Below are 55074 nucleotides of genomic sequence, written 5' to 3'. Positions count from 1 at the left end.
TCGTGGGAATCTTCCTGATCGTCAACACCTTCTCGATGCTGGTCACCCAGCGCACCCGCGAGATCGGCCTGATGCGCGCCATCGGGTCGAGCCGCCGGCAGATCAACCGGTCCGTGCTCATCGAGGCGCTGCTGCTCGGCGTCGTCGGTTCGGTGCTCGGCATCTTCGGCGGCATCGGCCTCGCCGTCGGACTGATGAAGTTCATGGGCAACGCCGGGCTGAACCTGAGCACCGATCAGCTGACGGTGAAGACCACCACGCCCGTCATCGGACTCACCATCGGCGTCGTCGTCACCGTCATCGCCGCCTACCTCCCCGCCCGCCGGGCCGGGAAGATCTCCCCGATGGCGGCCCTGCGCGACGCGGGCACCCCGGCGGACGTCAAGGCCGGCCGGATCCGGGCCGCGATCGGTCTGCTGCTCACCGCGGGCGGCGCGGCGGCGCTGGTCGCGGCGGGGAGCGCCGACAAGGCGGTCGACGGCTCGCTGTTCCTCGGCCTCGGCGTGGTGCTGAGCCTCATCGGTTTCATCGTGATCGGCCCGCTGCTGGCCGGTCTGGTGGTCCGGGCGCTCGCCACCGTCGTGCTGCGGATGTTCGGCCCGGTCGGCAGGCTGGCCGAGCGCAACGCGCTGCGCAATCCGCGCCGCACCGGTGCCACGGGCGCGGCCCTGATGATCGGCCTCGCGCTGGTCGCCTGTCTGTCGGTGGTCGGCTCCTCGATGGTCGCCTCGGCCAGCGACGAGCTCGACAAGTCGGTCGGCGCGGACTTCATCATCCTGCCGAACGGCCCCGGCAAGTCGTTCACCCCGAAGATCGAGAAGGCGGTGCAGGCGGGCAAGGGCCTCAAGCACGTCAGCGATGTGAAGAACATCGACGGCGCCAAGCTCACCCTGCCGGACGGGGAGACGGTCACCAAGAGCCTGAACGCCGCCGACCCGACCTACGCGGAGGACCTGCGCACCCCGGTCGTCGAGGGCAACCTGTCCGATGCCTACGGCAAGGACGCCATGTCCGTCCCCGAGGGCTTCGCCAAGGACCACAAGGTCAACAAGGGCGACACCCTGACCGTCGCCTTCGCGCACGGCAAGACGGCCAAGCTGACCGTCGCCGCGATCACCTCGGACGACACCTCGCTCGACAAGGGCGCGCTGTACCTCGACATCGCCACTGTCGAGCGCTATGTCCCGGCCGACCGGGTCCCGGCGGACGTGATGATGCTGGCGCAGGCCAAGGAGGGCCAGGAGGACGCGGCGTACACGTCCCTCAAGTCCCAGCTCGACAACTACCCGTACATCAAGGTCCGCGACCAGACCGACTACAAGAAGGAGATGGAGAACCAGATCGGCCAGCTGCTCAACCTGGTCTACGGCCTGCTGGCGCTCGCCATCATCGTCGCCGTCCTCGGCGTGGTGAACACCCTCGCCCTGTCGGTCGTCGAGCGGACCCGTGAGATCGGCCTGATGCGCGCCATCGGCCTCTCGCGCCGCCAGATGCGCCGCATGATCCGTCTGGAGTCCGTCGTCATCGCCCTCTTCGGCGCGCTGCTGGGCCTGGGGCTCGGCATGGGCTGGGGCGCCACGGCGCAGAAGCTGCTGGCGCTGGAGGGCCTGAAGACCCTGGAGATCCCCTGGCCCACGATCATCACGGTCTTCATCGGCTCGGCCGTGGTGGGCCTGGTCGCGGCGCTGATCCCGGCCTTCCGGGCGGCCCGGATGAACGTGCTGAACGCGATCGCGACCGAGTAGCACCCAGGAGCGGGACAAGAACGCTGCCCCTCCATGGGGGAGGGGCGGCACGGCCGGCCGGCCCGATGCGCGACGGGGGTGCGCACCGGGCCGGCTTTCTGCCGTTCCGGCGCGCTTCCGTGTCGCTTTCCGCAAGTCAAGTCACAGTGACCCATATGAGGAGTGCGCGGAGGTGGCCACCAACGTCCCCGGCAGCGTGGCCATACGCGACTCAAAGCGCCCCGACGGTTCCATACTCCGGTGCACACCCACGGCCTGGGCGGCCTTCCGGGCCGCCCTGACCGAGGGGCGGATCGGCTAGGCGGGCCGCACGGGGGCGCCCGCGCCCTGGACGGTTGACTTCGAGTGCGCTCCAACTCCTAGCGTGATCGGCACGACCACCAGGAGGTACACATGTCCAACCTTCCCACCCGCCGTCTGGGCGAACTGACCGTCGCCGCACAGGGTCTTGGCTGCATGGGGATGAGCCACGGCTATGGCGCCTCCGACGACGCCCAATCGATCGCGACCATCCACCGCGCCCTCGACCTCGGCGTCACCCTGCTGGACACCGCCGACTTCTACGGCGCCGGGCACAACGAGGAGCTGATCGGCCGGGCGCTGGCCGGGCGCCGGGACCAGGCGGTGCTGGCGACGAAGTTCGGCTTCGCCAACCGGCTGGGGGAGCCGACCGCGATCCGGGGCGACGCCGCGTACGTACGGCAGGCCTGCGACGCCTCGCTGCGCCGGCTGGGCGTCGACCACATCGACCTGTACTACCAGCACCGCGTCGACCCCGACGTCCCCATCGAGGAGACCGTCGGCGCGATGGCCGAGCTCGTCCAGGCGGGCAAGGTGCGCTACCTCGGGCTCTCCGAGGCGAGCGCGGGGTCCATCCGGCGGGCCCATGCCGTCCACCCCATCTCCGCCCTGCAGAGCGAGTGGTCGCTGTGGACCCGGGACCTGGAGCCGGAGATCGCCCCGGCCTGCCGTGAGCTGGGGATCGGCATCGTCCCGTTCTCCCCGCTCGGCCGCGGCTTCCTGACCGGCCGCTACACCTCGACGGAGAACCTGTCGGAGACCGATGTGCGCCGCAGCCAGCCCCGGTTCGCCGGCGGCAACCTCGAACAGAACCTGGCCATCGTGGACACGCTCCATGAGCTCGCCGCCGAAAAGGGCGTCACCGTCGGCCAGCTCGCCCTGGCCTGGGTGCAGCACCGCGGGGACGACGTGGTCCCGATCCCGGGCACCCGCCGGGAGACCTACCTCAAGGAGAACCTCGCCGCGGTCGCCATCGATCTGTCCGCCGACGACCTCGCCGCGATCGACGCCGCGGCCCCGGCCGACCGGATCGCGGGCACCCGCTACGACGAGACCAGTCTCGCCTTCGTCAACCGCTGAGCCCGCCCCGGGCCCCCGGGTGGAAAGGTGTGTCGCGGAGCGATGAGTTTCGCGCGGGCCGGCGGTCCGAGAAGGAGAAGGGACCGCAAGGACGACCCCGTACCAGGAGGCCACCATGAGCGACACCGCGCAGGGCACCCGCATCACCGAGCTGGGGAGGGTGGCCGTCACGGTCGCCGATCAGGACCAGGCGCTCGACTTCTATGTCGGCACGCTCGGCTTCGAGAAGCGCGCCGACACCCCCTTCGGCGAGGGGCACCGCTGGATCGAGGTGGCGCCCCCGGGCGGCGCCGCCGCGATCGCGCTGGTGCTGCCGCGGGAGGGCCAGCCGGCGGGCACCGAGACCGGGATCATCCTGACGAGCGAGGACATCGATGCCGACCACGCGGCCCTGCGCGCCCGCGGGGTGGACACCGACCCGGAGGTCATGCGCTGGGGCGCCCCCGTCCCGCCGATGTTCGGCTTCCGTGACCCCGACGGCAACGGGATCATGATCGTGGAGAACGCCGAGGGCTGAGGCCGGGGCGTCCCCTGGGGGCTCAGTCGCGGGGGAGCAGGGTGCCCAGGGGGCCCAGGTCCAGGTTGAGGTCTTCCGGCTTCAGGCCGTGCTGTTCGCGCAGCTCGGCCATCCGCTGGTCCAGGAGCATCAGCGTGGTGCCGATGTGTTCGATCTGGTCGTCGCTGAGCCCTCCGGCGTCGATCCGGCGCAGCGCCTGACGCTCCATCAACTGGCGCAGGAGTTCGACGATCGTGAGGACGAGGGCCACCAGGTCACGGCCCAAGGCGTCGCGGTCGATGTCGACCCTGGTCCCGGTCACAGCGGCCCGCTGTCCGGCCAGGGCCCGGGGACCCGCTCGTTGACCGAGGAGAGGAGGGCACGCAGGGACAGCCGGACGAGGGGGACCTCGGCGATGGCGATGACGAGGTCGCCGCTGACGACGACCCCGGTGGCCAGCACGCGGTCGAGGAGGTCCACGAGGGGGACTCCGACCGGCCCGAGGGCCTCGGCGGGGACGGTTCCCCAGGCGGGCGCGGCTTGTCTGGCGGCGTCGCCGGGGAGGGTCTGCCAGGCGGCGGTGGTCATGGCGCGGTACCTCCGTCGGCGAAGGAGTAGGGGGCCCAGGGGCCGGACAGCTCGATCCGCACGGCCGTCTCGTCCTCGCGCAGGGAGGCGAGGGCGGCGCGCAGCTGTCTCTCGCGGCCGTGGTCGATGAGATAGGCCGCGTTGAGCACATGGGTGCGGTGCGGGCCGGTCACCTCCGGCCCGTGCGGGCGCAGCCGGCGCGTGGCCACGGCGAGGCCGCGCACCACGGCGTCGACCCGCTCGGCGGCCCGGAGCGCCGCGTTCTGGCGCTGCTCGCGGCCCTTGTGCTGGTTGCGGACGCGCTCCAGATAGGCGAGACCGCTGCTCGCCGCGGCGGGCGCGGTGGCCTCATGGGCGGCACCGCTGCTCGTCGCGGCGGGCGCGGTGGCCTCATGGGCGGCACCGCTGCTCGTCGCGGCGGGCGCGGTGGCCTCACGGGCGGCCGGCTGCCCGGCGAGGGCGTAGACCTTCACGCCCCACTCGGCACGGCCCGCGATGCGGTCGAGGGTGGCGAGAAAGGACTCCTCCTTCTCGCGCAGGGCATCGCGGGCCCGCTCGTCGCCTCGGTAGAGGGTGGCCAGCGGCAGCGGTACGGCCGGTGCCACGGCCGACACCGCCGTGATCACCTCGTGGTGGGCGCGGGCGCACCGCTCCAACTGGTCCCGGTCGGACAGCCGCTCCCGCAGGGCCTCCTCCGCGAAGTCGGCCGCCGGGACGTCCTGGACCACGGCGGTCAGCCGGCCCGCCGGCAACGCGCGGACGGGGGCACCCGCGCCGAGCCCGGGGAGTCCCATCGGGGCCGCCGGGGCGTCCCGGCGGCAGACGGCGAAGACGTAGGTGAGGGTGGGAGCTGCCGTTTCCTCGGCCGCGGTCATGCGTCGTTCCCCTCCTTGCCCGCCCTGCGCCGGCCCGCCGCCCTGCCCTTGGCCGTGCCGACCCCGCTCAGCTCGCCGGAGTCCGCGGCGCCGCCGGACTCCAGGGCCTGCAGGCGCTCCCGCAGCCGCGCGTTCTCGTCGGCGAGGGCGTCGTGCAGGGCGGTGGTGGACAGGGCGGGGTCGGTTTCCCACCAGTTGATGCCGGCCTTGCGGGCGGTGTCCACGGAGGAGACGAACAGCCGCAGCCGGATGGTGAGCAGTTCGATGTCCAGCAGGTCGATCTTGATGTCCCCGGCGATGACGATGCCCTTGTCGAGCACGCGCTCCAGGATCTCCGCCAGGTCGGAGGAGGGCGGTCCGGTGGTGGGGGGAGGGGTGCACCACGGGTCGCGGTCACGGTCAGTCACGGCCTGATCCCTCCTCGCCCTTGTCCCTTACCGGGTGGCCGCTCCAGCAGGTCCAGCAGCCGGTCCTCTTGCCGTTCGAACTCCTCGGAGCTGATGGATCCCTCCTCCAGGGCCTCGTTGAGAGCGGCGAGCCGGGCCCGGATCACGGACGGGTCGTACAGGTCCCCCTCCGCGGCGTCCATCAGACGTTCCGCGATCCACGCCACGCCCCGCACGGGCGCCAGCGGGAACAGCACGACCTGGCTCAGGACGCCCATGCGCCCTCCACGAAGCTGTAGCAGGGCAGCGGCCCGGTGAGCCGCAGCTCGACCTGGCCGCCGTGCTCGGCGGCCAGGCGCTCCACGGCGGAGCGGAAGCGCTCCGTCGCGCGCCGGGCGAGGAGGAAGGAGGCGTTGAGCACGCATCCGGGCACCTCGGGCCCGGCCACCCGGGCGTCGGCGACGGCGGAGAGTTCGGCCAGCACCGCGGCCGCCGCGACGGAGGCTCTGCGGGCCAGCCCCCGGGCCACGGCCTCGCCGAGCCGGACGCTGGCCTCATAGCCCGGGGCCCGGCGCACGGCGGCCCGCGCGCGGCTCACCTCGGCGTCCTCGCGCACCAGCGAGGCCAGATCGCCCTCGGCGGGGGCGGCCTTCAGGTTCATCTCGACCCGGCCGTCGACGCGCTGGAGCGCGGCGAGGCAGGCGGTCCGCTGGGAGATCAGCTGCCGCCGCACCGACTCCTCGTCGGGCGCGACCATCCCGAAGCGCATGGGCAGCACCGGCCCGTCCGCCGCGAGGGCCAGCGCCAGCTCCTGGTGGGCGAGGAGGTCACGGCGCTTGGCGCGCAACGAGGCCGGGGCCTCGCTGACGACGGCGGCCAGCTCCTCGGCGGGGAGCAGGCGGACCGGACGGGGGCGCTCACCCACCCCGGTACGGCCGGGGGGCAGCGCATGGCCGTCCCGGACGACGCCGTACACGTACACGCTCTGCGGCGACGCGGTGCTGGAGGCCATCGGTCAGTCCTCCTCGGACCGGCGGCGCGCCCGGGGGCCGGTGGTGCGCTTGCGCGGGCGGGTCTCCTCGCCCTCCTCTTCCTCGTCCTCGACCCCGATCGCCTTCTTGACCTTCTCTCCCACGCTCACCGCCTTCTTGGCCACTGCCTTCTTGGCCACCGCCTTCTTGACCCCGCCTTCGCCCCCGCCGAACAAATCGGGCAGGGTCTTGGTGCGGTCGTACTCCAGGTCCAGGCGGTTGCAGGCCTCCGCGAAGCGCAGGTATGTGTCCACGCTCGCGACCACGATGCGGGCGTCGATCTTCAGGATCTCGATGCCGACCAGGGAGACGCGGATGAAGACGTCGATCACCATGCCGCGGTCGAGGATGAGCTCGAGGACGTCGTAGAGCGTGCCCGCGCGCGGAATGTAGACGAGCTCGTCGGTGCAGGTGGTGGGCATGATCGGAGCGTCCTTTCAGCAGTCGTCGGCGGCGCCGCGTCGGTAGCGGCGGACTCTCCGGTATTCCTGGAGCTCGCCCCGCCGGTCCATCCGCACCTCGTACGTGGCCAGCAGGCTGGTCGTGTCGGGGATGCGGGGGACCTCCAGTACGTCCACGCTCACCAGCCATCCGTCCTCGGCCCGGGACACGGCGGAGACGCCCTCGGGGGGATGGGTGATCAGCGAGGCAAGCCGCTTGCAAGCGCGCTCGGCCACCTCCGCCGGACCGGACTCCTGCGGCCTCCGGGGCGTCTGCTTCGTGGGTGCGCGGGGTTCTCGTTCTGCCATGTGCACAAGTCTGTTCACGGACCGTGGCCGCCCGCGCGCCGAGCTGGGCCAGATGCGGGCGGGTGTAGCCCGTGCGTGCCGCCGTCCGCGGCCCGGCCGGGTGTCGTTTCGCGCCCACGGCGCAACGGGGGCACCGGCGCAACGGGGGCACCGGCGAAGCGGGGGCATGGCCCCGTGCCATCGCCGTCCACGCGCGGCCCGTCCCGCGCCTTGCCGGTGTGCCGCGCGCCATCGGCGGGTGGCAACCGGGCCCCGTGCCCTTGCCCGCGAGGTGCCGCCGGGCGGGGACCGAGGCACGCCCCCGGCGCCCGGGCCCGCCCACGGGCCGCGCCCGGCGGCCGGTGGGGCCCGGCGAGGGCCCCGCCGCCCGCCGCCCGTGGGGCTCCGCACGGCACTCGGCGAACGTTGTCGGCGGGTGGCCGTACTCTGGAAGAACCCGGCCCGTGACACGTGTCGGGTCGTTCGCGTTGTCCGCCTCCGGGATGGAATACCCCTTTATGAGCCTCACCGGTCTGCTCGACGTCGTCGTACGGGACCCCGCGCTCGCCGAGGCGGTGCGCGGCGCCGCCGACGGCAATCGTCCCCACGTCGATCTGGTCGGCCCGCCGGCCGCCCGCCCCTTCGCCATCGCCGCGCTCGCCCGCTCCGCCGGCCGCCCCGTCCTCGCGGTGACCGCCACCGGCCGGGAGGCCGAGGATCTGGCGGCCGCGCTGCGCTCCCTGCTCCCGCCCGAGGGCGTGGTGGAGTACCCGTCGTGGGAGACGCTGCCGCATGAGCGGCTGTCCCCGCGCTCGGACACGGTCGGCCGCCGGCTCGCCGTGCTGCGCAGGCTGGCGCACCCCAGTGAGGACGACCCGGCCGCGGGCCCGGTCTCCGTGGTGGTCGCGCCCGTGCGCTCCGTGCTGCAGCCGCAGGTCAAGGGGCTCGGCGATCTGGAGCCGGTGAGCCTGCGGGCCGGGCAGACCGCCGATCTGGAGGAGATCGTCGACGGGCTCGCGGCGGCCGCGTACTCCCGGGTGGAGCTGGTGGACAAGCGCGGCGAGTTCGCCGTGCGCGGCGGCATTCTGGACGTCTTCCCGCCGACCGAGGAGCATCCGCTCCGGATCGAGTTCTGGGGCGACGACGTCGAGGAGATCCGCTACTTCAAGGTCGCCGACCAGCGCTCCCTGGAGGTCGCCGAGCACGGGCTGTGGGCCCCGCCCTGCCGTGAGCTGCTGCTGACCGAGGACGTACGGGAGCGGGCCGCCGCCCTCGCCGAGGCCCATCCGGAGCTGGGCGAGCTGCTCGGCAAGATCGCCGAGGGGATCGCGGTCGAGGGCATGGAGTCCCTGGCCCCCGTGCTCGTGGACGACATGGAGCTGCTGCTGGACGTCCTCCCGGCGGGGAGCATGACGGTGGTCTGCGACCCGGAGCGGGTGCGGAGCCGGGCGGCGGACCTCGTGGCCACCTCGCAGGAGTTCCTGCAGGCGTCCTGGGCGGCCACGGCCGGGGGAGGCGAGGCCCCCATCGACGTCGGCGCCGCCTCGCTGTGGGGCCTCGCGGACGTCCGGGACCACGCGCGCGAGCTCGGCATGGCGTGGTGGTCGGTGAGCCCCTTCGCGGCCGACGAGGAGCTCACGCGGACACGTGCCGCTGACGCGGCGGGGGACACGATCAAGCTCGGCATGCACGCCCCGGAGACCTACCGGGGCGACACGGCGCGTGCCCTGGCCGACACCAAGGGCTGGCTCGCCGACGGCTGGCGGATGGTCTATGTGACCGAGGGCCACGGCCCGGCGTCCCGCACCGTCGAGGTGCTCGGTGGCGAGGGGATCGCGGCGCGGCTCGACCCGGATCTCGCCGAGATCAAGCCGTCCGTGGTGCATGTCGCCTGCGGCTCGATCGACTACGGCTTCATCGACCCCGGGCTGAGGCTCGCGGTGCTCACCGAGACCGATCTGTCCGGGCAGAAGGCGGCGGGCAAGGACGGCGCCCGGATGCCGGTGCGCCGCCGCAAGACCATCGACCCGCTCACCCTCGAAGCGGGCGACTACATCGTCCATGAGCAGCACGGCGTGGGCCGCTACATCGAGATGGTGCAGCGCACCGTCCAGGGCGCGACCCGTGAGTATCTGGTGGTCGAGTACGCCCCGGCCAAGCGCGGCCAGCCCGGCGACCGGCTCTACATCCCGACCGACCAGCTGGAGCAGATCACCAAGTACGTGGGCGGCGAGGCGCCGACCCTGCACCGGCTCGGCGGCGCCGACTGGACCAAGACCAAGGCGCGCGCCAAGAAGGCCGTCAAGGAGATCGCGGCCGATCTGATCAAGCTCTACTCGGCGCGGATGGCGGCCCCGGGCCATGCCTTCGGCCCGGACACGCCCTGGCAGCGGGAGCTGGAGGACGCCTTCCCGTACACGGAGACCCCCGATCAGCTCACCACGATCGGCGAGGTCAAGGAGGACATGGAGAAGTCGGTTCCGATGGACCGGCTGATCTGCGGCGACGTCGGCTACGGCAAGACCGAGATCGCGGTGCGCGCCGCCTTCAAGGCGGTCCAGGACGGCAAACAGGTCGCCGTCCTGGTGCCCACCACGCTCCTCGTCCAGCAGCACATGGGCACCTTCAGCGAGCGGTACGGCCAGTTCCCCGTCGTCGTCAAGGCGCTCTCCCGGTTCCAGACGGACACCGAGGCGAAGGCGGTCCTGGAGGGGCTGCGGGACGGCTCGGTCGACATCGTCATCGGCACGCACCGGCTCTTCTCCTCCGAAACCAAGTTCAAAAACCTGGGTCTGGTCATCGTCGACGAGGAGCAGCGCTTCGGCGTCGAGCACAAGGAGCAGCTGAAGAAGCTGCGGGCCAATGTGGACGTGCTGACCATGTCCGCCACGCCCATCCCGCGGACCCTGGAGATGGCGGTCACCGGCATCCGCGAGATGTCGACGATCACCACCCCGCCGGAGGAGCGCCATCCGGTGCTGACCTTCGTCGGCCCCTACGAACAGAAGCAGATCGGCGCGGCCATCCGGCGTGAACTGCTCCGCGAGGGCCAGGTCTTCTACATCCACAACCGGGTCGAGTCCATCGACCGGGCCACCGCCCGGCTCCGGGAGATCGTCCCCGAGGCGCGGATCGCCACCGCCCACGGCCAGATGTCGGAGGGCGCCCTGGAGCAGGTCGTGGTCGACTTCTGGGAGAAGAAGTTCGACGTCCTGGTCTCCACGACCATCGTCGAGTCCGGCATCGACATCTCCAACGCGAACACCCTGATCGTCGAGCGCGGTGACAACTTCGGCCTCTCCCAGCTCCACCAGCTGCGCGGCCGGGTGGGGCGTGGCCGCGAGCGCGGCTACGCGTACTTCCTGTACCCGCCGGAGAAGCCGCTGACGGAGACCGCCCATGAGCGGCTGGCCACCATCGCCCAGCACACCGAGATGGGCGCGGGCATGTACGTCGCGATGAAGGACCTGGAGATCCGGGGCGCGGGCAATCTGCTCGGCGGTGAGCAGTCCGGCCATATCGCGGGCGTCGGCTTCGATCTGTACGTGCGGATGGTCGGCGAGGCCGTCGCCGACTACCGCGCCGCGCTGAAGTCGGGCGACGGCGAGGTCGAGGAGGCCCCGCTGGAGGTCAAGATCGAGCTCCCGGTCGACGCGCATGTCCCGCACGACTACGCGCCCGGCGAGCGGCTGCGCCTCCAGGCGTACCGCGCCATCGCGGCCGCCAACAGCGAGGAAGACATCCGCGCCGTCCGCGAGGAGCTGACCGACCGCTACGGCAAGCTGCCCGAACCCGTGGAGAACCTGCTGCTGGTCGCCGGGTTGCGGCTGCTCGCGCGGTCGTGCGGCGTCACCGACATCACCCTCCAGGGCTCGAACATCCGCTTCAGCCCGGTGGAGCTGCGCGAGTCCCAGGAGCTGCGGCTCAAGCGGCTCCACCAGCGTGCGGTGATCAAGCCGGCCTCGAAGCAGGTTCTGGTCCCGAGGCCCACCACGGCCCGTATCGGCGGAAAGCCGCTGGTGGGGCGGGAGCTGCTGGCGTGGACGGGGGAGTTCCTGACGACGATTTTGGGGTCGTGAGCGCAGGACCCCTGAATCCGCTTGCCTGCGAAGCCACAGTCGGGCCCGCGCCGAGGACGCCGTGGCGCACTGACGGGCGCGTCGATCGAGGTGATCGGCATCCAGCCGCTCCTCATACGCATGTGGGAGCTGCGCGGCAATGTCTCGGGCTATGACGCCGCGTACATCGCGGCGGCGGAGGCCTACCGGGTACCGCTGACCACCGGTGACGCCAGGCTGCGCCGCTGCACGGTGGCGCGCTGCGCGATCGAGGTCATCGGCTGACCGGCGCCCGAGCCCGTCCGGGCCCGGGGCGGCACAGGCCCAGGCTTCCAGGGAGGCCGCCCCGCGGCACCCCCGTGGCCGCGCGGCGGCCTCCCCGGTCCCGTGAGCGCCCTGGCGCGTGGCGCATGTCGCTGGGTTTCCGTCGTGGCTTGTTCAGGACCATAGGCGGGGGCGGCGCGGGCGGCGAGGAACGATGTGCACAGTCATCGCGGTGCGCGGTTGTCCTTCGAACGGTGAGCCCGCGAGCCGCTCAGAGCGAGCCCAGCGCCCGCATCGCCAGCCATAGCTCGTACTTGGCGCTCGGCGCGCCGAGCAGCGACCGCCCCAGCGCGTTCTCGGCCCTGACCAGCCGCTTGCGCGCGCCCGGCAGCGAGATCCCGAGGGCGGATGCGGCCGCGGGCAGCCGGGCGTCGGCGCGCAGCCAGGCCCGTACGGTCTCGGGGCCGGCCGTCGGCCCGGCCTGTTCCAGGGGGCGCAGCTGGGCGCGGGCCCATACCCCGGCGGCGGGCGTGGCCAGCAGGGCGTCGAGCGTGGTGGCGCGCCCCGGCGGCGCGGCCGCCCCCGGCGCCGGGTCCGGTGCCGCCGGGTGCGCTGGTGCCGGGTGCGCTGGTGCCGGGTGAGGCGGCGCCGGGTGCGGTGGTGCCGGGTGAGGCGGCGCCGGGTGCGGTGGCGCCGGGTGCGGTGGTGCCGGGTGCGGCGGCGTCGAGCGTGGCGGCGCCGCGTACAGCCGCAGCGCGAGCCAGGCGGCCGACTGCCCGGCCAGGCTGCGGCTGACGTCGACGCCGAGCAGCTCGTCGATATGGCGCACGCGCGCGGCGAGCGTATTGCGATGGATCTTCAGATGGCGGGTCGCCGCCCCGCCGAAGCTGAGCCATGAGCCGAGCGTGTCCAGCAGCTCCCGCGGGCCGGGGTCGGCGCGGCGGGGCGGGGCGTAGCGCAGACAGGGCGCCAGCAGATCGCTCGCCCAGGTGTGCGCCTCGGACCCGGCCAGCGCGGTGACATCGGCCTCGCCGCCGAAACTCGCGCACCGCTCGGGCGCGTTACGGGCCACTGCCAGCGCGTGGATCGCCTGCTCGTAGCCGACGGGTGTGTCCCGCAGCGCGACCTCGGCGCTCACCCCCACCCGGCAGCCGGGCTCCTGACGGGCGATCACCAGATCGAACCCCTCCAGCCGCTCGTCGGGCGCCGGTACCAGCGCGATGAGGTGGTGGGGCTGCACCGGACACGGCACGATCCACGCCCGGCCCCGCGCCGTACGGTCGATCCGGCTCCCTATCTCGCGCCGCCGGGTGCCCGGGCACTCGATCACATACACCCGCGCCACGGCGGGCAGCGCCGGGCGCAGCGCCCCGGCGATCCGCTGCGCGGCGGGGACGCTGCCCACCATCAGCAGATGCAGCACCGCCTCCCGGCTGTGCGCCTCGGCCGACTCGACGCGGCGCCGCGCCCGTTCGGCCTCCTCCAGCCGCCAGCACAGGGCGAGGGTGCGGGCGGCGTCGGCGAGGAGCACTCCGCAGCGCGGGTCGTCGGGCCCGACGACGGCGAGGTACGCCGCCGTGCCGGTGCCCGTGCCGGTCCCGGTGCCGGTGCCCGTGCCGGTCCCGGCGGCGAGGGCGACGAGGTGGACGGGGTGCGTTCCGTCGCCGCCCAGCACGGCGGACGGCGCACCGCGCCGGTGCAGTTCGGCGGCGCCGGCTGCGGCGGCGGTCGCGGCGGAGCGGGCTGCGGCGGCGGTCGCGGCGGGGCCGGCCGTCCCGCCCGGCACGGCCAGCACGGAATCATCGCCTCCGGCCAGCACGGCCGTCCCCCCGGTGCGCCGGGTGAGCCAGCCGAGAATGGCCCGTACCGCGTCGCGCTGGGCGGAGAGCCGGGCGAGAGCCAGCACATCGTCGGCGCGGCAGGTGCGCGGATCGGTGGACGAGGCTGCCATGAACCAGCAGGTTAGTGCCCATGGTGGCCGACTGTGGAAGCGCTCGGGGGACCAGGCGGGGAGCAGGCCGCTAAGGTCGGCGGCGTGTCCGCTGTCATAGCCGCCATGATCACCGCCATCGTCGGCGTCCTCGGTACGCTCTTCGCGCCCCTGCTGGCACATCGGATAGTGGCGCGTCAGCGCCGTGAGGACGCGGGGGACGAGGAGCGGCGGCGCCGCTTCGAGGAGCGCCGTACCGCCTACACCGCGATGAACCGCGCCTCCCGGCAGTTCCATACGCTCCTCAATGACGCGCTGCACCGGATCCGGGACGGCGTCTACATGGACGAGGACCGCGCCCAGGTAGAGGAGGCCCGGCGCGACTACCGGGACTGTTACGCCGAGGCGCAGATGATCGTCCCCGAGCGGGTGATGGATGCCTCGCGCGAGCTCAACAAGGTCCTCGCCGGCATCGATGCCACGGCCAAGCGGATCGACCGGGGACTCGCGCGGGAGGGGGAGACGGCCGCCGGCGCGCTGCTCCGGCTGAAAGACGCCGAGCCCCGGCTGTCGGCGATGCGGCGGATCATGCGGGAGGACCTGGGCATCGTCGACTGACGGCGGGGCCCGGGGCCCCGAATGGGGCCGTCAGCGCCCCACCGCGTACCCTTGCGCGCCCCGCGGATTGGCGCCGGCCATCAGCACACCCGTCTCCGGATCCCGGGCCACCGCGCACAGCCGCCCCTCCGACCATGCCGGGCCCACCGCCACGTCGTGCCCCCGGCACCGCAGTTCGCGGATCACGTCCTCCCCGACCCGGGACTCGACCACGACCCTCCCGGCCGCCATCGCGCGCGGGTGGAAGGAGCCGGGGAAGCTCTCCTGGTGCCAGTTGGGCGCGTCGATGGCCCCCTGCAGATCAAGCCCGGAACGCACCGTTCCGCGCAGCGCCACGGCGAGGAAGAAGTGGACGCTCCACTGGTCCTGCTGGTCGCCGCCCGGGGTGCCGAAAGCCATGACGGGGGTGTCGCCGCGCAGGGCGAGGGACGGGGTGAGCGTGGTGCGCGGGCGGCGGCCGGGGGTCAGGGAGTTCGGCAGACCGGGATCCAGCCAGGCCATCTGGAGGCGGGTGCCGAGCGGAAAGCCCAGCGCGGGGATGACGGGGTTGGACTGCAGCCAGCCTCCGCTGGGGGTGGCGGCGACCATGTTGCCCCAGCGGTCGACGACATCCAGATGGCAGGTGTCGCCGCGTACCGTGCCGTCCCCGCCGACCGTCGGCTCCCCGCCGCCCGGCCCCGCCCCCGGGCCCGGGGTGTGCGAGGCCGAGCGGGCGACGGCGGCCAGGGCCTGTTCGCTCAGCCGCGGCTGCCGGCCGCCGGGCCGTCCCGGGCGCAGCTCGTACGAGGCCCGCTCGCCGATCAGCGTCCGCCGCTCGTCGTTGTACGGGCGGCCGAGCAGCTCCGCGAGCGGGACGTCGGCGGCGTCCCCGTACCACGCCTCGCGGTCGGCCATGGCGAGCTTGCCCCCCTCGATCAGGGTGTGCAGAAGGTCGGGCGTGCCCAGGTCGTCCGAGCCGAGTCCGTCCGGCAGCAGGGCGAGTTGCTGCAGAAACGCCGGGCCCTGGCTCCAGGGGCCCGCCTTGCACACGGTCCAGCCGTTCCACGTATGGCGGACGGGGGCCTCGTACGTGGCCTCGAAGCGGGCCAGATCGTCCCCGGTGAGCGTCCCGGCGTGGCGCTCCCCGGACGAGTCCATGGCGGGCCGGGCCGCGGCCCCCGCCATCTCCTCGGCGACGAACCCCTCGCGCCAGACCCGGCGGGCGGCGTCGATCTGCGTCTCACGCCCCGGCCCGGCGGCCTCCGCCTCGGCGATGAGTCGCCGCCAGGCGGCGGCCAGCGCCGGGTTCTTGAGCAGCCGCCCGGGGGTGGGGGCGTGGCCGCCGGGCAGATACAGCTCGGCCGATGTCGTCCACTCGGTCTCGAACAGCTCCCGCACCGTCTCCACCGTCTCGCCGATCCGCTCGACCGCGGGATGACCGGTTTCGGCGTATCCGATCGCGTACCGCAGCACCTCGGCGAGCCGCTTGGTGCCGTGGTCGCGCAGCAGCAGCATCCAGGCGTCGAACGCGCCGGGCACGGCCGCCGCGAGCGGACCGGTGCCCGGCACGAGGTCGAGGCCGAGCGCGGTGTAGTGGTCGATGGTGGCCCCGGCGGGGGCCGGGCCCTGTCCGCACAGCACGCTGGGCTCGCCACCCGCCGGCGCGAGGATGATCGGCACCTCGCCGGCGGGCCCGTTCAGATGCGGCTCGACCACATGGAGCACGAACCCGGCGGTGACGGCGGCGTCGAACGCGTTGCCCCCGTCCTCCAGGACGGCCATGGCGGACTGCGAGGTGAGCCAGTGAGTGGAGGAGACCATGCCGTGGGTGCCCTGGAGGGTGGGCCGGGTGGTGAACATGAGGGCTCCCTGATCCGAGCGGGTGCGGCGGGCCGTGGTGCGGCCAGCATGGCGCAGGCCCAGATCACCGGTCCATGGAGCCGGAGGCCGTCCCTCGGGGGAGCGTGCCGTCGCGCCCGCTACGGGCGGACGTACTGGTCCGGGTTGCCCTGGGGCCAGTTGATGGTGAGGCGCCGACCGTCGGCGCTGACCACGCCGTGGCCTCCGGACATCGTCTCGCCCCCGCAGGTCATGGTGACGGCCATGGCGGCGCTGATGGTGCCTGGGCAGGACTTGCCCCGATACCCCACGCTCAGGGAACCGCCGGTGACGGTCATGACGAGTGGCTTGCCGTTCTTGTCGCGCACCGTGGAGTACCAGGTGCCCCGCACGCTCTGCGGGGCGCCCGGGCGCCCCCGGACATCTGGAGAACGAGCGGACGATTCACCAGGGGGCGCCGGGCCGCGCGCGGTTCCTTTCCCGCCACCCGGCCGTCGTCGAAGGCCACTCCGCGTCCCGATGCCACCAGGCCGAGCAGAAATTCCGGATTGCGGGCAGGGGGAATCGTCGGCGGGGCGTAACCGTCCTCGCGGCAGATTTCCAGAATCCGGTCGTACCAGCCGGGAGCCGTGGCCCGCGGAAAGAGAGACAGATCGTGGCCCGCCAGATCCGTCGGCGCCACTTCCGGCAGGCGGGCGAGCGGGCGAGCGGGGGAGCGGGGGGCGGGGGAGTACGACGCCCAGCTCGATCCCGGCCGCCGGGCCTGCGACGATCCCGTCGGCGCCGTCCACGGGGTGGTGCCTCGGCGCGGGCGGGCTCCCCGGCGGCCTGCGCCCGGATGCGGGAGCGGTACCGCTTCCGACCTCTTGGCTAACCGAGCGCCGACGCCAGCAGCGTGGCCGTCTTCGCGACGAGCGGCTCGTCCGCCGGGGCGTCGGCGTCGTCCTTCGTGGAGAGGACGGCCAGCACCACCGGCGCCCGGTCCGGGGTCCAGGCGACCCCGACGTCATTGGTCGTGCCGTAACTGCCGGTGCCGGTCTTGTCCCCGAGGGGCCAGTCCCGGGGAAGGCCCGCCCGGAACCGGGCCCCGCTCGTGGTGTTGGCCAGCAGCCACGCGGTCAGCTGCTTCCGGTCCCGGGGCGTGAGGGCGTTGCCGAGGGTGAGCCGTGCGTACGTCCGCCCGATGGCGCCCGGACTCGTGAGGTCGGTGGCGCGCCACGGCTCGGCCGAGTTCAGCGCGGGCTCCCACCGGTCGAGCCGAGTCGTTCCGTCCCCGATCGACCGGCAGAACCGGGTCACGGCCGTGGGACCACCGAGCTCGCGGAGCAGGAGGTTCGCCGCCGCGTTGTCGCTGTACGCGATGGCGGCGGCGCACAACTCGGCGACCGTCATTCCGTTGGCGAGGTGCTCGGGCGTGCCCGTGATGGGGGCATAACCCGAGTCCTCGACGTCCTTTTCGCCGTACCGGATGCACTGGGCCAGGAACTCGCCGTTCCGGTCGAGGTCCCGCAGAATCGCGGCGGCGGCGAGCGTCTTGAACACCGAACACATCGGAAACGCCTCGTCCGCGCGGTACAGCACACTCTTTCCGGTGACCGTGTTCCGCGCGAACACCCCGAGCCGAGCGGAATGCTGCCGCTCCAGCTCGCTCAGCGCCTGGACGATGTGGTCCTGCCCGCCCCGCGACGCCGCCCATGCCGACCCGCCCGCCGGCAGCGCGGCGGCCAGCGCCGTGCCGGCGCCGGCGGTAAGGACTAAGCGACGGCTCGGGCGCCTTCCGAAGGTCTCCACGTTGTTTCTCTCTCCTCAGACCGTTGATCAACGTCTCAAGAGCAAGACTCCCGACAGCCCCGTGAGGTTCCCTGGCGAGTGTCGTGCGGAGCCGACCCCACGCCCGGGAGACAACGCTGCTCTGCCGTCAGCAGCCGGTGGTGACGTGAGGTGGCCATACGCGGCCCGCCTCGGGCGAGGGGCAGGGGCCGGGCGCCGCCGTTCGGCCCCGGGATGGCCGGAGCCGACGTGGCGCCAGGAGGTCCCCGTCGTCGTGCTCACCTCGCCTCGGAGAGACCCCGCGATCGTTGAACAGCACGTCGGAAGAGCTCGCGCGGCGACGGACCCCCGCGCAGGCACCACAACGCGATGACCGGGTCGCAGATGGCGCAGCCCAGCGACGAGTCGTGGGAGAAAGGGATCAAGGGGCTGCCATTGAGATGGTGGACGACGTCCCACGCGGTGTGCAGCAGCCAGCCGATGCCGATGAAGGTCCACGAGTCCAGGCCGCGGTAGGCGACGTAGGTGACGAGTGCGGCGAAGGCGAACTCCCAGCCGCCCAGGCCGCCGCCGCTGAGGTAAGCGGCGCCCGCTCCGGCGACCATGATCGCGTTGAAGCGCCGCCGGTGCGGTTCGCGGATGAGGGACATCAGCAGCGCGTAGAGGATGCCGATGCCGATCGGCGCGAGGTACTGCATGCGGAAGCCTTCCTGGAGGTGATGGTGGGCCGCGCGGCACGGCGGACGGAAGCTGCGCCGCCTTCCGCGTACGGGAGGCGCGGCCGGACCGGCGGCCGGCGTGGGCCGGATCCGCCCCGACGCTATCCGCGCGGCCCCTGCCTCCCCAGTGGCGTTGATGACAGGTGTCAACGGAATACCGCCACGCTGCTGAATGGTGTTTCTGACCTGCTCCGATGGCAGGGTTGCCGCCCCATTCGCCGATCGAGGGCGACTGTCGATCCGATAGGTTCTGGACATGCACACGGTCGCCGTCCTCGCCCTCAGCCAGGTGATTCCGTTCGACCTGTCCACCCCGATCGAGGTCTTCACCCGCACCCGGCTGCCCGACGGCCGCCCCGGCTACCAGATCCGTGTGTGTGCGGAGGAGCCCGAGGTCGACGCCGGTGCGTTTACCCTGCGCGCGCCGTGGGGCCTGGAGGGGATCAGGGGCGCGGACACCGTCATCGTGCCCGGCACCGCCGACCCTGCTGCCCCGCTCGCACCCGCTGTGCGCAGCGCGTTGCGAGAGGCCGCCGCCGATGGCACCCGCATAGCCTCCATCTGCAGCGGCACCTTCATTCTGGCCGCCGGCGGGCTGCTGGACGGCCTGCGAGCCACCACCCACTGGCTTGCCGCGGGCCAACTCGCCGCCGCCTACCCGGTCATCGACGTGGACCCCGACGTGCTGTACGTCGACAACGGCCAGATCCTCACCGCCGCCGGCGCGGCGGCCGGTTTGGACCTGTGCCTGCACATGATCCGCCGCGACTACGGCTCCGCGGTGGCCGCCGACGCCGCCCGCCTGTCCGTGATGCCGCTCGAACGCGAAGGCGGACAGGCCCAGTTCATCGTCCACGACCACACGCCCACCCCGGCCGGTTCGGCGCTGGAACCGATCCTGACCTGGCTGCGGGCCAATCTTGCCCGCCCGCTCACCCTGGACGACATCGCCGCCCAGGCCGGTATGAGCACCCGTACCCTCATCCGCCGCTTCCGGGAACAGACCGGCACCACCCCCCTCCAATGGCTGCACCGCGCCCGCATCCGCCAGGCCCAGCACCTGCTGGAGAGCACCGAGCACTCCGTCGAACGCATCGGAGCCCAGGTCGGCTTCGGTTCGCCCACCGCCTTCCGCGACCGCTTCAAACGCACCACCGGCGTCAGCCCTTACGCCTACCGCCGCACCTTCGGCCGACCTGCCCACACGGTCTCCCACACTTGAGCAGTCATGGACGCAGGCGGCTGAGCAGTTCGTCCCCGGCGGGGTAAGGACGCTCCTGGGGAAGCAGCCGGACCGCGGAGTCCAGGTCGGCGTCGCTTATGAGCGCGTGGATCTCGCGGGCGAGCGGCGTCACATCCCTGATGGCGACTGTCCACTCATCCGCGTACCGCCGTACGGCCTCGCCGGAGAGCCCGAGTTGCAGCGAGCGGTACGGCAAGGGCCGCAGCCGCAGATCGCGCTCGGGGTCCCATTGCACGCGGGCCGGTGCGCGCTTCACCTCGCGCCGCCAGGTACTGAGATCGGGATGCACCCCGCGCTCATAGCTCGACAGGCACGCGTTGCGCAATGCCCACTCGAAGCCGCTGCGTGAGATCTCGACGGCCAGGACCGTCTCCTGACCGGACTTCGTGCCCCATCCGCAGCGGTACATCATCCACAGGAACGACGGCTTGATCCACGTCAAGCCTCGCTCACAGCCCTTTTGCACGTCAGCGGTCACGGTTCCTGTGCACAGTCGGCGTCTACTGGAGGTTGTCGATGCAGACCCGCAGCAGCGCGTTCAGTGCGGCAGCCTGAGGCAGGTCATGCATGGTGATGACATCAGCGCTGGCCCGGATCTGCCGGTGAAGTACATCGTCCGCCTGCGTCTTGAAGTCCAGCAAGCGGGCCATGTACTTCTTGTCGGTCCGACTCCAGGCATGGTTGTTCGCCGCCGCCTCGAACGACTTGTGCCCCAGGATTGGCGGCACGTGATCGATGACGGCGCGCAGCAGCGCATGGCATGAGTAGGCGTGGCCGTCCGCGTAGTTGTCGTCCAGCTCGCGCAACAGTTGCAATAGCTTGTCCAAGCTCAGCTTGGTCTTGCCTTGCTCGGCTGCCAGCTCGGCGCGGAGGCCGGCATTGACGTAGAGCTTGGGCTCAACCACCGGCCCCACGGTGGGGGCCACTTCCGCTGCGGCGCTCACGGCCGCGCGAGGCGTTGCTTCGACATGCAGTTCCGGAAATCCAAGCTGGCCCGCGAGGCTCGACATTTGCACTTCATGCTCGCGTTCCACTTCCTCCTCTACATACGCAACCTGAGCGGCTACATACTCCGGTAGGGTCGACACGCCTCGGAACCTCAACAGATACCGGTGCAAATCGTAGCGCCAGCTCTGTTCACCATTAGGCTTGCTGTACCACCCTTGCGCCCCACGCATCAGCAGTGGCTCATGCCGCAGCATGTCCGGCACCGCCTGTAGGAACTCGGCACCGACAGCAGGGAACTCACGGGATACATCGTCCGCCTCCACGAAGTTCCGCTGCACCGAATCCGGTGACGACCGAGAGAACACTTGGCGCTGAATGAGGTAGCCGACGACACTCAGGAGCGAGCTGAAGACGTTCTCCAGCTCGACCAGGTGGAGCCCGGCCGCCATGGTCAGTGCCGGCCGGCTGTCATCTGACAGCCCGTTGTACTCATACCAGGCCAGCCCATATGAGAGACGCCCGACGGCTCGAGTGCCCACGCTGGGCAATGACTTCAGCAGCTGCTCGGCGTCCAGGCCCTTACGGTCGAGCTCGGTGAGCACGTGGTGCCAGACCGGCCACTTGCCTGTCTTCAGGAAAGGCCCAGCCATGGTCTGCATGAGCATTAGTTGCTGGTGGGACAGCTGGGCCGCAAGGTCAGGCATGTTCGTCCAGTCTTGAGATCATCCGCACAGATGAGCCCAGATGCTACGCCGCGCCACTGACAGTCAGCCACGGCTTTGAGCCTCGCCCGTCGGGATCGTGGGCGGCGCTAGGTCGGTTGGTTGGCGATCTACGGCTGTGAGGCACTGCCAGCGGAGCTACGACCCGAGGGAGTGGTGTGACGGATCAAATGCCAACTACTGGCCGATGGGCCGCAGCAGTGGCGGGGCTGGCATTGCGCGGGACTTCGCTGCACTCCTTGCGGCTGAAACAGAGAGCGCTGGGATCTAGTCTCACGAACGCTCCCAACAGTGTGATCACTTCTCCCAATCCTTCAACAGTGGAGCGAATGTAACGTCATGCCAGGGGCGAATCCACTCTTGCATGTAGCAGACATCGCTTGAGGAAGGTGCCGGTTTAGCTTCCCTAAGCTTCACCACAGATGGCATCACAGCAGCATCGCCGAGCAGCAAGGCCTCCCCCGATGACAACATGGGGAGTGACTCGGTAAGGGGGCCCAGGGAATCAGGAATTAGCCTCCGCACATAGCGCTGGTCTTCTGGATTAGTCAAACGCATTGCAAGGAAATTGCTACACTGAGAGAAGATCGTCTCAGAGATCTCGGCCGGTCTTTGACTCACGATAGCGGCCGTGATCCCGTACTTCCTCCCCTCTTTCGCGATGCGCTCAATCGCGGCGCGTGAGGCGCTAAACCGGGATAGATCACTACGTGGAACATACTTGTGAGCCTCTTCGTAGACGACGAGTAGGGGGGTTTCCGCCTTACCTTCACTATGCGACTTTTTGTAATAGAATGCATAATCGAAGAGTAGACGTGAGATTAGCGACACGCTAATACTGAGCACTTCAAACGGAACCCCACTGAGGTCCACGATCGTCACATTAGAAGGCCGGCCTCTCCGGTATCCCGTGAATTGTCGAAGCACTTCCTCCAGAGTGGGCTCCTTGACCTTTGCACCCAGTAGGAAGTCAAGCCTTCGATCCGTGTACTTGTTCTCAAGGCGGGTCAGAAAATTAACCAACTTCCCCTTCAGTGGGCCGTTCACAGGTTTATTGTTTGTCCCCGGCACCATCTCCTCGTTCTTTTCCTGAATATAAGAGATAACCTCACCGAGGTCAAAGTATAGCGGCGAGTCATAGTGAATTAGATCGCGCTTATCCTCCGGGCCGCGGTAATGCTTTCTGCGATTCTCGGTGATGCCCCGCTTGAGTGTTGCCACTTGGTTATGGGACTGCTCCTCAATGCTTTCAATGAAAAGCGATTGCAGCTCTTCGGAATTAAGAAGCCAGTACGGTAGGACAAGCGAGTCTACGCTGAGGTAATTAGCGTCAGGGAAAGCGGATAGATACTCAGAGTGAATATCGAAAATTACAACGTGCGAGTTATTTAGCGAGTATTCACCTCGCTCCCGGTCCCTAATCTCCGTCGCCGCCTGGATGACTCTGGCCATGGCATGAGACTTGCCCGATCCCGTGGATCCAACGATGGCAATGTGCCTATTGAAGAACTTGTCCCCATCGACAGGGACATTCACCTTGGCATCTTGGGAAAGCTGAGCAAAATGAAATCTGCGGATATCGTTCCCAAGTGCATCGTAAATCTTCTGAATCTCGCCGTGGCTTGCCACCTTGACGTCTTTAGGGGGAATCGCAATTCCACCGCCTCCACGGTGAAAGTTTCCATCTTCGCCGATGAAGCCCAGGGGAACGGCCTCGATGATGTATACTTTTTCCCTTTCTCCGTCGACCGACTCGCCACCCCGTACCTCGATCGAGTAATTCTCAATGATGGCGATGATGGAGGACGAGTTAGTGTCAGAGACGCGCAAATAGGAGCCGACTTCTACGGGTTCCCCGCCCCCGAGATGTGCAATCTCATGTACTGCGATCTTGATCTTGTTTGGATACACAGCCACGACTTCGGCACCAGACACAGAATCCACCTATCTAATAACTTTCACGATGTCGTGAGTACTCTGAACGAAACGCCGATAGACCCTGGCGCCGGCGCCTTCACGGATGAGACTCGAAGGAGAGGACACGAAGAAGTCGTAGATGTCGGCAAAACTTGCCATTTCCATGATCCCGGGGATGTTTTCCTCGCCCGAGATCTTAAGCTCTACGGCGCGCCCGTTTTTGGGATCCGTTAGATCACGTAGCCTCAGCCTATCCCCATTAAAGTAGGTGCCGTCAAATATCTTCACTTCGGCATCGATCAACAGACCTTTGACTCTCGATAGATCACCAATCCCACGGAATACGAGGTACGGAGTGAAGGCATTGTGTTTCCGGTAGAACCTGTCGCGTACTGCCACGGCAATATCCACGAGATCGTGCTCATTGACCAATGGTCCGGATTCAACGACAAACAATCGTTCCCGCTTCGGAAGATTGATACCTCGCTGCACCACCTCCGATTTCAGAAGTTTCAGGTACCGTTCGTTGCCTAGAAGCTTCTGGTATGCAGAATGAAAGATCGACGAGCGAGCTGTGTTCACAATCTCGCGAAGCTTGTCTCCTGACACCAATCGGGCTTCTGGCGGATTATTTACTACCAGATCGAGCAAATACTTCTGGATCACTGCATGGCAGGCGACGGCTTCCGCTTCCGTTTGCAGATAGTGCTCGCGCATCAAGAGAGCAACAACTTCTTTGAACTGCTCCTTGTAGTCAACAGAGAAGCGAATCGTGAGGCACTTGGAGAACTCCTCTAGCAGGTCATCCGAGAACTCCTCTGACCCCTTATCAGAGATTGCCCTAAGGTCAGAGACGTCTAGACTGAGCTCACTTCCGGGAACTCTATCCTGGAAGTAGCAGTAAAGAAGAAAACGCTTCTCTCGATCCGTCGAGAATTGATCGATCATCTGCCTGACGGCGCCAGCGATTGCAGCATGCGAAAATTTCTGGTTCCGATGCTTAACTTGAATGTATGAGTCTTCAACACTTAGGTCTTGCTCTCCTTCGATCTGGAATTTCCTACTTGGCTCTTTATAAATCTCGAGCAAGGAAGCATCGAACTGGAAAACGAAACCCTTTAGGGCGTTGAACCCGCCGTCTCGGCGCCCCACAATCGCTGTCATGTGTCGCTCTAGCTCGTTTCCTTCAGCTGGAATTGAGAGCACCCCACGGGACTCAAGATGGAGCTGTCACCCGATGGGGTAGGTGCGACAGATTATCGGATTCCGTGACTGACCGCAGCGACTTGTCAACATTCAGTCAGGTCAAGCTGCCGTGCTCATCGGCACGTTCGGCAAGCGAGTCGTCCCCCAGCCGCACTCCCCGACTTGGACTCGTCGGGGTCCTGGCTTCCGCGTCTTCAACTCCTGCTTCTGCCACATGTCCTTGAGTTCGTTGAGTTCGCGTCGGTCGGCCTCGACGGCTGCCCGGTCCTCTTCGGACAGTTCTGAGGGCGTCGGCGCCTCTGACAGGTCAAGCCGCTCAAGGAGGTTGATGGCGGCCTCGCACACGAACTCCTCCAGGATCGGAGCAGAGACGACCCTGTTGCAGCGCGGAGCGTCAAGCCGATGGGTGCGGCGATTGCAGACGTACTTGGCGCCGCTTCCTCCTGATCCGCCCATGATCCCGCCGCACGCCGTGCAGGTGACAACGCCACGCAACAGGTAGAACCTGGGCGGCTGCTTGCCGTCCGCCAGTTTCGCAGCGCGGTAGGCGCGTCGCTCTCGGACTTCGAGCCACATGCCCCGGTCAATGATCGCGGGCCACTCACCGTCCCCGACCTCCTCACCCCGGAAGACACGGATCCCGGCGACTTGGCGACTGTCGAGAACGTCTCGCACTCGCGGGGCACTCCAGCTGCGTCCTTCGGCGGTCTTCTCGCCCCGCTCGTACAGTTCCTTGGCCAGTCGGACCGGGCTGACTCCGTCCAGATAGCGCGTGAAGATCTCCCGTACGATCACGGCCTCTTCAGGGACGATCACCGTGCCGGTCTTGTCGTACCCGTAGCGTCGCTTGCCCGTGTGCGGCCTCCCGTCCTGCACACGGTCGATCATGGAGTCGATCAGTCGGCGCGACGTGTCGTCACTCGACCGGCATGCGTGCGCGACTTCGATCCGCAGGAAGAAACGGTCATCGGGGTCGGCGAGATCGCGCCGGTTCCCTGGCCGTGCAGCGTGATGTCGTGATCGTCGGCGATCTGCAACAGCTCTTCGAGATCGCGCGGCTGCCGCATGAGCCGGTCCGGGTGGTATGTGAGGACGTGACGTACACGGCCTTCGCCGGCCTCGGCAAGTAGCGCATCCCACCCTGGTCGCTTGCGCTTCCGCTGCCATGCCGACCGGTTGTTGTCCACGAAGACCCGGTCTTCGTCCACGACGAGCCCGAGACGGTCTGCCACCTCGCGACAGATGCTCTCCTGGCGTTCCACGCCCGTCTGGTCGTCGTCGTTCGCATGGGAGATGCGGCAGTAGATCGCCGCCGACTCCCCCGCCCAATCGGCCCGATGATTCTTCGCCCTCTGCCCGCCGGCCGCCTGCCTGGCCCGGAGGGCTCGCCGTAACCGGGCGTCCGTCTGCTGGTCGTTGTTGTCTTCAGCCATGGAAAAAGGCTATGAGCACTGCATGGTCCACGTCATCCGGTCCCGCTTCCACGCGGCGGGGAACCGGCCCTTCCGGACGGCGGGCAGGCCGAGCTCCGGGGAGTACGCCTGGTAGACGGTGATCGTGGATGCCGTGTAGAGCGCACGGATCTCACGTTGTGCTTGTTCCATGGCGTACAGGGTGGTGCCGCCCGTTCCGTTCGGCCATTGGTTTTCGAACTCCCCGTCAGGGGGCAGGACCCACCGTCCGACGGGGTCACCTGGCTTGACGCCCGTGCCGGCGAGCCTGTCGCGTCATGTGACCGGGTGCGACCGGTCTCTCCCTCTGGCGCTGGGAGACAGAGTCACCTGATAGTCCTCCCCGCCGTAGAGGGATTCGTAGCGGATCACCAGAGAGAGGCGCCGGCTGATCAATTCTTTGAACTCGGCGTGAGCCTGTGGTTCATAGTTGGCCACGCTCAGCAGGTACTCCTCGTAGCCGACGGCGAGGACGTCTGTCTCACTGAAGGTCACGGCGGACGGCCGGATGGAAAGGTCATCACGTATTCGGTCGACGTTGACCTTGTTCCACACACCGATCACTTCATCGTCGACAACCAGAGTAGAGCTGACGATCACCGCCGGGCCGAGTCCCGCATTGATGAGTCTTACCCCTGCTCTACGGCCCTGAGGAAAGCCCCAATGCAATTGGAGGATGGGCCGCACGGAGTGACGATTGTGCTGCCGTGTCGCCCGCGCCTCGGAGACCGAGACAGCAAGTGAAGCCGCGGCAACCACGACAGCACACACCGCGATAACAGTCTCGGCGCCCATCCCCGGCCAGCCTCCTCCAGCGAGTTACCCCGATCGGGCATGCCCGGCGAGGCGGGATCTCATGCACGTCGGCGGTGGAGCGCTGCACGTCGGCGGTGGAACGCCAAGCGCGCGGTTCGGTCACTCGTCCAACGGAGCGATGCCCTGTCGAGCGCTACAAGGCCAATCGGGGATCACGGCGAGGGCCACCAGCCATACGGATCGTGACGCGGGACCGGGCCATGAGTCGCTGACTGGCAGGCCCGCAACCGGCAGCCACTTCGGGGCTGGGAGCCGTGCGTACAAGGAGCCCCGCCGCCCTCACACCTGTCCTCGATCGCTGATCGAACCGTCAACGCCAACGTAAGTCTCAAGAGGGGCCCTGCCCCCATCCATGTTCCTCGCGGTCGTCCGAGTGGCACACTGAGGTGAGGATCGGGACACGGGGGGCCCATCCGCGGGCCCGTTGGAATCAGGCGTGCGGTGGAGAGGCGGTCTGCCATGCGATCCCTTCTTGTAGTGAACGGCTCCGACGGGCCCGACTCGGTTGGGGACCTCAGAGACTGGCTCAATGAAGAAGTGCCACTGCGTGGGCGGGTACACGTTCAGCCCGTCGCACCCGACTCGGGTGAACTGGGGGCTTGGGGCGACACGCTCGTGGTCGCGGTGGGCACCGGAGGCGCAGTGACCGCCCTGGCCAGGGCGCTGGCGGTGTACTTGCGGCAGCCGCGTCGCAGCACCGTAAAGGTCAGAGTGGTGGCCCCCGATGGAACACGTACGGAAGTGACGGTCCAGCACACGAAGAGTCTCGACGCGGTCGAGAGCCTGCTGAGGACGGCACTGCATTCGGACGCGGGCGAGGTCTCGGGCGCACTCCCCGACGGCAGTACCTCTGCTCTGGGCGAGTCATCCGATGCGGAGGGGTGACCATGATGCGCCCACCCGACCCGGCCCGCTCACGCGCCGTACTGATCGGAGCGGCCGAGTACACCGAAGACTCCTCGCTGCCGGACGTCTCCGCCGTCCGCAACAACGTCCGTGATCTGCAGCGGCTGCTCACCGAAGGCCGGCCCGGAGCGTTCTCCGTCGAGAACACCCGGGCCGTGTTCGATCCGGCCACACCACGGGATCTGGGGATTCCCCTCCTGGAGGCGGCCCGTCAGGCCGAGGACGTCTTCCTCGTCTACTACGCGGGTCATGGCCTGATCGGCTACGAGCGCCGTGAGTTGTATCTCGGTCTGTCCAAATCCATCGCTGAGGCTCCGTCCTTCACGGCCTTCCCGTTCCAAGGGATCCGTGAGGCGTTTTTGGCCAGTCCGGCGCGTAATCGGGTCCTGGTACTCGACTGCTGTTTTTCAGGACGTGCCATCACGGGCGGCCTTTCTGGCGCGCACGAGCCTCTCATCGACCAGATGGAGATCGCGGGCACCTATACGCTCACGTCGGCCGCGGCGAACGAGCCCGCCCGGTACGACGAGGAAGAACGACACACCGCCTTCACCGGTGAGCTGCTGCTCGCTCTGCGGGACGGCATTCCTGCCGCATCATCGGCCGAGGTCACCCTCGGCGCTCTGTATCGGCATCTCAAGAGGGTTCTGCCTCCCAGGGGGCTGCCCGAGCCGCAGCAATGCGGAACCGATACCGCCGAATTGTTGATCCTGGCCCGCCCACGGCGCCGCAGCAGGCGTGGATCGGTCGCCGAGGCCGACATCGGCGGGCCCCCGGGCACCCGGGAGGACCTGCTCGCCCGTCGGGACCTCGGTCGTCGCCGAGGCGAGTGCGGTCAGACCGACGAGGCCGTACGTCTGCTGACCGAGGTGGTGCCCGACCTCACCCGAACCCTCGGACCCGACGATCCGGCCACCCTCGTCGGCCGGATCAACCTTGCCTACTGGACCGGCCGCGAGGGAGATGCCGGAGAGGCGCTACGGCTGTCCGAGGCCACCGTCGACGACATGACGCGCGTCCTGGGCCGGCACCACCGGGCGACCCTGGCGGGCCGGAGCCAAGTCGCCCACTGGGTCGGCGAGTCGGGCAGACACCTCGAGGCGATGCGGCTCTCCACCTCCGTGGTCTCCGACCTCACTCGCATCCTCGGCCCCGACGATCGCGAGACCCTCATCGGCCGGGCCCGGATGGCTCGTTGGACCGGAGAGGCCGGCGCGCCGGCGGAGGCGGCCCGCCTGACCGGTGAACTCGTACCTGATCTGTCACGTGTACTGGGCGCTGAGGACCGCGAGACGTTCACCGGACGAATCAACCAGGCGCACTGGACCGGACGGGCGGGCGGAAGCAAATACGCTGTGCGCCTGCTCACCGGACTGGTACCGGACCTGTCCTGGATCCTGGGACCGGACGACCGGCACACGCTTGTCACCCGGTCCCGACTGGGGCAGTGGTCGGGGACCGCCGGGCGGCCACGACGAGCGCTGCGCTTGTTCGTCGCCGCGGTGCCGGATCTTGTACGAGTGCTGGGGCCCGACGATCGCGAGACCCTCCTGGCGCGCAGCCAGCTCGCCCACTGGACCGGGGAGACGGGTGCATCGGCTGAGGCAGTACAGCTCTTCACCTCCCTGGTGCGGGACCTCGTGTGGGTTCTCGGCCCCGAGGACCGGGCCACCGTCGTCAGCCGGGCGAGGCTGGCTCACTGGACGGGCGTCCAGGGCGATGCAGGCGAAGCCGTGCGCCAGTTCCACGCCGTCCTGCCGGATCTCGTCCGCGTACTCGGACCCGAGTCCCCTGAGGCCACCGAGAACCGTGCGCTCCTGGCACGGTGGCGCAAGAAGGCGGACCGGCGGCTCAAGAAACAGATCTTCTACGGAACCGGAACCGGAACCGGAACCGGAGCCGGGACCGGAGCCGGGACCAGAACCGGAGCTCGCGGAGACGCGCCGTGACCCCGCCGGGACCGGAAGACGAGCCCGGCGTCGGGAGCCCGAACTCCGGGACCGACTTGGCCCTGGAGCACTCGGACCCCGCTCGGATCGGCCCTTTTCAACTGCTCGGCCGACTCGGGGCCGGCGGCATGGGCAGGGTGTACCTGGGCCGTTCCCGGACTGGGCAGTTGGCCGCGATCAAGGTGCTGCACGATTCCCTGGCCGACGACCAGGATTTCCGGAGACGGTTCGAGCGGGAGCTGGCGGCGGCGTCGAGCGTCAGCGGACGTTTCAGCGCCGCCGTTCTGGCGTCCGGTCGTGCGGACGAGCCACGTCTGTGGATGGCGACGGAGTATGTCCCAGGGCCATCCCTCCATCAGGCGGTCGGCATCTTCGGACCGCTGCCTCCGCCGACCCTGCTGGCCCTGTGGCTCGGGCTCCTCGGAGCACTGCAATCCATCCATGCGGTGGGGATCGTGCACCGTGACCTGAAACCCTCGAACGTCCTGCTTGCCCGGGACGGTCCTCGAGTCATCGACTTCGGCGTCTCCACAGTCCTTGACACCACTCCTCTTACGCGCACGGGCATGGTGATCGGGACTCCCGCCTACATTTCACCGGAGCAGATTCGGGGCGGCCCGGTAGGGCCCGAGAGCGACGTCTTCGCCCTGGGATGCACTCTGGCCTTCGCTGCCTCGGGCGACAGCCCGTTCGGCGGGGCATCCTCGGTACAGATGCTCTTCCGTGTCGTCCACGAGGAACCCGACCTCACCGGTTTGCCGCAGCAGATTGCCTCATTGGTCCGCCCTTGCCTGGCCAAGGAGCCGCAAGAGCGGCCATCCCTCACCGACTTGATCGGGATGGTGCCTGCGGCCGAGACGGACAGCGCATCGCAGTCGCTGGCCCACGGAATGTGGCTCCCCGAGGCCATTGAGCGCCAGACGTCGGAAAAGGCGGACCAGGTCTTCGCATGGGACGCGCAGCGCCGGCCCCCTGGGCTGACGGAGCTGCCCGCCCCGCGTGCGGTCGGCAGTCCCGACCGCACATGGGAAGGACCCACCGGACAGTCGCATACAACCTCGCAGGGGGGCCCGGACCAAACCCTCGTGCCGGGGCGTACCGGCCATGTGCACGAGCCGCTCCCCACGCCTCCGACGCTCCCCCCAGGAGGCACAGTCGGCCCCCCGAACGGCGGCCCTCCGTCTGCCCACGACGGCTCCTATGGCACCGACGGCCCTGGCGACGCCGGGGACGAGGTGTCGCTGCGGACCCACACGGTGCTCGTCCCCGCCGACAGCCCCCCACTGCCCCGGGCCCTGCATCGCCCCTGGCACCGCTGGTTCCGGAATCGACGCTGAACGTGGGACCGGCCCGGCGGGATGGCCGAGGCGAGCGAATCACCCGAGGATGCGGCCAGACGCGAACTGCGCGAAGAGCTCGGCCTTGCCGTCGAACTGCGCGGGCTCCTGTGCGTCGACTGGGTCGCGCCGCATGGATGCTCCCGCACCGCACCCGCCGACGAGCCGCCCAAGCTCTCCGAGCTCTGGCTGAGCAGCGGCCCGGCTCTCTGGAGAGTGGTGAATCGACCCGTTGAGGTAACCGTGTCCTGTACCTGCCGGGAAGCGCCGCCGCCCCTTCAGGATGAAGTGTTCCCGATGAAGTCGAGCAGGTCCTGGTTGAGTTCATCGGCGTGGGTGATGAAGATGCCGTGCCCCGCTCGGGGGTACTCCTTGTAGATGTTGTCCGGCACCAGCTTCGCCAGCCGCCGCCCGCACAGATCGATGGGAGCGGAGGCATCGGCGTCGCCGTGGATGATCAAGGTCGGCACCTGGAGCGCGCCGGCCTCCTCGCGCAGATCCGTGCAGAACCCAGTCCTGATCACCTCGACAGCCGCCTTGGCCGAACAGTCAAGGCACCTCTGCACTGTCCACTCCATGAGCTCGGTGGAGATCTTGTTGCCCAGATGAGTCCCGAAGAACGCCTGTGCGTTCTGGGCCATCCACCTCGGGCGGTCTCTGGTCCGCTCCGCCTGCACGGCCTCGAAGGCGCTCCGGTCGATCCCCTCCGGGTTGTCCGGCCCCCAGACCATCAACGGCGCGGTGGCCGCGATCAGCACCACCCGGCTCACCCGGTCATAGCCGTGGCGGGACAGGTAGCGGATCACCTCCCCACCGCCCATCGAGTGCGCCACCAGGGTCACCTCGCGGAGGTCGAGGTGATCGAGCAGCGCCGCGAGATCATCGGCGAGGGTGTCGTAGTCGAAGCCGTGGCCGACCCAGTCCGAGCGGCCGTGCCCCCGCTTGTCAAAGGCCACGCAGCGCAGGCCCTCTTCGGACAGCGGGAGCATCTGGTACTCCCATGAGCTGCTGCTGAGCCAGGCCCCGGCCACGAACACCACCGGCTTGCCCTGTCCCCAGTCGGTGTAGAACAGGCTTGTCCCGTCGGAGCCTTCGAAGTGCGGCATGATCGAGTCCTTCCTGGGCGATGAGGTGTCGCTGCGCGGTGACAACTCTCGTCCAGCGGAGGTCACACCGTCGATTACTCCGGAGGTAATGGGCAGCGCGAGCACCCCCGTCCGGTCCCGAAGCGGCGCGCAAGCGCATCTCTGCCGTCTCCATGCCGACCAGCCTCAGCGCGTCGCTCAGTTCGGCCGTCGCTTCCCGCGCGTCTCGCCAGCCGCTCACGTAGTCCACTCCACGTACCCATATCCCCGCGTCCAGGTCTGCCGCTTCACCGTCGAACCTGTCGTCCCCCAGGCCGCACATTTGGTCAAGTCCCCTTCCCTGCAAGCCGTCTGACCATCAACATGGGGCGACGCCGCACGAGAGCACGACAACGACCCCGGTACCATCGGCACCGGGGTTCGTGATCGATCTCCAGCCGGACCGCCCCGGAAGCTGTCCAGGCAAGGGGGTGGTCCGGTGTTGCTTCTTCGGTTGTTTTTGTGACCGAGCGGACCTCAGTACTGCTGTCGCCCGCCCGGGTAACGGACCGGCTTTCGGCACTCCGGAGCGTTTGCCGGGGCAGGCGCGTCGCCGAGCGTGTAACACAAGGCGGCGTGCAACTGCTCTGCCTCCACCACCGTCAGCACCAGCGAAGCCAGAGACGCGCGACCAGGGCGGAGGACGTGAAGCGGCAGTTCAAGATGGCCGTCTTCCCTATGGCGCAGGCCACGCCCCGGTACGGGACCGACTTGCCAGCCTTCCGAGCTATCGCTCATCCGCCCGCCTCACTCGCTTGATACGGCCCGTCGTCCTCGTCGGCGAGGCCAAGGCGCCTGCCGCGACTTTCAGCGATCCGGAGCGCATCACGCAGCGCCTCGATCATGCGGTTCGAGAGAAAGCGCAGCTCTTCCACTTCCGCCTTGGGGTTGCCGAGCAGTTCGAGAGCATGACCCACCAGTTCGGCCGCCATGCGGAGCTGGAACGCCTCCATCTCGTCGGCGAGCTTCGACACATGCCCTGTGCCCTCTTCGTCGGTCACGAGATAGGCGGGTTGACCGTTCGTGCCGCTCCAGGGCAGCAGCCGCGGTTGCGCACTCATCGGACCACCACCACCCCGTGCGGAGGGCACAGCACCGCGACGCGATGCGAGCCCTCACGGCCACGTCCCTGCCGCCGCTCATGGGCCACGGCGTACGGCCGGACGAGGCCGACATCTTCCCCGCGCAGCGTCCGCGGAGTCGACACCTGTCGCACACGCGGCATCCGCAACGTCGGGACATCCCCGCAGAGCACCGGCGCACTTGCCTTAACCGTGCGATGGCGTCCCTGGCCGGGTCGTAACACTCTCCTCAACGGCTCGAAGAACCTGCCGATACAGTTCCGCATGTCGACCTGCTTCCTCAGGTTGGCCACGCCCCGGGGCGCATGCCCGCGTCGCCGGGGTCCTGTGGCGGTGTAAACCGGCTGAGTATTCATGCTGGTGACATGCGAAGCCCCCAACTTTCACAGTTGAGTGAAAGCCGGGGGCTAATTCGGTGAAAGTGTCAGAGGCCCACCCAGGCGGCCAGGTGATCGAGGGTGTCCGGAGTACGCCGGGACAGGTGGATCAGGCTTCTGATGGTCTCGCGTGCGCCTGAGTGATACCGCGTCTGCTGCGGAGCCAGTTTGCGCGCGGCGACGATGGACTTCAAGGCCGCTTCGTTACGGCCCGCCTCCATCTGAGCCCGTGCCTGGTCCACGTAGAAATGAGCGGCGCGGGATGCAGGCCAGTCCTTTGGTATCCGCACCTTCGCGGCCTCTCGCAGAGCCTCGCCGTAGTGACGCATCTCGACATGAGCGGATACGGCGTGCAGCCTGACGTTCGTGGGACCAAAGGACAGCCAGTGCACGTCCGTGGCCTCACCCACTCGATCCGCGTAGGACTTGGCCTCTGCGAGGTGGGTCGTCACCGCGCCTTCGTCCTCGGCGCGGGCAGCGATGATGCTTGCCCCGAGGTGAAGCTGTCCGGCGACGGCCTGCCGCTCTCGCGTCTGCGGAGCTTGCCCCAACAGCCCCTGTCCGGATGCGACAAGTCGCTGTCCGATGGTGTACTCGCCCTCTCGGAAGTAGACCAGGGCACGCATGTACTGACGCACTGCTGACAGCAACGGGTCGGAAGCCCGGGACGCGGCCCAGTCCATACGGTCCAGAGCCACGGTGGACAAGTCGTAATAGCCCAGCTTCACGGCCAGGTCGTGCGCGGTGCGGTAGGTACTCGACAGAGCGGCCCACAACTCGGACGACGGCGTCTGATACGCGGCTGTGGTGATCTCCGCCATCGTGCCGGGGAGATGAAGAGCAGCGTCATGGAGCTTTGTGGCCCGGACCTGCTCACACAGAGTCTGAGCAGCGGCAATGAGCTGAGGAGCGGGACGAGGCTTGATCGCCGAATCGGCCCCCAGGTCGTAGAGGTCGAGGGCTTCACGGATCGGGCGGACCAGCGCCGCCAACCGATCCTGCTGTAGCTCGGTGACGTAGGGCTGGCCGGTCAGCGCGGTGACGTCGATGCACAGCGCTCTCGCCACAGCGGCCACCAGGTCGGGGCTGGCTGGCTTGTGCCCGGATTCGACTTGGGTGAGGAGGCTGTAGGAGTAGGGGATCTTCTGAGCCAACCCACGCTGAGTCAGCCCAGACCGTTTCCGGTGATGTGCGATCCGAGCGCCCGGGTGCTCGTCATCGGGGAGCGGCATATATGCCTCCCTTTCATGACTCACTCAACGGAGACGCTACCCGCTCGGCCACGGCAGAAGACGGCGAACGGCGATCTCAACCACGAGCGCGGCGGGGGTTTGCGGAGGGAGGGTGCCACACGGTGGACTGCCCGCATGACCGCGAACCCTGTCCTCTACCTGTTCGGCAGCGCTGCCCCGCCTGTGCTGAACATCGCTGGCGTCATCGAACGAGCGCAGGCGGCCGGCTGGGATGTGTGCCTCGGATTGACCCCTACGGCCGCGCGCTGGCTTGACGACGAACTGCCAGCCTTGGAGGAGCTGACCGGGCACCCGGTGCGCAGCCAGTACAAGCTGCCCCGAGAGCCCGACGCATGGCCCCCGGCGGATGTCGCGGTCCTGGCACCCGCCACGTTCAACACAATCAACCAGTGGGCCCTGGGGATCACCGAGAAGTTCATCGTGGGATTCGTGGCCGAGGCCATCGGCAAGGGAATCCCCACCGTGACCATGCCATGCGTCAACGCCGCCTACGTCCAGCACACGCAGTTCGACACCAGCGTTGCCACGCTGCGCGCGATGGGTGTACACGTCCTATACGGGGAAGGCGGATTCGTCCCCAACAAGCCGGGCCAGGGCCGACCGGAGAACTACCCGTGGCACCTGGCCCTGGAAGCCGCAGTGTCAGTCCTGAGTAGGAGGTGGTGCCCGTGAGGCATGCCACCGCTGGGTGGGCTACTTGGCTTGACGACCAAACCGGAGCCCGCTCTGTCTGCTGCCATCACAGAGCGAGACCCGGGATGAAGGCGACGAGCCCAGACAGCAGACTCCCGATACCCGCCAAGGTGACGATCGTCTTCTGACCATCCGAGAAGAGCCCTGAGCAGAACTCTCTCATTTGGCGGCGCCAGATCACCATCTTCAATTTCTGCCACCGGTGTTGGTGGCGGTAGCAGCCCATCAGCAGACCGTAGGCGTTCTCCCGGCAACCGCCATTATGGTTCAGCACAGGTGCACCACATGTGACGGGAGCCTGGAAGGCACACCACGCGAGGGTGGCAAGAGACAACGTGATCACAACGACTGGACCGGCTGCCGAGTTGATCCAGGCCGCGATGAGCAGCGCGGCTGTCAGTGCACCCCACCAGCGTTCGAGTCCTCCGAACCTGCTCTTCTTTCTCCTCCCCATCCCTCATGGATGGGCTCAGGGGGCAGTGAGTATTCCTCGGTGCTTCACAATGGCTGAATAGTTCGCGCTTGCCCAGATTCAGCCGTCAGCCGGGGCGATCCCCGTGGGGCACGAGCCGCCTCCGGACGGGGCACTTAGCTTGACGCCCGTGCCGCCGAGCCTGCGCTGCCATGTGACCCCGGCGCCCGTCTAGAGGTCTTGGAACGGTGGCATGATGCGGACGATCACGATCAGCTGGTCTCGTGGTGCCACCAGGAAGAAGAAATAGCCGCCTGCCGCGTCCATGCGGCGTATCCCCCCTGCCCGCGGGCCGTTGCCGTAGTCGCTGACATCGACGCCCATGCCGGCCAGGTCGGCCAGTTGCCCGGCGAGACGCTCCACTTCGGTCACCACGTGAGCGGGGATGCCGCCTGCCACGTGAGCGTGATCGGGGTCGTACTCCCAGCGCCAGCCGACGCTCATCGAGGTGGGAGGGCGAGCGCGGCGTGGGCGTCGTCCAGGATCTTGCCGATTGCGGACGCGGCGCGTCGGGCCTGCGTCGCGTCGCCTGTCTCGGCAGCGTCCTCCCAGTGACGGAACTCTTTCGCGATATTCGGCTGCCGCTGAATGTGGACGTAGACGGCCCACTGGGCGATGAACCGCTGGAGAGGGGCCAGGTCGGAAGCGTGCCGGGACTGGTCGGCTGCCTGATCCAGCTCCCGCGTGAAGGCGGGAAGGGCGGCGGGGGCGATCTGCGCGACGGCCTGGCGAAGGGCCGTGACAGTGGCAGGCGGTTGAGGGATGAGTGGCTGCCCAGCGGCGGAGGTGGTCATTGCTGCTCCCATGGGGGAGATTCTGATCCCTGGGAGCAGCGTATCGAGTGCGAGCCCGATCGCATCGCCCGAACGAGTGAGGGCGTGCCTCCTCGCCCTCTGGCGGGGACAGTGTCCGAGCGGTCGGCGGGCGGATGCTCGCGGACGGGCGTGGTGTCCGGCCACACCCGTTGGGCGAGCCGGTCGGCGCGGTGCTGAGGCGCTGAGGTGAGGCGGGCCTCGGCGGTGAGGTCGATGGCGATCCCCCGGGCAGACCGCAGCAGCCGGTACGCCGTCGTGCGCACCGGCCTGGTCAGCCGTCGGCCGGGGCCACGCCGACCGGGCAGGAGACGCCCGTGCCGCCGATGCCGCAGTAGCCGCCCGGGTTTTTGTCCAAGTACTGCTGGTGATATCCCTCGGCTGGGTAGAAGGGGCCCGCCGGGAGGATTTCGGTGGTGATGTCGCCGTAGCCGGAGCCGGTCAGGACGGACTGGTAGGCGGCGCGGGAGGATTCGGCCTCGGTCTGCTGCTCGGGGGAGTGGGCGTAGATCGCCGAGCGGTACTGGGTGCCGACGTCGTTGCCCTGGCGGAAGCCCTGGGTGGGGTCGTGGGACTCCCAGAAGAGCTTCAGGAGGGCGCCGTAGGAGGTGACGGCCGGGTCGTAGACGACGCGGACGGCCTCGGTGTGGCCGGTGAGGCCGGAGCAGACCTCTTCGTAGGTGGGGTTCTGGGTGTGGCCGCCCTGGTAGCCGACCAGGGTGGTGAAGACGCCCGGGGCCTGCCAGAACTTGCGCTCCGCGCCCCAGAAGCAGCCGAGGCCGAAGTCGGCGACGGCCAGGCCCTCGGGGTAGGGGCCGGTGAGCGGGGTGCCGAGGACCGTGTGGCGGTCGGGGACCGAGAAGGTCGGTTCGGGGCGGCCCTTCAGAGCCTCCTCGGGGGTCGGGAGGTGGTTCTTGTGGCGGCTGAACAACATGAAGGGGCTCCTCTGCGGCTTGCGGCTGCATCCTCTACAACGGGCGTCGGCGTCGGCGAATTCCGCGCCGCGTCAGCGCCGTCTCACTTCGGCAGGGTCGCCGGGGAGCCGCCATGGCCCTCCCAGCCGGCCACCGCGAGCGCCCGGTAGACGGTGTACTCGGCGGCCGGGTCCGCCCCGTACGACCACGGCACCGCGCCCACGTGGCCGTCGACGTGGCGCAGCTGCTCCATTGCCTCCGCGTACCGCTCCGCCCGTACCAGGAACCAGACGAGCAGATGGCGGACGTGGGGGAGCACCGGGTGGTCGGCGGGGGCCTGGCGGACGGCGTAGAGGGCGCCCTCGATGGCCTTGGTGATGACCTCGCTCTGGTAGAGGGTGCGGACGAGGTTGGCCTCGGGCAGGTGCTCGAAAACCGCGAAGAGCGGGAGCGCGGGCAGCAGGCTCTTCTCCGGAGCGGAGCCGGCGGCGGCGTGGGTGAAGGTGTCGGCGAGGTCCTGGGAGCCGTGCCACTTCTCGCACCAGTAGTGCAGGGCGGCCAGATGGGCGCCCATGTGGTGCGGGGCGCGCTCGGTGACCTTGGACCACAGTTCCTCGAAGTCGGCCTGCCGGTAGGCCAGACCGCGGGCGACGCCGAGTTCGACGATGTACGGAACCGGGTCGTCCGGGGCCAGTCGGGCGGCCTCCTGGCAGACGTCCCGGGCCTCCTCCAGGATCATCCGGAAGTCGGGCGAGGACGGGTCGAGCAGCGCCTGGCGGACCAGGAACTCGGCGTGGACCGCCGCCGCGCCCGGGTCCTCGGGGGCGGCGACCCGCCAGGTGCGCAGCCACATGCCGCCGCGACCGGGGGCCTGGGCCAGTTCGTAGGCGGCCGCCCCGGCCAGCGTCTGGACGCGCTGCCAGCGCAGCTCGGAGGTGGCCTCGGTCAGGGCGAGCAGCCGGGCCGCCGGCTGCCAGTCCTGCTGGGCCTGGACTTCCTCCAGGGCGTCGATGAGCTGCCGGTCCGGGCCGGGCAGCCGTACGTCCAGCCGCTCGCGCGGTACGAACCCGTACTGCTCGGGGTCGCCGGCGCGCGCCGCGCCCCGCATGGCCTCGCGGCCGCCGCGCAGCCGGCGCACCGCCGGCACGATGATCAGCCCGCCGATCATGACGAGGGCGATGAGGAAGAGAAGAAGCTCCATGTGGTGTCCCCGTGAGACGTCGTGACCGTGCGTGCGTGAAGGCTTGCGGTCCAGCCTAAGCGTCCCGGGGGCCGGTGAACGCGGGACCGTGGCGGTGGGCATTACCCTCGGCCCCATGACCGACCAGCACAGTCAGAGCTTCGAGACGCTCGCCATCCACGCGGGCCAGGAGGCGGACCCGCTCACCGGCGCCGTCGTTCCGCCCATCTACCAGGTCTCCACCTATAAGCAGGACGGTGTGGGCGGCCTCCGGAACGGCTATGAGTACAGCCGCTCCGCCAACCCCACCCGCACCGCCCTGGAGGAGAACCTGGCGGCGCTGGAGGGCGGCCGCCGCGGCCTCGCCTTCGCCTCCGGCCTCGCCGCCGAGGACTGCCTGCTGCGCACGCTCCTGGTGCCCGGCGACCATGTCGTGATCCCGAACGACGCGTACGGCGGCACGTTCCGCCTCTTCGCCAAGGTCGTCGAGCGCTGGGGCGTGGAGTGGTCGGTGGCCGACACCTCCGACCCGGCGGCGGTGCGGGCCGCGCTGCGGCCCCGTACGAAGGTGATCTGGGTCGAGACGCCGAGCAACCCGCTCCTCGGCATCACCGACATCGCCGCCGTCGCCGATGTCGCCCGCACCGCCGGGGCCCGGCTCGTCGTCGACAACACCTTCGCCAGCCCGTACCTCCAGCAGCCGCTCGCGCTCGGCGCGGATGTCGTCGTGCACTCCACCACCAAGTACATGGGCGGGCACTCGGATGTCGTCGGCGGTGCCCTCGTCGTGTCCGACACCGCTCTCGGCGACGAACTCGCCTTCCACCAGAACGCGATGGGCGCCGTCGCCGCGCCCTTCGACTCGTGGCTGGTGCTGCGCGGCATCAAGACCCTCGCGGTCCGCATGGACCGGCACAGCGCGAACGCCACCCGCGTCGCGCAGATGCTCGCAGCCCACGCCAAGGTGACCGAGGTCTACTACCCGGGGCTGCCGGAGCACGCGGGGCACGAGGTCGCGGCCAAGCAGATGCGGGCGTTCGGGGGCATGGTGTCGTTCCGCGTCGCGGGCGGCGAGGAGGCGGCGGTCGAGGTCTGCAACCGGGCCAAGCTGTTCACGCTCGGGGAGTCGCTCGGCGGCGTCGAGTCGCTGATCGAGCACCCGGGGCGGATGACGCACGCCTCGACGGCGGGCTCGGCGCTGGAGGTGCCCGCCGATCTCGTACGGCTGTCGGTGGGCATCGAGTCGGCCGACGATCTCCTCGCAGATCTCACGCAGGCGCTGGCCTGACCCGGTACCCGGTACCCGGTCATCACCACCCCTCCAGGGGAGGGGTGGTGTCGGCGGGCGGCGCCGTCCAGGGATGGACGGCCGCCGCCCATACGGAGAAGGCGACGGCCGCGGCGAGCAGCAGCATCCAGCCCACGGCCCGCGCCGCCTGCCGGCGGCGCAGCAGCCGCTGCCCCCGGTCGGCCGCCCGCCCCGCCAGATCCGGCGGCAGCGCCGGATGCGGGCCCTCCAGCATCCGGCGGACCTCGGTCTCCTTGCGGTCGAGACTCATGGCGCCGCCCCGGGCTGGACTCATGGCGCCGCCCCCGCCGGGCGGCCGGTGACCGGAGGCCGCCCGGGGGCGGTCCGCCGCCGCGCGGTGGAGCGCATCAGCGTCACCGCGCGGGTGCAGATCGCCCGTACGCGCTCGGCCGGCAGTCCGAGCGCGGCCGCCGTCTGTTCCTCCGCGATCCCCTCGTACAGCCGTAGCACCAGCACCAGCCGCTCCTGCGGGGTGAGCCGGTCCAGCGCGCCGCCGCGCGGGCGGCGGTAGCGGCGGGCCCGGTGCGCGAAGAGGTCGGCGAGCTCCCGGCGGGTGCGGTCGTACGGATCTTCGCCGCGTAGCCGGTCCCAGCGGGCGTAGGTGCGCGCGAGCGCGGTGGTCAGCAGGCGCTCGGCGGCTTCGGTGTCCCCCGACGGTTCCCCCGTGAGCAGCGTGGCGGTGTGCAGCAGCCGGGCGCCCGCGCCCGCGACGAACGCCTCGAATTCCCGGGCCCGGCGGCTCTCCCGCGCTGCCCGACGCTCTCGCACCACGCCCTCCGCCTCCCGTTCCTTTAGGACACGGCAGGCACGGCGCTGGGTCAAGAGGTCTGCCTCGGGTCGCGAGGTCTGCCCCGGGTGAAGAGGTCTGGCTCGGGTCGCCAGGTCTGCCTCTGGTCAGGAGGTCTGCCCTGGGTCGCGAGGTCTGCCCCGGGTGAAGAGGTCTGCCTCGGGTCGCGAGGTCTGCCCCGGGTGAAGAGGTCTGGCTCGGGTCGCGAGGTCTGCCTCTGGTCAGGAGGTCTGCCCCCGGTGAAGAGGTCTGTCTCGGGTCAGGAGGCCTGCCTCGGGTCGCGAGGTCTGCCTCTGGTCACTGCCCGCCCGGGTGTCCCGGCTGGGGCACCTCCCAGCGGTAGCCGGGGGGAGGCTCAAAGTGCCCCGGAGGCGAACCGAGCCCCTAAAAAGGGGGTCAGGACGCCGGCGCCTCCTGTGGCACCGCGCCGTGTGCGGCGGACAGGGCGGTGTTGAAACGGGTGAGCAGATCGCAGAAGAGATCGCGCTCCTCCGCCGTCCAGTCCCCCGTCACCTGGGCCATCAGCTCGCGCCGCGAGGAGCGCACCTCCTCCAGCCGGGCCTTGCCGCGCGGGGAGAGCTGGAGCACGACCGCGCGGCCGTCCTCGGGGTGCGAAGTGCGCTTGACCATGCCGGAGTCGACCAGCGGGGCGACCTGGCGGGTCACGGTGGACGAGTCGATGCCCATGCCCCCGGCCAGCGCCTTGACCCCCATCGGGCCTTCCTGGTCGAGCCGGTTGAGCAGCAGATACGCGGCTCGGTCCATGGAGTTGCGGGCCTGGCCGACGCCACCGAGCCGAGTCTGTTCGGCGCGGCGGGCGAAGACGGCGACCTGGTGCTGGAGCGAATCCAGTACGCCTGTGTTGAGTTGAGTCGTCATGTCCGATTGGGTGGGCATGGCCTGGGGCTCACTTCATGCGGTGGTCTGTGGGATGTTGCACAGAGTACGCGGCCGGGGCCTTGCCCGTACGGGGGCTGCAGAAACCTGCCGACCCGATCGGGTCTGGGTCGCCGGCACTGGTCGGCTCGGGTCGCCGAGCCCGATCGGCCCGGGGCCGCCGGGTCCGGGGCGAGCTGCGAGACTGTGACCATGGCTGCACGACTCGACGGCGAGGACGGGCCCGGCCCTGCCCCCGTCCCCGCACGCTCCGCGATCACCCTCGACGATGTGCGCGCGGCACAGAAGACGCTGTCGGGGGTCTCCCGGCTCACCGCGTTGGAGGGCAGCCGCTATCTGTCCGGCCTGGTCGGCTCGCCGGTGCATCTCAAGTGCGAGAACCTGCAGCGTACGGGCTCCTTCAAGCTACGCGGCGCCTATGTGCGGATCGCCGGGCTCAGCCCCGAGGAACGGGCGGCGGGGGTCGTCGCGGCCAGCGCCGGGAACCATGCGCAGGGCGTCGCGCTCGCCGCCTCGCTGCTGGGGGTGCGCTCGACCGTCTTCATGCCCGAGGGCGCGCCGCTGCCGAAGGTCGCGGCCACCCGGGAGTACGGGGCCGAGGTCCGGCTGTGCGGCCAGATCGTGGACGAGACGATGCGGGCGGCGCAGGAGTACGCCGAGGAGACGGGTGCCGTCTTCATCCACCCCTTCGACCACCCGGACATCATCGCGGGGCAGGGGACGGTGGGGCTGGAGATCCTGGAGCAGTGCCCCGAGGTGCGCACGGTCGTGGTGGGCATCGGCGGGGGTGGGCTGGCCGCCGGGGTCGCGCTGGCGGTGAAGGCGCTGCGGCCGGATGTGCGGGTGGTGGGGGTGCAGGCGGAGGGCGCCGCCGCGTATCCGCCCTCGCTGGCCGCGGGGCACCCGGTGTCGATCGAGGCGCCCGTGACGATGGCCGACGGCATCAAGGTGGGGCGGCCGGGCGACGTTCCGTTCAAAATCATTGGCGATCTCGTGGACGAGGTCCGTACGGTCAGCGAGGACGAGCTGTCCAGTGCGCTGCTGCTCAGCCTTGAGCGGGCGAAGCTGGTGGTGGAGCCGGCGGGCGTGAGCCCGGTGGCCGCGCTGCTGTCGGCGCCCAAGTCCTTCGAGGGGCCGGTGGTGGCGGTGCTCTCGGGCGGCAATGTGGATCCGCTGCTGATGCAGCGCATCCTGCGGCACGGCATGGCCGCGGCGGGGCGCTATCTGTCGCTGCGGCTGCGGCTCACGGACCGGCCGGGGGCGCTGGCCTCGTTGTTGGGGGCGTTGTCAGTGGCGGATGCCAATGTTCTCGACATCAGCCATGTGCGGACCAACCCGAGGCTGGGGCTGAGTGAGGCGGAGGTGGAGCTGCAGTTGGAGACGAAGGGGCCGGCCCACTGCGATGAGGTGCGGGAGGCGCTGCGTGGCGCCGGATACACCGTGATGACCCCGTGAGGGTGTCGCGTACACCGTGATGACGCGGTGAGGGTGTCGCGTTTTCGTCGCTTTCCATATATCGCGATGTATCGCGTCTAGGATACGATACGGATCCACTTGCCGCCGTGCGCTGCACAGGGTGGCGGAGCTGTGCCTTGATTGAGGGGGCTTGTCCGCCGTGGCGAGAAACATTCGTCGCACATGGCGTCAACCGATCTTCGTGCAACTGACCGAACCCCTGGGAGTGCCAACATGCCAGGCGCTATTCATGCCGAGGGCCTGGTGAAAACCTTCGGCAAAGTAAAGGCTCTGGACGGCGTCGATCTCGACGTACCGGAAGGAACCGTCCTCGGACTGCTCGGGCCCAACGGCGCGGGCAAGACCACCGCGGTGCGCGTGCTGACCACGCTGCTGCGTCCGGACAGCGGATCGGCGGTGGTCGCGGGGGTGGATGTACTCAAGCACCCCAACGAGGTCCGCCGTTCGATCGGGCTGTCCGGGCAGTTCGCCGCCGTCGACGAATATCTGACCGGCCGCGAGAACCTTCAGATGGTCGGGCAGCTCTACCAGATGGGCGCGCACGAGTCGAAGGCCCGTGCGAGCGAGCTGCTGGAACGGTTCAACCTCGCGGACGCGGCCGACCGGACCGCCAAGACGTACTCCGGCGGCATGCGGCGCCGGCTCGACCTCGCGGCCGCCCTGGTCGTCAGCCCGCCCGTGATGTTCATGGACGAGCCGACCACCGGCCTGGACCCGCGGAACCGGCAGGCCCTGTGGGAGGTCATCCAGGAACTGGTGGCCGGCGGTACGACGTTGCTGCTGACCACCCAGTATCTGGAGGAGGCGGACCATCTGGCGCATGACATCTGCGTGATCGACCGCGGCCGGGTCATCGCACGCGGCACCTCCGACCAGCTCAAGGCCCGTACGGGCGGGGAGCGGGTGGAGGTCGTGGTGCACGAGCGCGAGCACATCGCGATCGCCGAGCAGGTGCTGAGAGTGCTCGGCAAGGGCGAGACCATGGTGCAGGAGCACACTCGCAAGGTCACCGTCCCGGTGGTGGGCGGTGCCAAGCTGCTCGCCGAGGTCATCCGCGAGTTGGACACCCGTGGGGTCGAGATCGACGACATCGGGCTGCGCCGCCCGACCCTCGACGACGTCTTCATCTCGCTCACCGGCCATGGTGCCGAGGACGGCGGCGCCGCGGCCGACGGCCAGGCAGGCGGCGGTGCGGACAAGGCCGCGGGCGACGGCAAGAGCGCGGGCGTGGGTGCGGGCAAGAGCGTGGGCGCGGGCGCGGACAAGGGAGACAAGTGATGGCTGTTGTCGAGGAGTCCGGCGCCACCGTCGCCGCCGCCCCCCGGCCGCGCGGTGGACCGCTCGCGTCCGTCCGGGACTCGCTGGTGGTCGCCAAGCGCAATCTGATCCGGATGATGCGGATTCCGGAAGTGGTCATTTTCGGCCTGATCCAGCCGATTATGTTCGTGGTGCTGTTCAGCTATGTGTTCGGTGGCGCGATCATGGTGCCCGGGCAGGCCAGCGGGGACGCGACCGTATATCGCGAGTTCCTGATGGGCGGGATCTTCGCGCAGACCGTGACCTTCGCCACGGCGGGCGCGGGCGCGGGGATCGCCGACGACATGCACAAGGGGCTGATCGACCGTTTCCGCTCACTGCCGATGGCGCGCGGCGCGGTGCTCACGGGCCGTACGCTCGCGGATCTGGTGCAGACGGCGCTGACGCTGGTGGTGCTGGCGATCGTCGCGGTCATCGTGGGCTGGCGCATCCACGAGGGCGTCGTGAAGGCGCTGGGTGCCTTCGCGCTGCTGCTTCTCCTCGGCTACGCCTTCTCCTGGATCGGCGCGCTGATCGGTCTGTCCGTACGGACCCCCGAGGCGGCCACGTCCGGCGGGCTGATCTGGCTGTTCCCGCTGACCTTCATCTCGAACGCGTTCGTGCCGTCCAGCCAGATGCCCGCCTTCCTGGGGCACATCGCCGACTGGAACCCGTTCAGCGCCACGGTGCAGGCGGCCCGGCAGCTGTTCGGCAACCCGGAGGGCGTCGTCTCGGACGCATGGCCGATGCAGCACCCCGTCCTGGCGTCGATCCTCTGGTCGCTGCTGATCATCCTGGCCTTCCGGACGCTGTCGGTCCGCAAGTACCGCTCGGCGACCGCCTGACGCGGCGACCGCCTGACGCGGCCGCCCTGAGCGGCCCCCGCGGAACGGGAAGAGCCCCGGCCGTCCGGCCGGGGCTCTTCCATGGGCGCTCAGCCCTGGTAGGGCTTGGCCTCCAGGATCCGCACCGAGGCAGTGCGGCCGTTGGGCAGTTCGTACTCGGCGTCCTGGCCGACCTTCTTGCCGTTCGCGGCCGAGCCGAGCGGGGACTGCGGCGAGAAGGTCTCGATGTCCGAGCTCGCGTACTCACGCGAGGCGAGCAGGAAGGTGAGGGTGTCGTCCGGGTCGCCGTCGAAGGCGATCGTGACGACCATGCCGGGGGCGACCACGCCGGTGTCCGCGGGTGCCTCGCCGACCTTCGCGTGCTCCAGGAGCTGCGTCAGCTGACGCACTCGGAGCTCCTGCTTGCCCTGCTCCTCCTTGGCGGCGTGGTAACCACCGTTCTCCCGGAGGTCACCCTCCTCACGGGCAGCCTCGATCTTCTTCGCGATCTCGATACGTGCGGGACCCGACAGGTACTCCAGCTCGGCCTTGAGCTGGTCGTACGCCTCCTGGGTCAGCCAGGTGACGTTCTCGCTGGTCTGGGTCACAGGTGCTCCTCGTCGGTGCTGGGAATACAAATGAACGCCCTACTCAGAAGGGTGCGCCTTCAAAGTCGGGCGAAACCACGAGCCTAACAATTCCGGCAAGAAACGGGGAGGAGGGAACTGCGCTCAATGCGGAGGAAACCCGTCAGTGCTGGTCAGATCGCCCTCCACTGACCAACACGTCCGCTTCGGCTACCGGGCGGCCGGGCGGCTCAGCTTCCCGAAGCGGGCTCGCAGCCGATCAGCTCCGCACTGGTCGCACGGGCCGTGGTACGCACGGTGACGACCTTGACCACATCGTCCTCGCCCCGGCCGAAGGTGAAGTCCTTCCGCCCCACCTCGCTGTGGTATTCGTCCAGGGTACGCACGGTGCAGACGCCGGTGGCGTCCTTCTCCTTGGTGACCTCCAGCCGGACCTCGACGGCGTCGTCCGCGACCACCTTGAAGCCGGTCATCCGGCCGCTGACGTCCTGACCGGTGATGTACGCGTAGCCGAACCAGCAGACCAGGGCGACCAGCCCGGCACCGAGCACCGCACCGACGATCTTCAGCGTGCGGTTGGCGCGCGCGTCGGCGGAACGGCCGTAGCGCCCGTCCGGCAGGCCCTCGCGCACCGCCGCCATGATCGTTCCTCCTGCTCGGGGGACACCGGAATTATTCGACCCCGCTTTGGGTCACTATAGAAGCCGTCTTCCGCGACGAATCACTGAGGATCCAACTTGACTGAGCAGCTGCGTTTGATGGCCGTGCACGCGCATCCGGACGACGAGTCGAGCAAGGGCGCGGCCACCATGGCCAAGTACGTATCCGAGGGGGTGGACGTGCTGGTCGCGACCTGCACAGGCGGTGAGCGCGGCTCCATCCTCAATCCCAAGCTCCAGGGTGATCCCTATATCGAGGAGCACATTCACGAGGTCCGCGCCAAGGAGATGGACGAGGCGCGCGAGATCCTCGGCGTGAAGCAGGAGTGGCTGGGCTTCGTGGACTCCGGGCTGCCCGAGGGCGACCCGCTGCCCCCGCTGCCCGAGGGCTGCTTCGCCCTGCAGGACGTGGACGAGGCCGCGGGTCGGCTGGTGCGGCTGATCCGCTCCTTCAAGCCGCAGGTGATCACGACCTATGACGAGAACGGCGGCTATCCGCACCCCGACCACATCATGACCCACAAGATCACGATGGTGGCGTTCGACGCGGCCGGTGACCCCGACAAGTACCCCGAGGCGGGGGAGGCGTGGCAGCCGCAGAAGCTCTACTACAACCAGGGCTTCAACCGCCCGCGCACCCTCGCGCTGCACGAGGCGCTGCTGGCCCGGGGCCTGGAGTCGCCGTACGGGGAGTGGCTGGAGCGCTGGAAGGAGTTCGCACGGGCCGAGCGCACCCTGACCACCTATGTGCCGTGCGCCGACTTCTTCGAGATCCGCGACAAGGCGCTGATCGCGCACCGTACGCAGATCGACCCCGACGGCGGCTGGTTCCGGGTGCCGATGGACGTCCAGAAGGAGGTCTGGCCCACGGAGGAGTACGAGCTCGCCAAGTCACTGGTGGACACCTCCCTCCCCGAGGACGACCTCTTCGCGGGCATCCGCAACAATTGACGTCATGATGAGCGTGACAAGCACCCTCGCCCTGACGCATCTCGTCCCGCTCGCCAAGGACCTGGACGACAAGAAGGTGACCCCGGGCGTCCTCGGCTTCATTGTCTTCGCGGTGATCGGCGGCGCGGTGTGGCTGCTGATGAAGTCCATGAACAAGCACATGAAGAAGGTGGACTTCGAGGAGGCGCCGGAGCCCGGTCGGACCCCGGCCCCCGCCCCCGCCGCCGACGCCACCAAGGGCGAGCGCACCGCCTGACCCTGTCCTTGCCGGACGGGCCGCATGGGCCTGCATGGCCTACATGGGCCTGGATGGGCCTGCATGGCCTACATGGGCCTGGATGGGCCTGCATGGGTCCGGCACCCCGTCCGGCCCACCCGGTTGGTCCGGGCACCCCGTCCGGCCCACCCGGTGGTCCGCAGAAGTGGCATTACGCGTGCGTCTGGCCCGGCAGCACGGCCATGACCTCGCGGGAGTGGCGGCTCGGCACCATGCCGAGCTGCCATGCCTGCCACCCCGTCTCCGGCTCCACCCCGCGCTCCAGCACCAGCGCGAACGCCTGCGCGCACCCCTCCAGCCGGGGATCGCCCGCCCCCTCCTCCCGCAGCTCCCGCACCAGCTCCGCCAGCTCCTCCTGGGCCACCGCCGTGCCGATCACCGAGCCGCCCGCGGAGGCGAACGGCAGCAGGGTGCAGCGCAGGAACCGGGCCCAGGCCCGGCCACGACGGTCCCCGTACCCGGCGAACAGCCCGGCCGCCTCGTCCACCAGCTCCAGCGCCTGCGTGGCCTTGCCGTTCCCCGCGTCGACCACCGCCAGCTCGACGCATGACCACGCCTCGCCATGGGCCACGCCCACCCGCCGGAAGTCCTGCCGGGCATCCTGCAGCAGCTGCCGCGCGAAGCCGCTGTTGCGCAGCGAGCCCGTCTGCGCCGCCCGCAGATCACGGGTGACCCGCGCCGAGTGGTGCCGGGCACACGCCAGCCCGTACGCATCCCGCATCCGGCTGAACATCGTGCGGGCCCGCTCCAGCTCGCGCACCGCCGAATCGTGGTCGCCGCGCTCCTCCAGCGCCTGGCCCAGGTAGTACAGCGTCCAGGCCTCGCCGCGCGCGTCGTCGTTGTCCCGGTGCCGGGTGAGGGCCTGGCGCAGCTGGTCGACGGCCGCCGACGGCTCCCCGTCCACCAGCCGGGCCCGGGCCAGCTGGGTCAGCGCCCATGCCTCGCCGCGCTGGTCGTGGGTGCTGCTGTACGCCTCCAGCGCCTCCCGCAGCTCGGCCTCGGCGCGCACCACATCGCCCATCCGCAGACACGCCTGGCCGAGCTGGAAGTGCGCCCACGCCTGGCCGTGCAGGCTCTCGCTCTCCTGATGCAGCTCCAGGGCCTCGCGCAGCAGCTCCAGCGCCTCGGCGAGCCGCCCCCGGTCGCGCTCCACGGCGGCCAGCGCGTGCATCGTCCAGGCCCGGTCCCCGCGCAGCTCCTCGGAGGCCTGCAGCGACAGCGCCTCCCGGAGCTTCGCCGCCGCCTCCGCCAGATTGCCCTGGTGGTGCAGGGTGATGCCCAGACTGCACAGCGCACGGGCCGCGCCCGCCTCGTGCTGCGCCTCGAAATACAGATCCACCACCGAGGACAGCGTCGTCCGCGCCTGGTCCAGCTCGCCGAGCTGCCGCGCCGCGATACCGGTGCGCCACTGCACCGACCGCACCAGCAGCCCCTGGTCGACCGCCTGGGTCAGCTCGCTGATCTCGCCCAGCCGGTAGAGATCGCCGCGCAGCAGGCAGTAGTCGCACAGCGCGCCCAGCAGATGCAGCACCGCGGACTGGTCCACGCCCTCCGCATGGCGCAGCGCCGCCGTGATGAAGCTCGACTCGTCGTCCAGCCAGCGCAGCGCCGACTCCAGCGAGGTGAAGCCATGGCCGCCCGCCGTGCCCTTGACGAAGATGTCGGCGCGGGTGGACGTCTTGCCGTCCACCAGCCGGATCACCGAGTCGGCGAGCTCGGCATAGCTGCGGATCAGCCGCTCCTGCGCGGCCGTGCGCTGCTCCGGCTGCTCTTCGTCCAGCAGCCGGGCATGGGCGAAGGAGCGCACCAGGTCGTGCAGCCGGTAGCGGCTGCCGCGCACATGCTCGATCAGCCCGGCCCGGCCGAGCGCGGCCAGATGACGGGCCGCCTCCTGCTCGTCGGTCGCCAGCAGTGCCGCGGCCGCCGCCGCGCCCAGGCTGGCCCGTCCGGCCAGCGCCAGCCGGCGCAGCAGCCGCCGGGCGCAGTCCTGCTGATCGGTGTAGCGCAGCCACAGGGCGCGCTCCACCGGGCCCACCGGGCCGTACGCGTCCAGCTCGGCGACGAGGGCGGCGGGGGTGCGCGCGCCGAGCGAGGAGCCCGCGATCCGCAGCGCCAGCGGCAGCCGCCCGCACAGCTCCGCGATCCGCTCCACCGACTGCCCGTCGTACGGCCCGGCCCCGCTCGGCTCCTCGGCGGAGGCCCGCAGCAGCTCCTCGGCGCCCGGCTCGTCCAGCGGGCCCACCTCCAGCCGGTGCACCCAGGCCGCCAAATCCGCCGGCAGGGTCAGCGGGGTGCGGGAGGTGACCAGGACCAGGCTGTCGGACCGCTCGGGGATCAGCGTGCGCACCTGTGCGGCGTCGCTGGCGTCGTCGAGCACGATCGTCACCGGCAGCCCGGTCAGATGCTGGTGGTAGAGCTCGGTGAGCCGCTTGAGGTGCTGATCCTGTGGGGACCGCTCCCGGAAGAGCAGCTGGTCGCGCGGTGCGCCGAGCCGGTTCAGCAGGTGCAGCAGCGCGTCGCGGGTCGGCAGCGGGGCCTGCTCGGCGCTGTCGCCGCGCAGGTCCACCAGACACGCGCCCCGGAACTGATCGCGCAGATGGTGCGCCGCCCGCACGGCCAGCATGGTCCGGCCCGCACCCGGCGGGCCCTCCAGCAGCACCACCGTCGGCTTGGTCTCGGTGCTCGCCCGTGCCTGCTGCACCCACTGGGCGATCTGGGTGATCTGCGACCGGCGCCCGGCGAACGGGCCGTCCGCCTCGGGGAGATGGCCGAAGGACTGCTCCAGCACCGTGCGCCGGCGGGCCGCCTGGCTGCGGTCCGCGCCGCGCAGCCGCGGCGCCTGCCCGGTCGCCGATGCGGAGCGCTGGGCCGAGCCGCCGCCCTGGCGGGTGGCGGCCGTCGTCATCCGGTGCTGATCGATGAACGGCCGGATGCCCCGCACCTCCACCGCCGTCAGCCACTGCAGCCTCAGCTGCTCGGCGCCGCCGGGCTGATTGCGCAGCGCGGCCTGGCGGTGGGCCGCCGGCCAGTGACCGGCGGTGAGCTTGAGGACCGCGGCGGCCGATCCGGCCACCGCCGCCGTCACCCCCGCACCCAGTGCCGTGCCCGCCGAGGTGCCGAAGGTGAGATCCGCGCCGAAGGCCGCCGCCGCGGCGACCGTCGCGGCCAGCGCCGGGGTGCCCAGCCGGCCGCCCGCCAGCCGTGCGGACAGCGGGCTGCTCCCGGCCTCCGCCTCGTCCAGCGCGCGCACATACGCGCCGTACTCCTCGGCCGCCGTGGCCGCCATCTCCTCCAGCGCGCCGCGCGCCCGGCCGAGCAGCACCCCGCCGTCCGTGCGACCGCCCGAGCGGCGCACCTCCTCCTCGACGGCGCGCGACAGCAGCCGCTCGATCTCCGTCCGGTGGCTGTCCCGCAGCACCGCCAGTGAGCCCGGCATGTGATCCCCCTCCGCAAGATTCCTTACAGTCTCCCGTTTCTGGCTCTTATCCGGCAGCCCTGTGGATAACTCCCCGTGGACAACTCGCTGTGCGTCTCTCCGCAGGTGTCTTTGGGGGGGCTCTCTGCGGTGTCTCCCCGTGCGTGACACCCTGCGGGCAACAGGCTGCGGGTAACTCGCGCGGGGGCCGGGTGGGGGAGGATGGAGGCATGCCGAACCGTCTGGCGCACGAGACGTCCCCGTACCTGCTTCAGCACGCCGAGAACCCGGTCGACTGGTGGCCGTGGTCCGACGAGGCGTTCGAGGAAGCGCGTCGCCGCGGGGTTCCCGTGCTGCTGAGCGTCGGTTACTCCAGCTGTCACTGGTGCCATGTCATGGCCCATGAATCCTTCGAGGACGAGGCGACCGCCGACCATCTCAACGCCCACTTCGTCCCCGTGAAGGTCGACCGCGAGGAGCGACCGGACGTCGATGCCGTGTACATGGAGGCGGTGCAGGCCGCCACCGGTCAGGGCGGCTGGCCGATGACCGTGTTCCTGACCCCGGAAGCCGAGCCGTTCTACTTCGGCACCTACTTCCCGCCCAAGCCCCGGCACGGCATGCCCTCCTTCCGGCAGGTGCTGGAAGGCGTCAGCGCCGCGTGGACGGACCGGCGCGAGGAGGTCCGCGACGTCGCCGGGCGGATCGTGCACGACCTCGCCCAGCGCACCGGCATCGCGCTGGGTGCCGGTGCGCCCCAGCCGCCCGGCGCCGAGGAGCTGCACCTCGCCCTCATGGGGCTGACCGGCGAATTCGACGCCGTGCGCGGCGGATTCGGGGGCGCGCCGAAGTTCCCGCCGTCCATGGTGCTGGAGTTCCTGCTGCGCCACCACGCCCGTACCGGAGCCGAAGGCGCGCTCCAGATGGTCCAGGCCACTTGCGAGGCGATGGCCCGCGGCGGCATCTACGACCAGCTCGGCGGCGGTTTCGCGCGCTACTCGGTTGATGCGGAATGGGTCGTTCCGCACTTCGAGAAGATGTTGTATGACAATGCGCTGCTGTGTCGGGTGTATGCGCATCTGTGGCGTTCCACTGGTTCGGATCTCGCCCGTCGTGTCGCCCTGGAAACCGCGGACTTCCTGGTCCGCGACATGCGCACCGCGGAGGGCGGCTTCGCCTCCGCCCTGGACGCAGACAGCGACGACGGCACCGGGCGGCACGTCGAGGGCGCGTACTACGTCTGGACGCCGGAGCAACTGCGGGAGGTGCTGGGCGAGGCGGACGCGGAGTTCGCCGCCGGGTACTTCGGGGTGACCGAGGGCGGCACCTTTGAGCAGGGTGCGTCGGTGCTTCAGTTGCCGGATGGTGAGCGGCCGGTGGATGGTACGCGTCTTGCCTCCGTGCGTGAGCGGCTGCTGGCTGCCCGTGAGCGGCGGCCCCGCCCCGGGCGCGACGACAAGGTCGTTGCCGCCTGGAACGGCCTGGCCATCGCGGCCCTCGCCGAAACCGGCGCCTACTTCGACCGCCCCGACCTCGTCGAGGCCGCCACCGAGGCCGCCGACCTGCTCGTACGGCTCCACATGGACGAGCACGGGCGGCTGAACCGGACCTCGCTGGGCGGCGTCCGCGGTGGTCACGCGGGCGTGCTCGAGGACTACGCCGATGTGGCCGAGGGCTTGCTCGCCCTCTCCGCGGTGACCGGGGAGGGCGTCTGGGTCGAGTTCGCCGGCCTGCTCCTGGACACCGTGCTGCGCCACTTCGTCGCCGAGGACGGCACGCTGTTCGACACCGCCGACGACGCGGAGGCTCTGATCCGGCGGCCCCAGGACCCCACCGACAACGCGGCCCCATCGGGGTGGACGGCCGCCGCCGGGGCGCTGCTGTCCTACGCCGCCGTCACCGGAAGCGCACGGCACCGGGAAGCGGCCGAGCGGGCGCTGGGTGTCGTGCGGGCGCTGGGGGCGCGTGTGCCGCGCTTCATCGGCTGGGGGCTGGCCGTGGCCGAGGCGCGGCTCGACGGGCCGCGCGAGGTCGCCGTGGTCGGGCCTGACGGTGATCCCGCGACTCGTGCGTTGCACCGCGCTGCCTTGCTGGGGACCGCGCCGGGGGCCGTTGTCGCGGTGGGTGAGCCGGGGTCGGAGGAGGTGCCGCTGCTCTCCGACCGGCTGCTGCTGGAGGGCCGCCCGGCGGCGTATGTGTGCCGGCACTTCACGTGCGATGCGCCTACGGGGGATGCGGAGGCGTTGGCGGCGAAGCTGGGCGGGTGACCGGGGGCGCCTCTGTTGCTCTCGGGTGCGGGGGCGGGGGCCTCCGGGGCGGGGGCCCCGGACCGCAGGTGTAGGTGCCGGAAGCGTGGGGTGGGCCGGAGATGGGGTGCGGGGGCGGGGGCCTCCGGGGCGGGGGCCCGGACCGCAGGTGTAGGTGCCGGAAGCGTGGGGTGGGCCGGAGGTCGGCGCCACACATACACGTCAGCGTCCAGGGCCCCCGCCCCTGCACCCCCGCCCCTGCACCCCTGCACCCCCGCCCCTGCACCCCCGCCCCCTCCCGTCTCGCTGGCGGCTGCCGACCGGTGGCCCCCTCCGCCGCCCGGTCGGGGCTCAGCCCGGGGCGCCGGTCGGGGTGGGTGCGCCCCGCCTCCGGCCGGGCATCGGCGGCTCCCGGGCCGGTGGCTTCGTCTTACAGCGGCAGACCGCGGGAGAGGAGCTCCAAAGCACGGGTGATGGTTTCTTCCATGTCCTCGATCCGGTGGTGGTCGAAGCAGTGGAAGACGGCTTCCTGGAGGGCGCCCAGGACCGCTCCGACGACGATCCGGACCTCGAAGTCGTCCGGGGCGCGGCCGCTGCGTTCGGCCAGGACCTCGCCGAGTATGACGCCGGTCCTGGCCAGGCTCTCGCCCATGCGGGCGCGCAGGGCCGGGGACTGGCGGATGAAGGTCAGCCGGGCCAGCATGTCGTCGCGCTCCTTGCCCGCGAACCGGCCCAGCAGGCCGACGGTGGCATGGCGCAGGGAGACCATCGGCGGTTCGTCCGGGGGGCGGTCGCGGAGCGTGTCGGCGATGAGCGCGTCGTACTCGTCCGTGAGGACGATGTCCTCCTTGGTGGGGAAGTACCGGAAGACGGTGCTGAGGGAGACCTCGGCGGCTTCCGCGATCCGGTCCATCGGGGTCGCGTCGTAGCCCTGCTCCGTGAAGAGGCGATGGGCGGCGCGCTGGATCGCCTGCCGGGTCTGGAGCTTTTTCCGTTCGCGGAGGCCCATCATGCGTGCTGGTAGGCCACCAGGGAGATGCCGACGTAGTGGACGACGAAGGCGGCGAGGGTGAACGAGTGGAACAGCTCGTGGAAGCCGAACCAGCGGGGGGAGGGGTTGGGGCGCTTGGTGCCGTAGATGACCGCGCCCACGCTGTAGAGCAGCCCGCCGACGATGATCAGCGTCATGACGGCGATGCCGCCGGTGCGCATGAAGTCGGGGAGGAAGAAGACCGCTGCCCAGCCCAGGGCGATATAGCACGGGGTGTAGAGCCAGCGCGGGGCGCCGACCCAGAAGACCCGGAAGGCGATTCCGGCGAGTGCCCCGGCCCATACGAGCCACAGGAGGAGTTGCTGCTTGCCGTGCGGCAGGAGCAGCAGGGTGAAGGGCGTATAGGTGCCGGCGATGATCAGGAAGATATTGGCGTGGTCCAGCCGCCGGAGGACGGCGGTGGCCCGCGGGCCCCAATTGCCGCGGTGGTAGAGGGCGCTGGTGCCGAAGAGCGCGCACGCGGTGAGGGTGAAGACGGCGCATGCCACCCG

Annotated in this window: 55 protein-coding genes and 3 pseudogenes (2 of these 58 only partly in view); 20 read left to right on the top strand and 38 right to left on the bottom strand. The window is 69.8% G+C overall.

The features are described from left to right. The 4 genes and pseudogenes from ABZU99_RS02875 to ABZU99_RS02860 all read left to right on the top strand — a co-directional run. Positions 1-1745, top strand: partial view of an FtsX-like permease family protein gene (locus ABZU99_RS02875; RefSeq protein WP_355943606.1) — the 3' portion only. The gene continues 832 nt to the left of window position 1, outside the view; 1745 of the gene's 2577 nt are visible here — the last part of the coding sequence; its start codon lies off the left edge, out of view; the stop codon is at positions 1743-1745. 136 nt (positions 1746-1881) lie between these two features. Beyond that, a pseudogene (locus ABZU99_RS02870) lies at positions 1882-2046 on the top strand (DUF397 domain-containing protein); the annotation flags it as partial. A 92-nt stretch (positions 2047-2138) separates the two neighbouring features. Beyond that, entirely contained in the window at positions 2139-3125 is a 987-nt protein-coding gene (locus tag ABZU99_RS02865; protein WP_355943604.1) for an aldo/keto reductase, read from the top strand. 115 nt (positions 3126-3240) lie between these two features. Then, positions 3241-3642, top strand: a complete 402-nt coding sequence (locus ABZU99_RS02860; protein ID WP_355943603.1) for a VOC family protein — start codon at positions 3241-3243, stop codon at positions 3640-3642. Between the two features lie 22 nt (positions 3643-3664). On the opposite strand, the gene ABZU99_RS02855 is transcribed toward ABZU99_RS02860, so the two are convergent. From ABZU99_RS02855 to ABZU99_RS02820, 8 genes are read right to left on the bottom strand one after another with little or no spacing between them, the layout of a single operon-like run. Then, positions 3665-3943: a gas vesicle protein K gene (locus tag ABZU99_RS02855; protein ID WP_355943601.1), complete on the bottom strand. Its 279-nt coding sequence runs from the start codon at positions 3941-3943 to the stop codon at positions 3665-3667. Further along, positions 3940-4209, bottom strand: a complete 270-nt coding sequence (locus ABZU99_RS02850; protein WP_355943599.1) for a gas vesicle protein — start codon at positions 4207-4209, stop codon at positions 3940-3942. Before ABZU99_RS02850 ends, ABZU99_RS02855 begins: the two co-directional genes overlap by 4 nt. Then, positions 4206-5084 carry a GvpL/GvpF family gas vesicle protein gene (locus ABZU99_RS02845; protein WP_355943597.1) on the bottom strand — a complete coding sequence of 293 codons (879 nt, stop codon included), beginning with the start codon at positions 5082-5084 and terminating at the stop codon, positions 4206-4208. Before ABZU99_RS02845 ends, ABZU99_RS02850 begins: the two co-directional genes overlap by 4 nt. Continuing rightward, positions 5081-5491 (bottom strand): gas vesicle protein, encoded by a 411-nt coding sequence (locus tag ABZU99_RS02840; RefSeq protein WP_355943595.1) that lies wholly within the window; start codon positions 5489-5491, stop codon positions 5081-5083. Before ABZU99_RS02840 ends, ABZU99_RS02845 begins: the two co-directional genes overlap by 4 nt. Further along, positions 5488-5748 carry a gas vesicle protein GvpG gene (locus ABZU99_RS02835; RefSeq protein WP_355943593.1) on the bottom strand — a complete coding sequence of 87 codons (261 nt, stop codon included), beginning with the start codon at positions 5746-5748 and terminating at the stop codon, positions 5488-5490. Before ABZU99_RS02835 ends, ABZU99_RS02840 begins: the two co-directional genes overlap by 4 nt. Beyond that, on the bottom strand, positions 5736-6482 hold the full coding sequence (locus tag ABZU99_RS02830) for a GvpL/GvpF family gas vesicle protein (RefSeq protein ID WP_355943591.1): 747 nt from the start codon (positions 6480-6482) through the stop codon (positions 5736-5738). The genes ABZU99_RS02835 and ABZU99_RS02830 overlap by 13 nt, the downstream gene beginning before the upstream one ends. 3 nt (positions 6483-6485) lie before the next feature. Further along, positions 6486-6923, bottom strand: a complete 438-nt coding sequence (gene gvpJ / locus ABZU99_RS02825; RefSeq protein ID WP_355943589.1) for a gas vesicle protein GvpJ — start codon at positions 6921-6923, stop codon at positions 6486-6488. A gap of 15 nt (positions 6924-6938) precedes the next feature. Beyond that, the gene (locus tag ABZU99_RS02820) at positions 6939-7250 is read right to left on the bottom strand and encodes a gas vesicle protein (RefSeq protein ID WP_355943587.1); all 312 of its coding nucleotides are present in this window, start codon (positions 7248-7250) and stop codon (positions 6939-6941) included. Between the two features lie 497 nt (positions 7251-7747). On the opposite strand from ABZU99_RS02820, the gene mfd reads away from it, so the two are divergent. Both mfd and ABZU99_RS02810 read left to right on the top strand, forming a co-directional pair. Next, positions 7748-11308, top strand: coding sequence for a transcription-repair coupling factor (mfd, locus tag ABZU99_RS02815; protein ID WP_355943585.1), 3561 nt, complete (start codon positions 7748-7750; stop codon positions 11306-11308). Between the two features lie 21 nt (positions 11309-11329). Beyond that, a complete protein-coding gene (locus tag ABZU99_RS02810) occupies positions 11330-11572 on the top strand; it encodes a hypothetical protein (protein WP_355943583.1) in 243 nt (80 codons plus the stop codon). 250 nt (positions 11573-11822) lie between these two features. Here the strand turns inward: ABZU99_RS02810 and ABZU99_RS02805 are convergent, their stop codons facing one another. Beyond that, positions 11823-13502, bottom strand: a complete 1680-nt coding sequence (locus ABZU99_RS02805) for a helix-turn-helix domain-containing protein (RefSeq protein WP_355943581.1) — start codon at positions 13500-13502, stop codon at positions 11823-11825. Between the two features lie 84 nt (positions 13503-13586). Between ABZU99_RS02805 and ABZU99_RS02800 the strand changes: the two genes are divergently transcribed. Beyond that, positions 13587-14099, top strand: coding sequence for a hypothetical protein (locus tag ABZU99_RS02800; RefSeq protein WP_355943579.1), 513 nt, complete (start codon positions 13587-13589; stop codon positions 14097-14099). A 30-nt stretch (positions 14100-14129) separates the two neighbouring features. Here the strand turns inward: ABZU99_RS02800 and ABZU99_RS02795 are convergent, their stop codons facing one another. From ABZU99_RS02795 to ABZU99_RS02775, 5 genes are all read right to left on the bottom strand, one after another. Then, positions 14130-15938, bottom strand: a complete 1809-nt coding sequence (locus ABZU99_RS02795) for a gamma-glutamyltransferase (protein ID WP_355943578.1) — start codon at positions 15936-15938, stop codon at positions 14130-14132. Between the two features lie 119 nt (positions 15939-16057). After that, positions 16058-16309, bottom strand: coding sequence for a hypothetical protein (locus ABZU99_RS02790; RefSeq protein WP_355943679.1), 252 nt, complete (start codon positions 16307-16309; stop codon positions 16058-16060). Further along, positions 16252-16599: a LysR substrate-binding domain-containing protein gene (locus ABZU99_RS02785; protein ID WP_355943577.1), complete on the bottom strand. Its 348-nt coding sequence runs from the start codon at positions 16597-16599 to the stop codon at positions 16252-16254. Before ABZU99_RS02785 ends, ABZU99_RS02790 begins: the two co-directional genes overlap by 58 nt. Positions 16600-16787: 188 nt before the next feature. Then, a complete protein-coding gene (bla, locus tag ABZU99_RS02780; protein WP_355943576.1) occupies positions 16788-17708 on the bottom strand; it encodes a class A beta-lactamase in 921 nt (306 codons plus the stop codon). A gap of 257 nt (positions 17709-17965) precedes the next feature. Continuing rightward, positions 17966-18385 carry a DUF6010 family protein gene (locus ABZU99_RS02775; protein WP_355943575.1) on the bottom strand — a complete coding sequence of 140 codons (420 nt, stop codon included), beginning with the start codon at positions 18383-18385 and terminating at the stop codon, positions 17966-17968. Between the two features lie 277 nt (positions 18386-18662). Here ABZU99_RS02775 and ABZU99_RS02770 point away from each other — a divergent pair, with 277 nt between their 5' ends. Beyond that, positions 18663-19628 carry a helix-turn-helix domain-containing protein gene (locus ABZU99_RS02770; protein WP_355943574.1) on the top strand — a complete coding sequence of 322 codons (966 nt, stop codon included), beginning with the start codon at positions 18663-18665 and terminating at the stop codon, positions 19626-19628. Between the two features lie 4 nt (positions 19629-19632). On the opposite strand, the gene ABZU99_RS02765 is transcribed toward ABZU99_RS02770, so the two are convergent. The 8 genes and pseudogenes from ABZU99_RS02765 to ABZU99_RS02730 all read right to left on the bottom strand — a co-directional run bounded on the left by ABZU99_RS02765 (position 19633) and on the right by ABZU99_RS02730 (position 26688). Further along, positions 19633-20142, bottom strand: a complete 510-nt coding sequence (locus ABZU99_RS02765; RefSeq protein ID WP_355943674.1) for a DUF4291 domain-containing protein — start codon at positions 20140-20142, stop codon at positions 19633-19635. Between the two features lie 7 nt (positions 20143-20149). Beyond that, positions 20150-21301, bottom strand: coding sequence for a hypothetical protein (locus tag ABZU99_RS02760; protein WP_355943572.1), 1152 nt, complete (start codon positions 21299-21301; stop codon positions 20150-20152). 315 nt (positions 21302-21616) lie between these two features. Then, entirely contained in the window at positions 21617-23254 is a 1638-nt protein-coding gene (locus ABZU99_RS02755) for an ATP-binding protein (RefSeq protein ID WP_355943570.1), read from the bottom strand. A 9-nt stretch (positions 23255-23263) separates the two neighbouring features. Further along, positions 23264-24400, bottom strand: coding sequence for a hypothetical protein (locus tag ABZU99_RS02750; RefSeq protein ID WP_355943568.1), 1137 nt, complete (start codon positions 24398-24400; stop codon positions 23264-23266). Positions 24401-24541: 141 nt separating this feature from the next. Continuing rightward, a complete protein-coding gene (locus ABZU99_RS02745; protein WP_355943566.1) occupies positions 24542-25330 on the bottom strand; it encodes a recombinase family protein in 789 nt (262 codons plus the stop codon). Between the two features lie 8 nt (positions 25331-25338). Next, complete coding sequence (locus ABZU99_RS02740; protein WP_355943564.1) at positions 25339-25875, bottom strand: recombinase family protein; 537 nt, start codon at positions 25873-25875, stop codon at positions 25339-25341. Positions 25876-25902: 27 nt separating this feature from the next. Then, positions 25903-26046: pseudogene (locus ABZU99_RS02735) on the bottom strand (DUF4291 family protein); the annotation flags it as partial. 123 nt (positions 26047-26169) lie between these two features. Next, entirely contained in the window at positions 26170-26688 is a 519-nt protein-coding gene (locus ABZU99_RS02730) for a hypothetical protein (RefSeq protein WP_355943562.1), read from the bottom strand. A 480-nt stretch (positions 26689-27168) separates the two neighbouring features. On the opposite strand from ABZU99_RS02730, the gene ABZU99_RS02725 reads away from it, so the two are divergent. The 4 genes and pseudogenes from ABZU99_RS02725 to ABZU99_RS02710 all read left to right on the top strand — a co-directional run. Beyond that, positions 27169-27594 carry a hypothetical protein gene (locus ABZU99_RS02725; RefSeq protein ID WP_355943561.1) on the top strand — a complete coding sequence of 142 codons (426 nt, stop codon included), beginning with the start codon at positions 27169-27171 and terminating at the stop codon, positions 27592-27594. A 2-nt stretch (positions 27595-27596) separates the two neighbouring features. After that, entirely contained in the window at positions 27597-29564 is a 1968-nt protein-coding gene (locus ABZU99_RS02720; protein ID WP_355943559.1) for a caspase family protein, read from the top strand. Continuing rightward, positions 29561-30901: a serine/threonine-protein kinase gene (locus ABZU99_RS02715; RefSeq protein ID WP_355943557.1), complete on the top strand. Its 1341-nt coding sequence runs from the start codon at positions 29561-29563 to the stop codon at positions 30899-30901. The genes ABZU99_RS02720 and ABZU99_RS02715 overlap by 4 nt, the downstream gene beginning before the upstream one ends. A 3-nt stretch (positions 30902-30904) precedes the next feature. Further along, positions 30905-31039: pseudogene (locus tag ABZU99_RS02710) on the top strand (NUDIX domain-containing protein); the annotation flags it as partial. 140 nt (positions 31040-31179) lie between these two features. Here the strand turns inward: ABZU99_RS02710 and ABZU99_RS02705 are convergent. From ABZU99_RS02705 to ABZU99_RS02695, 3 genes are all read right to left on the bottom strand, one after another. Continuing rightward, positions 31180-32007 (bottom strand): alpha/beta hydrolase, encoded by an 828-nt coding sequence (locus ABZU99_RS02705; RefSeq protein ID WP_355943555.1) that lies wholly within the window; start codon positions 32005-32007, stop codon positions 31180-31182. 752 nt (positions 32008-32759) lie between these two features. Next, on the bottom strand, positions 32760-33086 hold the full coding sequence (locus ABZU99_RS02700) for a hypothetical protein (protein ID WP_355943553.1): 327 nt from the start codon (positions 33084-33086) through the stop codon (positions 32760-32762). Positions 33087-33531: 445 nt separating this feature from the next. Then, a complete protein-coding gene (locus ABZU99_RS02695; RefSeq protein WP_355943551.1) occupies positions 33532-34716 on the bottom strand; it encodes a helix-turn-helix transcriptional regulator in 1185 nt (394 codons plus the stop codon). Positions 34717-34851: 135 nt separating this feature from the next. Between ABZU99_RS02695 and ABZU99_RS02690 the strand changes: the two genes are divergently transcribed. Continuing rightward, a complete protein-coding gene (locus ABZU99_RS02690) occupies positions 34852-35409 on the top strand; it encodes a flavoprotein (protein WP_355943549.1) in 558 nt (185 codons plus the stop codon). Positions 35410-35476: 67 nt separating this feature from the next. On the opposite strand, the gene ABZU99_RS02685 is transcribed toward ABZU99_RS02690, so the two are convergent. From ABZU99_RS02685 to ABZU99_RS02665, 5 genes are all read right to left on the bottom strand, one after another. Further along, a complete protein-coding gene (locus ABZU99_RS02685; RefSeq protein ID WP_355943547.1) occupies positions 35477-35884 on the bottom strand; it encodes a hypothetical protein in 408 nt (135 codons plus the stop codon). A 189-nt stretch (positions 35885-36073) separates the two neighbouring features. Continuing rightward, the gene (locus ABZU99_RS02680) at positions 36074-36346 is read right to left on the bottom strand and encodes a hypothetical protein (RefSeq protein WP_355943545.1); all 273 of its coding nucleotides are present in this window, start codon (positions 36344-36346) and stop codon (positions 36074-36076) included. Further along, on the bottom strand, positions 36343-36696 hold the full coding sequence (locus ABZU99_RS02675; RefSeq protein WP_355943672.1) for a DUF6247 family protein: 354 nt from the start codon (positions 36694-36696) through the stop codon (positions 36343-36345). The genes ABZU99_RS02680 and ABZU99_RS02675 overlap by 4 nt, the downstream gene beginning before the upstream one ends. Before the next feature lie 292 nt (positions 36697-36988). Continuing rightward, positions 36989-37648: a peptide-methionine (S)-S-oxide reductase MsrA gene (msrA, locus tag ABZU99_RS02670; protein ID WP_355943543.1), complete on the bottom strand. Its 660-nt coding sequence runs from the start codon at positions 37646-37648 to the stop codon at positions 36989-36991. Positions 37649-37731: 83 nt separating this feature from the next. After that, positions 37732-38829: a hypothetical protein gene (locus tag ABZU99_RS02665; RefSeq protein WP_355943541.1), complete on the bottom strand. Its 1098-nt coding sequence runs from the start codon at positions 38827-38829 to the stop codon at positions 37732-37734. A 115-nt stretch (positions 38830-38944) separates the two neighbouring features. On the opposite strand from ABZU99_RS02665, the gene ABZU99_RS02660 reads away from it, so the two are divergent. Next, the gene (locus tag ABZU99_RS02660) at positions 38945-40096 is read left to right on the top strand and encodes a cystathionine gamma-synthase (RefSeq protein ID WP_355943539.1); all 1152 of its coding nucleotides are present in this window, start codon (positions 38945-38947) and stop codon (positions 40094-40096) included. Between the two features lie 22 nt (positions 40097-40118). Here ABZU99_RS02660 and ABZU99_RS02655 read toward each other — a convergent pair whose 3' ends face one another. From ABZU99_RS02655 to ABZU99_RS02645, 3 genes are all read right to left on the bottom strand, one after another. Next, positions 40119-40367 (bottom strand): hypothetical protein, encoded by a 249-nt coding sequence (locus tag ABZU99_RS02655; protein WP_355943537.1) that lies wholly within the window; start codon positions 40365-40367, stop codon positions 40119-40121. Positions 40368-40387: 20 nt separating this feature from the next. Beyond that, complete coding sequence (locus tag ABZU99_RS02650) at positions 40388-40885, bottom strand: sigma factor-like helix-turn-helix DNA-binding protein (protein WP_356044228.1); 498 nt, start codon at positions 40883-40885, stop codon at positions 40388-40390. Positions 40886-41300: 415 nt separating this feature from the next. Continuing rightward, positions 41301-41801 (bottom strand): MarR family transcriptional regulator, encoded by a 501-nt coding sequence (locus ABZU99_RS02645; protein WP_355943535.1) that lies wholly within the window; start codon positions 41799-41801, stop codon positions 41301-41303. Between the two features lie 192 nt (positions 41802-41993). Here ABZU99_RS02645 and ilvA point away from each other — a divergent pair, with 192 nt between their 5' ends. The 3 genes from ilvA to ABZU99_RS02630 all read left to right on the top strand — a co-directional run bounded on the left by ilvA (position 41994) and on the right by ABZU99_RS02630 (position 45418). Beyond that, a complete protein-coding gene (ilvA, locus tag ABZU99_RS02640) occupies positions 41994-43256 on the top strand; it encodes a threonine ammonia-lyase (RefSeq protein ID WP_355943533.1) in 1263 nt (420 codons plus the stop codon). A gap of 234 nt (positions 43257-43490) precedes the next feature. Beyond that, positions 43491-44555 (top strand): ATP-binding cassette domain-containing protein, encoded by a 1065-nt coding sequence (locus tag ABZU99_RS02635; protein ID WP_355943531.1) that lies wholly within the window; start codon positions 43491-43493, stop codon positions 44553-44555. Continuing rightward, positions 44555-45418, top strand: coding sequence for an ABC transporter permease (locus tag ABZU99_RS02630; RefSeq protein WP_355943529.1), 864 nt, complete (start codon positions 44555-44557; stop codon positions 45416-45418). Before ABZU99_RS02635 ends, ABZU99_RS02630 begins: the two co-directional genes overlap by 1 nt. A gap of 89 nt (positions 45419-45507) precedes the next feature. On the opposite strand, the gene greA is transcribed toward ABZU99_RS02630, so the two are convergent. Together greA and ABZU99_RS02620 are read right to left on the bottom strand one after the other, a co-directional pair. Then, positions 45508-46005: a transcription elongation factor GreA gene (gene greA / locus ABZU99_RS02625; protein WP_355943528.1), complete on the bottom strand. Its 498-nt coding sequence runs from the start codon at positions 46003-46005 to the stop codon at positions 45508-45510. A gap of 209 nt (positions 46006-46214) precedes the next feature. Next, entirely contained in the window at positions 46215-46625 is a 411-nt protein-coding gene (locus ABZU99_RS02620) for a DUF4307 domain-containing protein (protein ID WP_356044114.1), read from the bottom strand. A 96-nt stretch (positions 46626-46721) separates the two neighbouring features. Between ABZU99_RS02620 and mca the strand changes: the two genes are divergently transcribed. Beyond that, positions 46722-47594, top strand: coding sequence for a mycothiol conjugate amidase Mca (gene mca, locus ABZU99_RS02615; protein WP_355943524.1), 873 nt, complete (start codon positions 46722-46724; stop codon positions 47592-47594). Positions 47595-47598: 4 nt separating this feature from the next. Next, complete coding sequence (locus tag ABZU99_RS02610) at positions 47599-47850, top strand: hypothetical protein (protein WP_356044117.1); 252 nt, start codon at positions 47599-47601, stop codon at positions 47848-47850. Between the two features lie 172 nt (positions 47851-48022). Here ABZU99_RS02610 and ABZU99_RS02605 read toward each other — a convergent pair whose 3' ends face one another. Beyond that, on the bottom strand, positions 48023-51307 hold the full coding sequence (locus tag ABZU99_RS02605) for a tetratricopeptide repeat protein (protein ID WP_355943520.1): 3285 nt from the start codon (positions 51305-51307) through the stop codon (positions 48023-48025). Positions 51308-51516: 209 nt separating this feature from the next. Between ABZU99_RS02605 and ABZU99_RS02600 the strand changes: the two genes are divergently transcribed. After that, positions 51517-53553 (top strand): thioredoxin domain-containing protein, encoded by a 2037-nt coding sequence (locus tag ABZU99_RS02600; protein ID WP_355943518.1) that lies wholly within the window; start codon positions 51517-51519, stop codon positions 53551-53553. Positions 53554-53962: 409 nt separating this feature from the next. Here ABZU99_RS02600 and ABZU99_RS02595 read toward each other — a convergent pair whose 3' ends face one another. Together ABZU99_RS02595 and ABZU99_RS02590 are read right to left on the bottom strand one after the other, a co-directional pair. Next, the gene (locus ABZU99_RS02595) at positions 53963-54544 is read right to left on the bottom strand and encodes a TetR family transcriptional regulator (protein WP_355943516.1); all 582 of its coding nucleotides are present in this window, start codon (positions 54542-54544) and stop codon (positions 53963-53965) included. Continuing rightward, positions 54541-55074: the 3' portion of a hemolysin III family protein gene (locus ABZU99_RS02590; RefSeq protein ID WP_355943514.1), read on the bottom strand. It continues 168 nt past the right edge of the window; only the last 534 of its 702 coding nucleotides appear in the window; the start codon falls outside the window, past its right edge — the gene reads right to left on this strand; it ends in the stop codon at positions 54541-54543. The genes ABZU99_RS02595 and ABZU99_RS02590 overlap by 4 nt, the downstream gene beginning before the upstream one ends.

It is taken from the genome of Streptomyces sp. NPDC005266 (genome assembly GCF_040607655.1).
Classification (GTDB): Bacteria; Actinomycetota; Actinomycetes; order Streptomycetales; family Streptomycetaceae; genus Streptomyces.
This window is presented reverse-complemented; position numbering and strand designations above follow the sequence as displayed.

Excerpts from the sequence above, each read along its gene's own strand:
- ABZU99_RS02865 (WP_355943604.1), top strand. The coding sequence starts at position 2,139 with ATGTCCAACCTTCCCACCCGCCGTCTGGGCGAACTGACCGTCGCCGCA.
- ABZU99_RS02860 (WP_355943603.1), top strand. The coding sequence starts at position 3,241 with ATGAGCGACACCGCGCAGGGCACCCGCATCACCGAGCTGGGGAGGGTG.
- ABZU99_RS02850 (WP_355943599.1), bottom strand. The coding sequence starts at position 4,209 with ATGACCACCGCCGCCTGGCAGACCCTCCCCGGCGACGCCGCCAGACAA.
- ABZU99_RS02845 (WP_355943597.1), bottom strand. The coding sequence starts at position 5,084 with ATGACCGCGGCCGAGGAAACGGCAGCTCCCACCCTCACCTACGTCTTC.
- ABZU99_RS02835 (WP_355943593.1), bottom strand. The coding sequence starts at position 5,748 with ATGGGCGTCCTGAGCCAGGTCGTGCTGTTCCCGCTGGCGCCCGTGCGG.
- ABZU99_RS02830 (WP_355943591.1), bottom strand. The coding sequence starts at position 6,482 with ATGGCCTCCAGCACCGCGTCGCCGCAGAGCGTGTACGTGTACGGCGTC.
- gvpJ (WP_355943589.1), bottom strand. The coding sequence starts at position 6,923 with ATGCCCACCACCTGCACCGACGAGCTCGTCTACATTCCGCGCGCGGGC.
- ABZU99_RS02820 (WP_355943587.1), bottom strand. The coding sequence starts at position 7,250 with ATGGCAGAACGAGAACCCCGCGCACCCACGAAGCAGACGCCCCGGAGG.
- mfd (WP_355943585.1), top strand. The coding sequence starts at position 7,748 with ATGAGCCTCACCGGTCTGCTCGACGTCGTCGTACGGGACCCCGCGCTC.
- ABZU99_RS02805 (WP_355943581.1), bottom strand. The coding sequence starts at position 13,502 with ATGGCAGCCTCGTCCACCGATCCGCGCACCTGCCGCGCCGACGATGTG.
- ABZU99_RS02795 (WP_355943578.1), bottom strand. The coding sequence starts at position 15,938 with ATGTTCACCACCCGGCCCACCCTCCAGGGCACCCACGGCATGGTCTCC.
- ABZU99_RS02775 (WP_355943575.1), bottom strand. The coding sequence starts at position 18,385 with ATGCAGTACCTCGCGCCGATCGGCATCGGCATCCTCTACGCGCTGCTG.
- ABZU99_RS02770 (WP_355943574.1), top strand. The coding sequence starts at position 18,663 with ATGCACACGGTCGCCGTCCTCGCCCTCAGCCAGGTGATTCCGTTCGAC.
- ABZU99_RS02760 (WP_355943572.1), bottom strand. The coding sequence starts at position 21,301 with ATGCCTGACCTTGCGGCCCAGCTGTCCCACCAGCAACTAATGCTCATG.
- ABZU99_RS02750 (WP_355943568.1), bottom strand. The coding sequence starts at position 24,400 with ATGACAGCGATTGTGGGGCGCCGAGACGGCGGGTTCAACGCCCTAAAG.
- ABZU99_RS02745 (WP_355943566.1), bottom strand. The coding sequence starts at position 25,330 with ATGATCGACCGTGTGCAGGACGGGAGGCCGCACACGGGCAAGCGACGC.
- ABZU99_RS02740 (WP_355943564.1), bottom strand. The coding sequence starts at position 25,875 with ATGGCTGAAGACAACAACGACCAGCAGACGGACGCCCGGTTACGGCGA.
- ABZU99_RS02730 (WP_355943562.1), bottom strand. The coding sequence starts at position 26,688 with ATGGGCGCCGAGACTGTTATCGCGGTGTGTGCTGTCGTGGTTGCCGCG.
- ABZU99_RS02725 (WP_355943561.1), top strand. The coding sequence starts at position 27,169 with ATGCGATCCCTTCTTGTAGTGAACGGCTCCGACGGGCCCGACTCGGTT.
- ABZU99_RS02720 (WP_355943559.1), top strand. The coding sequence starts at position 27,597 with ATGATGCGCCCACCCGACCCGGCCCGCTCACGCGCCGTACTGATCGGA.
- ABZU99_RS02705 (WP_355943555.1), bottom strand. The coding sequence starts at position 32,007 with ATGCCGCACTTCGAAGGCTCCGACGGGACAAGCCTGTTCTACACCGAC.
- ABZU99_RS02700 (WP_355943553.1), bottom strand. The coding sequence starts at position 33,086 with ATGAGTGCGCAACCGCGGCTGCTGCCCTGGAGCGGCACGAACGGTCAA.
- ABZU99_RS02695 (WP_355943551.1), bottom strand. The coding sequence starts at position 34,716 with ATGCCGCTCCCCGATGACGAGCACCCGGGCGCTCGGATCGCACATCAC.
- ABZU99_RS02690 (WP_355943549.1), top strand. The coding sequence starts at position 34,852 with ATGACCGCGAACCCTGTCCTCTACCTGTTCGGCAGCGCTGCCCCGCCT.
- ABZU99_RS02685 (WP_355943547.1), bottom strand. The coding sequence starts at position 35,884 with ATGGGGAGGAGAAAGAAGAGCAGGTTCGGAGGACTCGAACGCTGGTGG.
- ABZU99_RS02680 (WP_355943545.1), bottom strand. The coding sequence starts at position 36,346 with ATGAGCGTCGGCTGGCGCTGGGAGTACGACCCCGATCACGCTCACGTG.
- ABZU99_RS02675 (WP_355943672.1), bottom strand. The coding sequence starts at position 36,696 with ATGACCACCTCCGCCGCTGGGCAGCCACTCATCCCTCAACCGCCTGCC.
- msrA (WP_355943543.1), bottom strand. The coding sequence starts at position 37,648 with ATGTTGTTCAGCCGCCACAAGAACCACCTCCCGACCCCCGAGGAGGCT.
- ABZU99_RS02665 (WP_355943541.1), bottom strand. The coding sequence starts at position 38,829 with ATGGAGCTTCTTCTCTTCCTCATCGCCCTCGTCATGATCGGCGGGCTG.
- ABZU99_RS02660 (WP_355943539.1), top strand. The coding sequence starts at position 38,945 with ATGACCGACCAGCACAGTCAGAGCTTCGAGACGCTCGCCATCCACGCG.
- ABZU99_RS02655 (WP_355943537.1), bottom strand. The coding sequence starts at position 40,367 with ATGAGTCTCGACCGCAAGGAGACCGAGGTCCGCCGGATGCTGGAGGGC.
- ABZU99_RS02645 (WP_355943535.1), bottom strand. The coding sequence starts at position 41,801 with ATGCCCACCCAATCGGACATGACGACTCAACTCAACACAGGCGTACTG.
- ilvA (WP_355943533.1), top strand. The coding sequence starts at position 41,994 with ATGGCTGCACGACTCGACGGCGAGGACGGGCCCGGCCCTGCCCCCGTC.
- ABZU99_RS02635 (WP_355943531.1), top strand. The coding sequence starts at position 43,491 with ATGCCAGGCGCTATTCATGCCGAGGGCCTGGTGAAAACCTTCGGCAAA.
- ABZU99_RS02630 (WP_355943529.1), top strand. The coding sequence starts at position 44,555 with ATGGCTGTTGTCGAGGAGTCCGGCGCCACCGTCGCCGCCGCCCCCCGG.
- ABZU99_RS02620 (WP_356044114.1), bottom strand. The coding sequence starts at position 46,625 with ATGGCGGCGGTGCGCGAGGGCCTGCCGGACGGGCGCTACGGCCGTTCC.
- ABZU99_RS02610 (WP_356044117.1), top strand. The coding sequence starts at position 47,599 with ATGATGAGCGTGACAAGCACCCTCGCCCTGACGCATCTCGTCCCGCTC.
- ABZU99_RS02605 (WP_355943520.1), bottom strand. The coding sequence starts at position 51,307 with ATGCCGGGCTCACTGGCGGTGCTGCGGGACAGCCACCGGACGGAGATC.
- ABZU99_RS02600 (WP_355943518.1), top strand. The coding sequence starts at position 51,517 with ATGCCGAACCGTCTGGCGCACGAGACGTCCCCGTACCTGCTTCAGCAC.
- ABZU99_RS02595 (WP_355943516.1), bottom strand. The coding sequence starts at position 54,544 with ATGATGGGCCTCCGCGAACGGAAAAAGCTCCAGACCCGGCAGGCGATC.